The organism is Tersicoccus sp. Bi-70, from assembly GCF_001968825.1.
Classification (GTDB): domain Bacteria; phylum Actinomycetota; class Actinomycetes; order Actinomycetales; family Micrococcaceae; genus Tersicoccus.
The window spans coordinates 57672-114131 of the sequence record NZ_MIEU01000002.1 but is presented as its reverse complement, the minus strand read 5'-3'; the positions used below and the strand labels follow the sequence as shown (position 1 = coordinate 114131).

At 72.1% G+C, this 56460-nt stretch carries 54 protein-coding genes (2 of these 54 running past the window's edge); 12 read left to right on the top strand and 42 right to left on the bottom strand.

Features of this window, described 5'->3' with window-relative positions:
- Positions 1-472: the 3' portion of a DedA family protein gene (locus BGP79_RS00705; RefSeq protein WP_076692777.1), read on the top strand. The gene continues 236 nt to the left of window position 1, outside the view; the window shows 472 of its 708 coding nt (coding positions 237-708); its start codon lies off the left edge, out of view; it ends in the stop codon at positions 470-472.
- A 33-nt stretch (positions 473-505) separates the two neighbouring features.
- Here BGP79_RS00705 and rdgB read toward each other — a convergent pair whose 3' ends face one another.
- From rdgB to BGP79_RS00685, 4 genes are read right to left on the bottom strand one after another with little or no spacing between them, the layout of a single operon-like run.
- Positions 506-1171: an RdgB/HAM1 family non-canonical purine NTP pyrophosphatase gene (gene rdgB, locus BGP79_RS00700; RefSeq protein ID WP_076692776.1), complete on the bottom strand. Its 666-nt coding sequence runs from the start codon at positions 1169-1171 to the stop codon at positions 506-508.
- Entirely contained in the window at positions 1168-1956 is a 789-nt protein-coding gene (gene rph / locus BGP79_RS00695; RefSeq protein ID WP_076692775.1) for a ribonuclease PH, read from the bottom strand. The genes rdgB and rph overlap by 4 nt, the downstream gene beginning before the upstream one ends.
- A gap of 56 nt (positions 1957-2012) precedes the next feature.
- Complete coding sequence (locus BGP79_RS00690; protein WP_076692774.1) at positions 2013-2813, bottom strand: SDR family NAD(P)-dependent oxidoreductase; 801 nt, start codon at positions 2811-2813, stop codon at positions 2013-2015.
- 32 nt (positions 2814-2845) lie between these two features.
- Positions 2846-3469 (bottom strand): hypothetical protein, encoded by a 624-nt coding sequence (locus BGP79_RS00685; RefSeq protein ID WP_076692773.1) that lies wholly within the window; start codon positions 3467-3469, stop codon positions 2846-2848.
- A gap of 125 nt (positions 3470-3594) precedes the next feature.
- On the opposite strand from BGP79_RS00685, the gene BGP79_RS00680 reads away from it, so the two are divergent.
- Positions 3595-4374, top strand: coding sequence for an IclR family transcriptional regulator C-terminal domain-containing protein (locus BGP79_RS00680; protein WP_076692772.1), 780 nt, complete (start codon positions 3595-3597; stop codon positions 4372-4374).
- Here the strand turns inward: BGP79_RS00680 and BGP79_RS00675 are convergent.
- The 8 genes from BGP79_RS00675 to clpS all read right to left on the bottom strand — a co-directional run bounded on the left by BGP79_RS00675 (position 4364) and on the right by clpS (position 12636).
- Positions 4364-5257 (bottom strand): amidohydrolase, encoded by an 894-nt coding sequence (locus BGP79_RS00675; protein ID WP_076692771.1) that lies wholly within the window; start codon positions 5255-5257, stop codon positions 4364-4366. The two genes, BGP79_RS00680 and BGP79_RS00675, sit on opposite strands and share 11 nt — an antisense overlap.
- A complete protein-coding gene (locus tag BGP79_RS00670; protein ID WP_076692770.1) occupies positions 5254-5802 on the bottom strand; it encodes a carboxymuconolactone decarboxylase family protein in 549 nt (182 codons plus the stop codon). Before BGP79_RS00670 ends, BGP79_RS00675 begins: the two co-directional genes overlap by 4 nt.
- 66 nt (positions 5803-5868) lie before the next feature.
- A complete protein-coding gene (locus BGP79_RS00665; protein WP_198928398.1) occupies positions 5869-7239 on the bottom strand; it encodes a cation:dicarboxylate symporter family transporter in 1371 nt (456 codons plus the stop codon).
- A gap of 242 nt (positions 7240-7481) precedes the next feature.
- Entirely contained in the window at positions 7482-9620 is a 2139-nt protein-coding gene (locus BGP79_RS00660; protein ID WP_083701434.1) for an HNH endonuclease signature motif containing protein, read from the bottom strand.
- Positions 9621-9803: 183 nt separating this feature from the next.
- Positions 9804-10619 (bottom strand): MBL fold metallo-hydrolase, encoded by an 816-nt coding sequence (locus tag BGP79_RS00655; RefSeq protein ID WP_076692768.1) that lies wholly within the window; start codon positions 10617-10619, stop codon positions 9804-9806.
- 2 nt (positions 10620-10621) lie between these two features.
- Entirely contained in the window at positions 10622-11662 is a 1041-nt protein-coding gene (murI, locus tag BGP79_RS00650) for a glutamate racemase (protein ID WP_083701433.1), read from the bottom strand.
- A gap of 90 nt (positions 11663-11752) precedes the next feature.
- Positions 11753-12313: a DUF2017 domain-containing protein gene (locus BGP79_RS00645; protein WP_076692767.1), complete on the bottom strand. Its 561-nt coding sequence runs from the start codon at positions 12311-12313 to the stop codon at positions 11753-11755.
- Complete coding sequence (clpS, locus tag BGP79_RS00640; protein WP_076692766.1) at positions 12313-12636, bottom strand: ATP-dependent Clp protease adapter ClpS; 324 nt, start codon at positions 12634-12636, stop codon at positions 12313-12315. The genes BGP79_RS00645 and clpS overlap by 1 nt, the downstream gene beginning before the upstream one ends.
- Positions 12637-12717: 81 nt before the next feature.
- On the opposite strand from clpS, the gene BGP79_RS00635 reads away from it, so the two are divergent.
- The 4 genes from BGP79_RS00635 to BGP79_RS00620 all read left to right on the top strand — a co-directional run bounded on the left by BGP79_RS00635 (position 12718) and on the right by BGP79_RS00620 (position 16112).
- Positions 12718-14046: a nicotinate phosphoribosyltransferase gene (locus BGP79_RS00635; RefSeq protein ID WP_076692765.1), complete on the top strand. Its 1329-nt coding sequence runs from the start codon at positions 12718-12720 to the stop codon at positions 14044-14046.
- Positions 14047-14129: 83 nt separating this feature from the next.
- The gene (locus BGP79_RS00630) at positions 14130-14726 is read left to right on the top strand and encodes an isochorismatase family protein (protein ID WP_076692764.1); all 597 of its coding nucleotides are present in this window, start codon (positions 14130-14132) and stop codon (positions 14724-14726) included.
- A complete protein-coding gene (locus tag BGP79_RS00625; RefSeq protein WP_076692763.1) occupies positions 14723-15529 on the top strand; it encodes an SDR family oxidoreductase in 807 nt (268 codons plus the stop codon). The genes BGP79_RS00630 and BGP79_RS00625 overlap by 4 nt, the downstream gene beginning before the upstream one ends.
- Positions 15530-15626: 97 nt before the next feature.
- Positions 15627-16112, top strand: coding sequence for a DUF3817 domain-containing protein (locus BGP79_RS00620; protein ID WP_143588252.1), 486 nt, complete (start codon positions 15627-15629; stop codon positions 16110-16112).
- Between the two features lie 12 nt (positions 16113-16124).
- Here BGP79_RS00620 and BGP79_RS00615 read toward each other — a convergent pair whose 3' ends face one another.
- The 9 genes from BGP79_RS00615 to BGP79_RS00575 form a co-directional block, all read right to left on the bottom strand.
- The gene (locus BGP79_RS00615) at positions 16125-17795 is read right to left on the bottom strand and encodes an FAD-binding dehydrogenase (RefSeq protein ID WP_076692762.1); all 1671 of its coding nucleotides are present in this window, start codon (positions 17793-17795) and stop codon (positions 16125-16127) included.
- A 111-nt stretch (positions 17796-17906) separates the two neighbouring features.
- Positions 17907-19694: a DEAD/DEAH box helicase gene (locus BGP79_RS00610; protein WP_076693240.1), complete on the bottom strand. Its 1788-nt coding sequence runs from the start codon at positions 19692-19694 to the stop codon at positions 17907-17909.
- Between the two features lie 186 nt (positions 19695-19880).
- The gene (locus BGP79_RS00605; protein WP_076692761.1) at positions 19881-21338 is read right to left on the bottom strand and encodes an MFS transporter; all 1458 of its coding nucleotides are present in this window, start codon (positions 21336-21338) and stop codon (positions 19881-19883) included.
- A 39-nt stretch (positions 21339-21377) separates the two neighbouring features.
- Positions 21378-21695: a DUF3039 domain-containing protein gene (locus tag BGP79_RS00600; protein WP_076692760.1), complete on the bottom strand. Its 318-nt coding sequence runs from the start codon at positions 21693-21695 to the stop codon at positions 21378-21380.
- Between the two features lie 50 nt (positions 21696-21745).
- Entirely contained in the window at positions 21746-23419 is a 1674-nt protein-coding gene (locus tag BGP79_RS00595) for a CocE/NonD family hydrolase (RefSeq protein WP_083701432.1), read from the bottom strand.
- A 61-nt stretch (positions 23420-23480) separates the two neighbouring features.
- Entirely contained in the window at positions 23481-25058 is a 1578-nt protein-coding gene (locus tag BGP79_RS00590; RefSeq protein WP_076692759.1) for a transporter, read from the bottom strand.
- A complete protein-coding gene (locus BGP79_RS00585; RefSeq protein WP_369800136.1) occupies positions 25043-26035 on the bottom strand; it encodes an ATP-binding cassette domain-containing protein in 993 nt (330 codons plus the stop codon). Before BGP79_RS00585 ends, BGP79_RS00590 begins: the two co-directional genes overlap by 16 nt.
- A 177-nt stretch (positions 26036-26212) precedes the next feature.
- Positions 26213-27199, bottom strand: coding sequence for a tetratricopeptide repeat protein (locus BGP79_RS00580; RefSeq protein WP_076692758.1), 987 nt, complete (start codon positions 27197-27199; stop codon positions 26213-26215).
- Between the two features lie 62 nt (positions 27200-27261).
- Positions 27262-29244 (bottom strand): hypothetical protein, encoded by a 1983-nt coding sequence (locus BGP79_RS00575; protein ID WP_076692757.1) that lies wholly within the window; start codon positions 29242-29244, stop codon positions 27262-27264.
- A 251-nt stretch (positions 29245-29495) separates the two neighbouring features.
- On the opposite strand from BGP79_RS00575, the gene BGP79_RS00570 reads away from it, so the two are divergent.
- Positions 29496-30791: an AI-2E family transporter gene (locus BGP79_RS00570; protein ID WP_076692756.1), complete on the top strand. Its 1296-nt coding sequence runs from the start codon at positions 29496-29498 to the stop codon at positions 30789-30791.
- A gap of 35 nt (positions 30792-30826) precedes the next feature.
- Here the strand turns inward: BGP79_RS00570 and BGP79_RS00565 are convergent, their stop codons facing one another.
- From BGP79_RS00565 to BGP79_RS00545, 5 genes are all read right to left on the bottom strand, one after another.
- Positions 30827-31621 (bottom strand): alpha/beta hydrolase, encoded by a 795-nt coding sequence (locus BGP79_RS00565; RefSeq protein WP_076692755.1) that lies wholly within the window; start codon positions 31619-31621, stop codon positions 30827-30829.
- 113 nt (positions 31622-31734) lie between these two features.
- On the bottom strand, positions 31735-32055 hold the full coding sequence (locus BGP79_RS00560; protein WP_076692754.1) for a hypothetical protein: 321 nt from the start codon (positions 32053-32055) through the stop codon (positions 31735-31737).
- A 46-nt stretch (positions 32056-32101) separates the two neighbouring features.
- Positions 32102-32995, bottom strand: coding sequence for a carbohydrate ABC transporter permease (locus BGP79_RS00555; protein ID WP_233120993.1), 894 nt, complete (start codon positions 32993-32995; stop codon positions 32102-32104).
- Positions 32992-33945, bottom strand: a complete 954-nt coding sequence (locus BGP79_RS00550) for a carbohydrate ABC transporter permease (protein WP_076692753.1) — start codon at positions 33943-33945, stop codon at positions 32992-32994. The genes BGP79_RS00555 and BGP79_RS00550 overlap by 4 nt, the downstream gene beginning before the upstream one ends.
- The gene (locus BGP79_RS00545) at positions 33942-35279 is read right to left on the bottom strand and encodes an ABC transporter substrate-binding protein (RefSeq protein ID WP_233120992.1); all 1338 of its coding nucleotides are present in this window, start codon (positions 35277-35279) and stop codon (positions 33942-33944) included. The genes BGP79_RS00550 and BGP79_RS00545 overlap by 4 nt, the downstream gene beginning before the upstream one ends.
- 228 nt (positions 35280-35507) lie before the next feature.
- On the opposite strand from BGP79_RS00545, the gene nucS reads away from it, so the two are divergent.
- Both nucS and BGP79_RS00535 read left to right on the top strand, forming a co-directional pair.
- The gene (nucS, locus tag BGP79_RS00540; protein WP_076692751.1) at positions 35508-36203 is read left to right on the top strand and encodes an endonuclease NucS; all 696 of its coding nucleotides are present in this window, start codon (positions 35508-35510) and stop codon (positions 36201-36203) included.
- Positions 36204-36459: 256 nt separating this feature from the next.
- A complete protein-coding gene (locus BGP79_RS00535; RefSeq protein ID WP_076692750.1) occupies positions 36460-36663 on the top strand; it encodes a cold-shock protein in 204 nt (67 codons plus the stop codon).
- 66 nt (positions 36664-36729) lie between these two features.
- Here the strand turns inward: BGP79_RS00535 and BGP79_RS00530 are convergent, their stop codons facing one another.
- The 14 genes from BGP79_RS00530 to BGP79_RS00465 form a co-directional block, all read right to left on the bottom strand.
- Positions 36730-39369 (bottom strand): bifunctional lysylphosphatidylglycerol flippase/synthetase MprF, encoded by a 2640-nt coding sequence (locus tag BGP79_RS00530; protein ID WP_083701431.1) that lies wholly within the window; start codon positions 39367-39369, stop codon positions 36730-36732.
- Positions 39366-40685: an alpha/beta hydrolase family protein gene (locus BGP79_RS00525; RefSeq protein WP_076692748.1), complete on the bottom strand. Its 1320-nt coding sequence runs from the start codon at positions 40683-40685 to the stop codon at positions 39366-39368. The genes BGP79_RS00530 and BGP79_RS00525 overlap by 4 nt, the downstream gene beginning before the upstream one ends.
- A gap of 173 nt (positions 40686-40858) precedes the next feature.
- Entirely contained in the window at positions 40859-41290 is a 432-nt protein-coding gene (locus BGP79_RS00520; protein WP_076692747.1) for a DUF2550 domain-containing protein, read from the bottom strand.
- Positions 41291-41297: 7 nt separating this feature from the next.
- Positions 41298-41594, bottom strand: coding sequence for a F0F1 ATP synthase subunit epsilon (locus BGP79_RS00515; protein ID WP_076692746.1), 297 nt, complete (start codon positions 41592-41594; stop codon positions 41298-41300).
- Between the two features lie 2 nt (positions 41595-41596).
- Positions 41597-43057 (bottom strand): F0F1 ATP synthase subunit beta, encoded by a 1461-nt coding sequence (gene atpD, locus BGP79_RS00510; RefSeq protein ID WP_076692745.1) that lies wholly within the window; start codon positions 43055-43057, stop codon positions 41597-41599.
- A gap of 78 nt (positions 43058-43135) precedes the next feature.
- Positions 43136-44029, bottom strand: a complete 894-nt coding sequence (locus BGP79_RS00505; protein ID WP_076692744.1) for a F0F1 ATP synthase subunit gamma — start codon at positions 44027-44029, stop codon at positions 43136-43138.
- Between the two features lie 120 nt (positions 44030-44149).
- Positions 44150-45784, bottom strand: a complete 1635-nt coding sequence (gene atpA, locus BGP79_RS00500; RefSeq protein WP_076692743.1) for a F0F1 ATP synthase subunit alpha — start codon at positions 45782-45784, stop codon at positions 44150-44152.
- Between the two features lie 101 nt (positions 45785-45885).
- On the bottom strand, positions 45886-46698 hold the full coding sequence (locus BGP79_RS00495) for a F0F1 ATP synthase subunit delta (protein ID WP_076692742.1): 813 nt from the start codon (positions 46696-46698) through the stop codon (positions 45886-45888).
- Positions 46695-47300: a F0F1 ATP synthase subunit B gene (locus BGP79_RS00490; protein ID WP_076692741.1), complete on the bottom strand. Its 606-nt coding sequence runs from the start codon at positions 47298-47300 to the stop codon at positions 46695-46697. Before BGP79_RS00490 ends, BGP79_RS00495 begins: the two co-directional genes overlap by 4 nt.
- Positions 47301-47336: 36 nt before the next feature.
- Entirely contained in the window at positions 47337-47546 is a 210-nt protein-coding gene (locus BGP79_RS00485; RefSeq protein WP_076692740.1) for a F0F1 ATP synthase subunit C, read from the bottom strand.
- Positions 47547-47627: 81 nt separating this feature from the next.
- The gene (gene atpB, locus BGP79_RS00480; RefSeq protein ID WP_076692739.1) at positions 47628-48437 is read right to left on the bottom strand and encodes a F0F1 ATP synthase subunit A; all 810 of its coding nucleotides are present in this window, start codon (positions 48435-48437) and stop codon (positions 47628-47630) included.
- A 409-nt stretch (positions 48438-48846) separates the two neighbouring features.
- A complete protein-coding gene (locus BGP79_RS00475; RefSeq protein WP_076692738.1) occupies positions 48847-49293 on the bottom strand; it encodes a hypothetical protein in 447 nt (148 codons plus the stop codon).
- Positions 49290-50366, bottom strand: a complete 1077-nt coding sequence (locus tag BGP79_RS00470; protein ID WP_233120991.1) for a UDP-phosphate glycosyltransferase — start codon at positions 50364-50366, stop codon at positions 49290-49292. The genes BGP79_RS00475 and BGP79_RS00470 overlap by 4 nt, the downstream gene beginning before the upstream one ends.
- Positions 50363-52246, bottom strand: coding sequence for a nucleoside-diphosphate sugar epimerase/dehydratase (locus tag BGP79_RS00465; protein ID WP_076692737.1), 1884 nt, complete (start codon positions 52244-52246; stop codon positions 50363-50365). The genes BGP79_RS00470 and BGP79_RS00465 overlap by 4 nt, the downstream gene beginning before the upstream one ends.
- A gap of 141 nt (positions 52247-52387) precedes the next feature.
- Here BGP79_RS00465 and BGP79_RS00460 point away from each other — a divergent pair, with 141 nt between their 5' ends.
- From BGP79_RS00460 to BGP79_RS00450, 3 genes are read left to right on the top strand one after another with little or no spacing between them, the layout of a single operon-like run.
- Positions 52388-53353 carry a glycosyltransferase gene (locus tag BGP79_RS00460; protein WP_083701430.1) on the top strand — a complete coding sequence of 322 codons (966 nt, stop codon included), beginning with the start codon at positions 52388-52390 and terminating at the stop codon, positions 53351-53353.
- On the top strand, positions 53350-54387 hold the full coding sequence (locus BGP79_RS00455; RefSeq protein WP_076692736.1) for a glycosyltransferase: 1038 nt from the start codon (positions 53350-53352) through the stop codon (positions 54385-54387). The genes BGP79_RS00460 and BGP79_RS00455 overlap by 4 nt, the downstream gene beginning before the upstream one ends.
- Positions 54384-55316: an NAD(P)-dependent oxidoreductase gene (locus tag BGP79_RS00450; RefSeq protein ID WP_076692735.1), complete on the top strand. Its 933-nt coding sequence runs from the start codon at positions 54384-54386 to the stop codon at positions 55314-55316. The genes BGP79_RS00455 and BGP79_RS00450 overlap by 4 nt, the downstream gene beginning before the upstream one ends.
- A 24-nt stretch (positions 55317-55340) precedes the next feature.
- On the opposite strand, the gene BGP79_RS00445 is transcribed toward BGP79_RS00450, so the two are convergent.
- Entirely contained in the window at positions 55341-56054 is a 714-nt protein-coding gene (locus BGP79_RS00445) for an L-threonylcarbamoyladenylate synthase (protein WP_076692734.1), read from the bottom strand.
- A protein-coding gene (prmC, locus tag BGP79_RS00440) for a peptide chain release factor N(5)-glutamine methyltransferase (protein WP_083701429.1) crosses the window boundary here: on the bottom strand, positions 56051-56460 show its 3' end. It continues 559 nt past the right edge of the window; 410 of the gene's 969 nt are visible here — the last part of the coding sequence; its start codon lies beyond the right edge, outside the window; the stop codon is at positions 56051-56053. The genes BGP79_RS00445 and prmC overlap by 4 nt, the downstream gene beginning before the upstream one ends.

Sequence of the window (56460 nt, the reverse complement as noted above, 5' to 3'; positions counted from 1 at the left end):
CGGCGTGCTGGGGCTGTGCGTCTTCGTCGCCGCGTTCGCCGGGGACCAGCTGGGCTACTACATCGGGCACCGGGCGGGGCCGGCCGTCTTCCGCCGGCCCGAGTCGCGATTGTTCCGCCAGGAGTACGTCGACCGTGCCCACGAGTTCTTCGAGCGGTTCGGCGGGCGCGCCGTCATCCTTGCGCGCTTCGTGCCGATCGTGCGCACCTTCGTCCCGGTGATCGCCGGGGTGGCGCGGATGCCCTACCGGACGTTCATCACCTACAACGTGGTCGGGGCGCTGCTGTGGGGCGTCGGCGTGACGCTGCTCGGGTTCTGGCTGGGTCAGTTCGACTGGGTGGGCCGGAACATCGACATCATCTTCATCGTCATCGTGGCGATCTCGGTGATCCCGATCGCCGTCGAACTGCTCAAGGCCCGGCGGACCAGCCGGCAGACCGGCCCGCGGAGCGAGACCGACCGCATCGACTGACCGCTCTCCGGTCAGTCGGCTCGGTTCCGCCCGCTAGCCGCGCCCGAGCGCGCTGACGACGTGCGGGACGAGCGCCCGCATCGCCTGCCCGCGGTGGCTGATCGCGTTCTTCTCGGCGGGCTCCAGTTCGGCGCAGCTGCGGTCGTGGCCGTCAGGGCGCAGGATCGGGTCGTACCCGAAGCCGTGCTCGCCCCGAGGCTGCCTCAACAGCGTGCCCCGCAGTTCACCGTGCACGACGACGGGCTCGACGCCCTCCCCCGCCGGACCCGGCACCACCAGCGCGGCCGCACAGATGAAGGCGGCCCCGCGGTGCTCGTCGACGTCGATGTCGCCCAGCTGGGCGAGCAGCAGGCGCAGGTTCGCCTCGTCGTCGCCGTGCCGTCCGGCCCAGCGGGCGGAGAAGATGCCGGGGGCACCGCCGAGCACGTCGACGGCCAGGCCGGAGTCGTCGGCGATCGCGGGCAGCCCCGTGGCCGCGGCGACCGCGTGGGCCTTGAGCAGGGCGTTCTCGGCGAAGGTCACGCCGGTCTCCCGCACGTCGGGGGCGCCGGCGGTCCCGGCGTCGATCACCTCGGTGTCGACGTCGAGCGTGCGGCCACCGGGCAGACCCGTTCCCCGGAGCATCTCCCGGAGCTCGACCAGCTTGCCCCGGTTGTGGGTGGCGAGGACGAGCCGGGGTCCTGCCGCGGGTGCGCTCACGCCTCGCCCAGGGTGGAGCGCTGGATGGCGGCGAGCTCGCTGGTGCCGGCGAGGGCGAGATCGAGCAGGGCGTCGAGCTCGGAGCGGTTGAACGGCGCGCCCTCGGCGGTGCCCTGCACCTCGACGAACTGCCCGGAGCCGGTGACGACGACGTTCATGTCGGTCTCGGCGCGCACGTCCTCGACGTAGGGCAGGTCCAGCATGGGGACGCCGTCGATGATGCCGACGCTCACGGCCGAGACGGTGTCCTTCAGCGGCTTCGCGGTGGGCTTGATCAGCTTCTGCGTGCGCGCCCAGGTCACCGCGTCGGCGAGGGCGACGTAGGCGCCGGTGATGGCGGCGGTGCGGGTACCGCCGTCGGCCTGCAGGACGTCGCAGTCGAGCACGATGGTGTTCTCGCCGAGTTCCTTCAGGTCGATGATCGAGCGCAGGGAGCGGCCGATCAGCCGGGAGATCTCGTGGGTGCGGCCGCCGATGCGGCCCTTGACCGACTCGCGGTCGGATCGGGTGTTCGTGGCGCGGGGCAGCATCGCGTACTCGGCGGTGGCCCAGCCGCGGCCCTCGCCCTTGAGCCAGCGGGGCACGCCCGCGGTCAGGGAGGCGGTGCACAGGACCCGGGTGTTGCCGAACTCGATGAGCGCCGACCCCTCCGCCTGAACGGACCAGCCGCGGGTGATGCTGATCGGCCGCAGCTCGTCCGGTGCGCGTCCGTCGGCCCGGACCACGGGCGCGATCGCGGAGGACGGGGTCGCGGCGGACGGGGCGGTGGTGGAGGCGTCAGTCATGGTTCCAGCCTAGGGGTTCGACGGTGGGGCGGTCGGCCCGACGGATGCGGCACGGGTCAGTCGCAGCGGGCCGTCATCCCGCCGTCGACGACGATCTCGGTGCCGGTGACGAAGCGTGCCTCGTCGGAGGCGAGGAAGAGCGCCGCGTGGGCGGTGTCCCGGCCGTCGCCCTCGTACGGCAGGGGCACGCGGGATCGCCGCTGGGCGATCAGCGCCTCGACGTCGCCACCGCTGCGCTGGCCCGCGAGCCGGGCCTCCACCATGGGGGTGTGCAGCTGGCCGGGCACCACGGTGTTGACCCGGATGCGGTCCGGCGCGTACTGGACGGCCGTGACGCGGGAGAAGGAGATCACCCCGGCCTTGGACGACGCGTACGCGACCTGCGCGGACCCCGTCCACCGGGTCCCGGACGTCGAGGCGATGTTGACGATGGCGCCGCCGCCGTTCTCGATCATGGACGGGATCACGGCGTGGCAGGTCCGGTAGACGCTGGTGAGGTTGAGATCGAGCTGGCGCGCCCACTCCTCCTCCGTCAGCTCGGCGGCGCCCCCGCGGCGGGAGCCGCCCACGACGTTGACGAGGACGTCGATCGCCCCGAAACGGTCCAGACAGGCGGTCACGAGCTGCTCCACCGAGGCGCTGTCGGTGACGTCGGCGAGATGGCCCTCCACGGTGTCCCCCGCCGCCCGGACGAGCTGCAGGGTCGGGTCGAGGGCCTCCGCGCTGATGTCGGCCGCGAACACGCGGGCTCCCTCGGCGGCGAAGACCGCGGCGCACGCGCGACCGTTGCCCCACCCGGGACCGACGCTGCCGGCCCCGACGACGAGGGCCACCTTGTCCTGCAGACGGGCTGTCATGGGTTCACTCCTGGATCGTGCGGGTGGCCGGGTCAGCGACCGGCGTGGTGGAAGGCGAACACCCGGCGCGAGGACGCGGTCACGGAGGCCATCACCCGGGCACGCCACGGGGTCGACGTGGCGTGCTTCCACTTCGCGGTCTCGCACAGGGAGGGGTGCGCGATGTCGTGGACGGTCAGCAGCGTCTCGCCGGGACCGTCCTGGAGCCGGAACTGGCGCACCCGGTCCCAGCCCTCGATCGCGATCAGCAGCGGAATGTGTTCCTCCTCGTACCACGTGCGCAGGCCCTCCTCGTCGGGCGAGGTCAGCCCCACGAGGACCTGGTAGCGGGGCTCGCCGTCGAGTCGGCCGGCCTCGTGGACGAGCGAGTAGCGGCGGCGATCGAGCGTGGCCAGCCGCTGCACCACGTGCTGTTCTCGCTCGCTCCGATGGGCCCGCAGCGCCGTGTAGGCGTCGGTGTCGAGGAAGCCGGGCTCGACGTCGTAGGTCGCGAGCCAGCCGGGAGCACGCCCGTCGGCCGCCCGGAACCGGTAGCCGGTGCGGAACTGGGGGAACTGCATCCGCAGGGGCACGTGTTCGTGGTCGTACCAGTCGTGGAACTCCTCGACCGGTACCTGACCGGGCTCGGAGTAGACGAGCAGGAGATCGTGGTCCACGGTCAGGTCCTCTCGGGGTCGGTGGGGCCGATGGTGTCGGTGGGGTGGGCGGGGTCGGTGGCTAGACTGGCCGTCTGTGCCCGAGGACGAGCGGCGTGCCGGTGCGCAGGTGAGAGGGAGCGGCAGTGTCTCGCGAGAATCCGGACGTCATCGATTCGGTCGAGAAGGCGTTCCGCCTGCTGCAGGTCTTCTCCCACGAGCACCCCTCCCTCACCATCAGTGAAGCCGCGGAGCTGTCCGCGCTGACACGCCCGACCGCGCGCCGCATCCTGCTGACGATGGTCGATCTCGGCTTCGCCGACGCCGACGGCAACCGCTTCACCCTCACCCCGAAGGTGATGCGCCTCGGTTTCGCCTACCTCTCGGCGCTCCCCTACTGGGAGACCGCCCAGCCCCACATGCGCAAGCTCGCGTCCGAGCTGAACGAGTCCTGTTCGATGGCCACCCTGGACGGGAACGAGATCGTCTACCTCACCCGGGTGCCCGGCAACCGGAGCATGGTGACGACGCTGAACACCGGGTCGCGCCTGCCCGCCTATGCGACGTCGCTGGGCAAGGTGCTGCTCGCTCATCTGGCCCCCGCCGAGCTGGATCGGTACCTGAGCGAGGTCGAGCTGGTCCCGCTGACGCCGAGCACCGTGACGGACCCCGACACGTTGCGCCGCGTTCTGGCGGAGGTCCGGGAACAGGGATACGCGACCGCGGACGGGGAGCGCGAGGAAGGCATCCGGTCGGCATCCGCTCCCGTCCTCGCCCGGGGTGGCCACGTCGTGGCCGCGATCAACGTCTCGGCCAACGCCGCCCGCGTGTCGCACGAGAAGCTCGTCTCCGCATACGTGCCGGCCCTGGTCGAGACCGCGCGGACCATCTCGGAGGAGATCGGCGCCGTCACCGTCATGCACTAGGCCCGAAGTCGAAGCACACCGCGGGATTGCGCACCAGGAGGAGCTCGCGTTCCTCCGGGGTGGGGGCGACGTCGAGCAGCGTGGTCACCAGGTCGCCGTCGTTGGGCATGAACCCGTGGGTGTTCGGGTGCGGGAAGTCCGTCCCCCAGACGCACCGGTCCGGTCGCGTGGTGAACAGCTCGCGGGCGAGGGCGACGGCGTCGTCCAGCCGCGGCGGGCGGGTCGCGATCCGGTCGGCGCCGCTGAGCTTGACCCACAGGTCGTCGTGCTCGGTCAACAGGGCCGTGAGGACGTCCCGCTCCGGCTGGGGGCGGCCGGCGGAGATGTCGAAGCGCCCCAGGTGGTCGATGACGATCCGCAGGGGGATGTCCGCGACGCGGTCGGCGACGTCGAGGATGGAGGACCCCATCACGTGGATCGCGAGGTGCCACCCGTACGGGCCGATCAGGTCGACGATCCGCGCGATCTCCGCCTGGGTGGGAGGCGTCCCCAGGTGCGGGGCGAAGTGGACCCGGGCCCCGCGCATGCCGGCGTCGTGCCAGCGTTCGACGTCCGCCGCGCTCGTCTCGGGCCCGACCAGCGCCACCCCGCGGTACCGGCCTTCCCCGCGCTCGAGCGCGTCCAGGACGGCCCGGTGGTCGGAGCCGTGGCACGCCGACTGGACCAGGACGGCACGCTCGAAACCGAGGAACCGGTGGAGCGCCTCGAGGTCCTCCAGGGGCACGTCCTCCGGGGTGAAGCTCCGGTCCGGCGCGTAGGGGAACCGTTCGTGGGGGCCGAAGATGTGCACGTGGGCGTCGCACGCGTTCGGCGGCAGCACGACGCGGGGCGGGTGCGGATGGCGGTCGGGACCGGGCGTGGTGACCTCGAGGGTGTGGGTCATGGTGTGCCTCGGTCCTGGCGCGCCTGCACGGGTTCACGGTCCGCGGCGGTGACCCCGAGGGCGACCAGGAATCGGGACACCATGTTGTACGAGGCGACCGTGGCCGTGAGCTCGACGATCTCCGCCTCGGAGAAGAGGCTGCGGAGCTGGTCGAAGGTGTGGTCGGTGACCGTCACCGCCCGGGTCATGGCGTCCGTGTACGCCAGGACGGCGTCGTACCGGGCGTCGTGCGTGAGGACCGTACCCTCCCGGGCGATCGACTCGATCACCGACTCCCGGACGCCGTACCGGCGCGCCAGGTCGACGTGAGCCGCCCACTCGTAGCCGGCGCCGTTCAGCACGGCCACCCGCAGGATGATCAGCTCGCGCAGGTCTCCGGGGATCGAGAACTCCTGACGCACCGCTCCGAGCAGGGCGTTCCAGCCCGCGGCGAGTCCGTCGTTGTGGGCGAGCAGCCGGTCCAGCGGGGTGAGGACGCCGCCGCGGCGTTCCAGCATCTTCTCGGCGGTGGTCCCGGTGGGGGTGGTGAAGGCGAGGCGGGGCATGTCGGCATTTCTCGTTTCGGGTTGGCCCGGGTCGGTCGGGGGTCGGTCAGTGTCGGTCAGGGGTGATCAGGGGGCCGTCACGACCGGAGCAGCGTCTCCGCCACGCGACGGAGCGCCCTCGGCCGTGGCGGTGCTCCCGGTCGGCTCGGCCGTCTGCACGAGGGGAGCCTCGAGGCCGCGCATGATCCGCAGGGCGCGGGGCCGGTCGAGCTGGCGCTCCCAGACACTGACGACGAGGCTGCCCATCATCTGACCGGACAGGCTGACCAGTCCTCGCATGGTGGAGAGGAAGCGGTCGACGCCGAGGATCAGCATGATGCCGACCACCGGCACGGTCCCGGTGGACGAGAGGGTCGCGGCGAGGATGACGAAGCCGGCACCGGCCACCCCGGCGCTGCCCTTCGAGGTGAGCATGAAGACGGCCAGCAGGGCGATCTGCTGCCAGATGCTCAGGTCGATGTCGAAGGCCTGGGCGATGTAGAGGGAGGCGAAGCCGAGGTACAGGCACACCCCGTCGCCGTTGAAGGCGTAGCCGGAGGGCACCACGAGGCCCACGATCGGCTTGGGGCAGCCGGCGCCCTCGAGCTTGCGCATCAGCTGGGGCATGACCGCCTCGTAGTTCGAGGTCCCGAGGGTGATGAGGATCTCGTCCTTGAAGTACCGGTACACCGCGAGCACCCGCAGGCCGCAGATCCGGGCGACGGCGCCGAAGACGAGGAGGCAGAACAGGATGCCGATGACCCAGAAGAGGACCACGATGGAGCCCAGACTGACCAGCGTCGCGACGCCGAACTTGCCCGTGGTGTAGGCCATCGCGCCGAACGCGCCGATCGGGGCCAGATACATGATCAGCTTGATGATGCCGAAGATGGCGTCATTGACCCGGCCGACCGCGGAGACGATCGCGTCCCCCCGGGCTCCCAGCATCTTGACCGCGACGGCGAAGAGCACCGCGATGAGCAGGACCTGCAGCACGTTGCCGTCGGTGAAGGCCCCGACGAAGCTCTTCGGGATGATGTTGAGGATGAAGTCGTACCAGTTCTGGTGCTGGCCGGTGCTCACGTAACCCTGCGCCGTGTCGTTGAGCTTGAGCTCGTTGGCGTTCGCGTGGATCCCGGCCCCCGGCTTGAGGAGGTTCATGACGACGAGGCCGATCGCCAGGGCGATGGTGGTCATCAGCTCGAAGTAGACGAGGGCCTTCACTCCGATCCGTCCCACCGAGGTCAGCTTCCCGGCGCCGGCGATGCCCGTGACGATGGTGCAGAACACCACCGGGGCGATCAGCATCTGGATCAGCTGGATGAAGCCGGTGCCGACCGGGGCGAGGGAGGCTCCGAATGAGGGGAAGACGAATCCGACGATCGCACCGAGGACGATGGCCACCGCCACCGTGATGTAGAGGCGCGGCCCGAACGCCGATTTCAGAAGACTTCTCATTGAGATCCACTCCGTTATGAATCTAGATGTCCGTCTGTCGTACGTGTGTATGACTGACGTACGATTGTTGCGTGCGTCACGGTGGCTGTCAACCGCTCGGACCGGTCGAACGGCTTCGCGAGACGGCTGCACGCCGTCGACGCCGGGGTAGCAGCACCGAACCGCGGGAGCCGGGATCACCAGGACTCGCTTGCGCGGGTACCCGCAACACTGCTGTCACCTCGGCACGGTTGCTTCGGTGCTCAGAAGGGTGGCGGGTCGTCCGGTTCGGTGACGTAGCGTCGACCGGTCGGAGAGGTCCAGGTCAACACGCTCGTCGTTCCATGCGCAGGCACGCGGGTGACCTGATCCCGGCGCCTGACTGCCCGGCCGTCGTCATCGACCTCGTCGCTCCGTGTCGACGTCGCTGGTGGCGGCGTTGCCGGTGGCGGTGTTGCAGGTGGCGGTATCGGTGGTGGGTCGCTGGTGACGGTCCACCCCGCGTGGTGTTTGAGGACATGGTGCTTCCGGCACAGGTGCGCCAGATTGGACGGCTCGCTGGTGCCGCCGTCGGCCCAGGCCGTCACGTGGTCGAGGTCGCAGCCCGCCGCGTTGCGTCGGCAACCCGGGAACCGGCAGGTGCCGTCGCGGACCTGCAGCGCCCGCCGCACCGCCGCCGGGATCCGATACAGGCGACCCGTCGTCACCAGCACCGGCACGACCTGCCCGACGTCGACCCCGGATCCGTCGCCCTGGCACGGGCAGCCGGTCCCCCCGGCCGCCGTCCCGGCCGTGACGCCGAGCAGAAACGATCCCGCACGGACGGCCAACGCCCGGGCATCAGCAGCCGGGATCAGCCCGAAATCCCCCAGTTCGCCCGGCTCGTCCCCACCGAGCAGCGTCGCCGCCGGCACCGTCAGCAACACCCGCGGCATTGGCCCCTCGTCACCGGAGTACCGGGGCACGCCCCCACCGGTCGCGGACAACACCGCCGCACGGTCACCGTCGGGAGCTCTGCCGCCATCGAGGGCACCGTCACCGCGCGCCACGCGGCCGACGCCGCCAGTCCCGGCAGAGCCGCCAGTCCCGCCAGTCCCGGCAGCAGTCCCGCCAGCACCATCACAGTCGAGAGCAGTGCACGGATGAGCAGCGATGCCGGTCAACAGGTCGGCCAGCACGTCGGCCCGGAGCTGCCCGATCGTCGGGCCTTCATCGACCGCAGTCCCGGCCATGACCGCAGCGGCATCGTCCACCTTGTCGACCGAAGGGACGGACTCCTGCAGCGCTCGAGCCAGGGACGAGAGCCTGCCGTCGATCCGCCAGGCCACTGCCGCGGGCAGCAGCGCGCTCAACCGGGCCATCCCATCCCGGTCCGGGCTGATCCGCACATACCGATCCGATCGTGCGGTTCCCTCCCGCTCACGGAACGACCGGGGGTGCAGGCGATCACGGAGCTGACGAGCCCGCCGCCGCAGCTGCGCGGGAGCGCGACCCCGAACGGCCGCCTCGAGCAGACACCGCTCCGTGTTGGCGATCGCGACCGCCCAGGCATCCGCATCCGGCCGGTCGACACCGGTTGTGGTCAGGGCATCGGCGTACTCGGCCGTCGCGTCCAGGATCGTGTCGGCAGCGGATGCCGTGACGGCTCCCTGGGCCAGTGCCGCCGACGTCGCCGGCAGGAGATCGGTCAGTCGCTCGGCCCGCCGCAGCAGACCATGGACCTCAACTTCGCTGGTGCGCAGGGCGCACGCCACCTCCGCGACGCCGGCCCGCTCGCCCACGCCCAGACGCTCCACCCGCGACAGCCCCCGTCCACCCGGCAACGCGTCGACCTCGTCATCGAACCCGATCGGATGGAGCTCCACCCAGCGCGCCTGCTCCTCGGCGGCCAGGCGAGCCGTCTGCGCCGCGAGCCGGTGCTTCGCCCACACCAACCAGGCCTCCAACCGCCGCAGGTCCTCCAGTGCCGCCACCCCGGTCTCGAGACTGGAGACCTCGTCGACGATCCGCGCCACTCGGCCCGCGACCTCGCCGGCCGGCAGGACATCGCCCGTCGGCTGCTCGACCACAGTGGCGGTCATCAGCGCAACTTCGTCCAGTCCCGGCAAGGCGGTATCGCCGACCGGCGGTGACGCCGGAGGGCGGGTCGTCGAAGCAGTGCGTGCTTCCATGACCTCACTCAACCAGCCACCACCGACAGAACTGATGTTCACCTCCGGTGCCCCCGGCACGGACTGATCGATCGAGCCAGGCGGCAAGGACGACGGCACTTCGACGGCACCACCGCGCGCATCCGCCACCGCCACGCCGGCATCGCGCATCGCCGCCTGCGGCACCAGCCCACCGCCCGCCGGCGTCGAGACCGGCCGGCGGGGAGTCACTGAACCCGAACGGGCTTCCATGACCCCACTCCACCAGCCGCCACCGACAGAACTGTCGCCGCGGTCCGGCAGCAGGATCAGTCAGCGGTCCGGCAGTCATCACGGGGAAACAGAGAGGTCGCGCCAGCGACTCGGAGGATCAGCGACGAGCACCCGGCGCGGCACGACGCCCACAGAGCGCCCGACACAACCCGCCCCGGGAACCTACCCCCGGTCGACGCGGCCGTCGCCGCGCAGCACGAAGACGTCCCCGGCGGCCACGGTCTCGACCTGGCCGGTGAACACCTCGCGCGCCTCAGCGCGGCTGCGCACCGGGTCGTTCCACACCGGCAGGTGGGTCAGCGCCAGGACCCGGGCACCGGCCGAGCGCGCCGACTCCCCCGCCCGCAGTCCGGTCAGGTGCACCCCACGCACGGCGTCGTCCCGGCCCTCGTGGTAGGCCGCCTCGCACAGGTAGAAACAGGCGGCCCTCGCGGCCTCGTCCAGCGCCGGGCACGCGTCGGTGTCGCCGGAGTACGCGAGCACGGCCTCCGCGCCGTCGTCGCCGGGTCCGGTGATCCGCAGCGCGTACGCCTCCTCGACCGGGTGGTCCACCGGATAGGGCGTGACCGTGAACGGCCCGATCCGCTCCGTCCTCATGGCGGCCCAGGTGTGGAACGCGAACTCCGCGTGCATGCCCGGGTCCGGCGGCAGCTCCGCCACCATCGCGAGCCGGTCGGCCAGCATGCCGGCGGCGTACACGGGCACCGGGTGCCCGCTCCAGCCCGCCGGATTCCAGCGCAGCGCCACGTGCAGCCCCACCATGTCGAGGTAGTGGTCCGCGTGGGCGTGGGAGATGATCACGGCGTCCAGCTGGTCCAGGTCGATGTAGGACTGCAGGGCCCCGAGGGACCCGCTGCCCAGGTCCATGGCCACGTTCCAGGTGCGTCCGTCGGCGTCCTCCGCGGACAGCAGGTAGCACGACGCCGGGGAGTCCGGGCGCGGGAAGGAGCCGGCGCAGCCGACGATGGTGACGCGCATGCTCACGCGACTCCCCCGCCGGACCCGAGCCGGGTGCGGTGGATGATCTGGTCGGTCGAGCGGGCGGCGACGCGCGTCGGCACGGTCATCGCGGCCCGGCTGGCCACCGACTCCCGCGCGGCGGCGAGCATCTCGGGGGTGATCCGGGCGAGGGTGCCGGTGGGATAGCGGGCCGCGACGTGGTCGGCGTGCTCGACGTCGCGCACCTCGGGCCCGAGGAAGCGGCGGGCGAGGGACTCGAACTGGGCAGGGTCCCCGGTGGCGAGGAACTGGTGCTGCGGCGCCGGCCCCCCGGCGGGGCGGGCCAGATCGTGGTCGATCAGGGCCCGGTAGACGTCCTTGGCCGTCTCCTCGGCGCTGGAGACGAGGGTGACCCCGTCGCCCATCTGGTAGGAGATGACGCCGGTCAGCAGCGGGTAGTGGGTGCAGCCGAGCACGAGCGTGTCCACGTCGGCGTCCTTGAGCGACGCGAGGTACTTCCCCGCCGTCTCGAGCAGTTCCGGCCCGCTGGTGATGCCCGCCTCCACGTAGTCGACGAACGCGGGGCAGGACGCCGAGGTGATCTGCAGGTGCGGCGCGGCCGCGAAGGTGTCCTCGTAGGCCCGGGAGCCGACGGTCGCGGCCGTGCCGATGACGCCGATCCGGCCGTTGCGGGTGGAGGCCACCGCGCGGCGGACCGCGGGCTGGATGACCTCGATGACGGGGATGCCGTACGCGGCGGTGTAGCGCTCCCGCGCGTCCCGCAGCACCGCGGCCGAGGCCGAGTTGCAGGCGATGACCAGGAGCTTGACGCCGGCGTCCACCAGCTCGTCCATCACGCCGAGGGCGTTGGCGCGGACCTCCGCGATCGGGAGCGGGCCGTACGGGGCGCGGGCGGTGTCACCCACGTAGAGGATCGACTCGTGCGGCAGCTGGTCGATGACGGAGCGGGCCACCGTCAGGCCGCCGACACCGGAGTCGAAGATCCCGATCGGGGCGAAGCTGCGGGCGCGCGCCGGGTCGACGTCGTCGCTCGACGTCGAGCTGGGGACGGCACGTTTCATTGAAGGAAGACTAGCCGTTCCCTGAGCGCCGCCAGAACTTCACGTCCCGTCTGCTTGCTCACACGCCGGACCGGAATGCCGGCAGCGACGTCAGCGATCGAGGGCGCGCAGCAGTGCCTGCATCAGGGTGTCCTGGAGCCAGGTGAGGAAGTTGTAGACCAGCGCCAGGTAGCTCTCGAGGTCCGTGGCCTCGGCCCAGTCGGTGATGCCGTGCAGGCGCGTCGCGTCCTCGTCGGTGACGATGTTCAGCCGGTCCGCCAGCACGAGCCGGACGTCGTTGATCGCCTTCGAGAGGATGGTCGCCTGCTCGGGGTCCAGCTGGATCGGATCCGACTCGATCATCAGCTGCGCGGCGCGCAGGCCCGCGCTCTTCTGCTCGCGCAGGCCCCGTTCGGTCAGGCGGCGGAACTCGAGGGAGGCGTCGTCGTCGCCGTCGACGGCGTCCGGCAGCAGCCGCCGCACCGCGGTGTCCTCCGGGACGGACGCGTCGGGGTCGATGCCCACCAGGGCGGCCAGGGGGTCGGCGTCGGGCGCGGTCTCCGGTTCGACCATGGAGGCGACGTCGTGGAACAACTTGCCCAGCAGCTCGCGCTCGGCGTCCTCGAGGGAGCCGGTGATGCCGCGGCGGGTGGACTTGAAACCGTGCGCCATCAGCTCTCGTCCGCCCGGCGGTAGGTGGCCCACAGGCCGTACCCGTGCATGGCGGTCGTGTCCTGCTCGATCTTCTCCCGGCTGCCGGTGGCGACCACGGAGCGGCCCTGCTGGTGCACCTCGAGCATGAGGGTGTTCGCCTTCTCCGCGGAGTAGCCGAAGTAGCTGCGGAACACGTAGCTGACGTAGCTCATCAGGTTGACCGGATCGTTCCAGACGATCAGCACCCACGGCACGTCGGTCTGGTTGCGCACCTCAGGCTCGGTCTGCGAGGCCGGCGACGAGAGCGGGGAGGTCTGCTCGATCGGGGCGGCGATGGACATTGCTCCATCGTAGTTCGCCGCAGCGACACGCAGAGCACCCGGCCCGACGGCCCGCCCGCGGCGTGACCTAGGGTGGACCCCGTGAGTGACGCGACACCCGCGCGCCGGCCCAGCACGGCGCTGTTCACCGATCACTACGAGCTGACGATGCTCCAGGCCGCCCTGCACTCCGGGGCCGCCCATCGCCGCTCGGTCTTCGAGGTCTTCGCCCGCCGGCTGCCCACCGGGCGCCGGTACGGCGTGGTGGCCGGCACCGGCCGGCTGCTCGAGGGCATCGCCGACTTCCGGTTCGGCGAGGAGCAGCTGGCCTTCCTCGAGTCCCGGCGCGTCGTGAACCAGCAGACGCTGGACTACCTCGCCGACTACCGGTTCACCGGCTCGGTCCGCGGTTACGCCGAGGGCGAGATGTACTTCCCCAACTCCCCGATCCTTTCCGTCGAGGGCACGTTCGCCGAGGCCTGCCTGCTCGAGACCTACCTGCTCTCCGTTTTGAACTACGACAGCGCGATCGCCTCCGCCGCCTCCCGCATGACGCTGGCCGCCGGCGAGCGTCCCTGCCTGGAGATGGGCGCCCGGCGGATCCAGGAGGACGCCGCCGTCGCCGCCTCCCGCGCCGCCGTCATTGCCGGCTTCACCGGGACCTCCAATCTCGAGGCGGGCCGCCGCTGGGGGCTGACCACGATCGGCACCGCGGCGCACTCCTTCACCCTGCTGCACGACAGCGAGGAGGAGGCCTTCGCCGCCCAGCTGGAGTCGATGGGTCACGACACGACGCTGCTCGTCGACACCTACGACGTCGAGGCGGCCGTCCGCACCGCCGTCCGGCTCGTCGGCGCCGAGCTCGGCGCGGTCCGCCTGGACTCCGGCGACCTGGCCGTGCAGGCCACCGAGGTGCGGGACCTGCTCGACTCCCTCGGCAATCGGGACACCAGGATCACGGTGACCTCGGACCTGGACGAGTTCGCCATCGCGGGCCTGGCCGCCGCGCCCGTCGACTCCTACGGCGTCGGCACCCAGCTGGTGATCGGCTCCGGCGTACCGACCGCGTCCATGGTCTACAAGCTCGTGTCCCGGCAGGGCGAGGACGGCCGCTGGGTCAACGTCGCGAAGGCCTCCAAGGACAAGGCGTCCGTGGGCGGGGACAAGTGGGGACTGCGCCGCCGGGACACCGAGGGCATCGCCACCGCGGAGGTCGTGCGGATCGGTGGACGGCCGGACAACGACGGCGACGACCGGCCGTTGACCTGTGACTTCATCGTGGACGGGACGCTGCAGGACGGGTGGACCGGGCCGGAGGGCGTGACCCGGGCTGCGGAGCATCACGCCGCCGCCCGGGCCGAGCTGCCACGCGCGGTGCAGTCGATGTCCCGCGGCGAGCCGGTGATCCCGACCGTCGTCGAGACCAGCTGAGGCCGTCCGGAACCGTCCGGAACCGACCGGAACGGGCGCCGGATGATCGCCGGTATGACCGACCGCGAGCGCGAGGAGCGAACATGGGCAGGGCACTGATCGTCGTGGACGTGCAGAACGACTTCTGCGAGGGCGGCTCGCTCGCCGTGGACGGCGGGGCCGCCGTCGCCGCGGCGATCACCGGGTACCTGCACGCGCATCGTGACGCCTACGACGCCGTCGTCGGCACGCAGGACTGGCACATCGACCCGGGCACGCACTTCTCCGAGCACCCCGACTTCGTCACCAGCTGGCCCGTGCACTGCGTGGCCGGCAGCCCGGGCGCGCAGCTGCACCCGGACCTGGACGGCTCGGCCATCGACGTCCTCTTCCACAAGGGCGAGTACTCCGACGGCTACTCCGGGTTCGAGGCGCACACGAGCGATGCGGCCTCCCCGCAGGATCTCGCCCGCTGGCTGCGGGATCGTGACCTCGACACGCTCGACGTCGTCGGCATCGCCACCGACCACTGCGTGCGGGCCACCGCGCTCGACGGCGCCCGGGCCGGCTTCACGGTGTCCGTGCTGACCGACCTGACCGCGGGTGTGGCCCCGGACGCGACGGAGCGGGCGATCGCCGAGCTGGCCGCCGCGGGCGTCCGGATCACCGACAGCGGCGACGCCACCGGCACCGCGTCATGACCGAGGGGCTGCCCGCGCGCGACGGGAACCGGCGGCGGGTCGTCGTCCTCGGCGGCTCCGGACTGCTCGGCGCCCGCGCCGCCGACGCGATCGCCGCCCGCGGCCACGAGGTGGTCCGCGTCAGCCGCTCGACCGGCGTGGACGCGGTCACCGGCACGGGCCTGGCCGAGGCGTTCGCCGGGGCGGACACCGTCGTGGACTGCCTGAACATCACGACGACGCGGCGCCGCCCGGCGGTCGACTTCTTCACCACGTCCGCGACGCACGTCGCGGACGCCGCCCGTGCCGCCGGCGTCGGCCACGTCGTCTGCCTGTCCATCGTCAACGTCACGGAACCGGGCCTGCGCTCGGCTCTCGGGTACTACGCGGGCAAGGCCGCACAGGACGACGTGTACCGGGGCCGGCTGCTCGACGGTCCGGCGAGGGTGGGATTCACGAGCCTGCGTTCGACGCAGTGGTTCGACTTCGCCGAGCAGCTGCTGCGCCAGCTCCGCCTCGGGCCGCTGGCCGTGGTGCCGGCGATGCGGGTCCAGCCGGTGTCCGCCGACGCCGTCGCCGAGGCGATCGCCGACGCGGTCGACGCCGGGCCGGAGGGTGCCGCCCGCACGATCGACGTCGCCGGGCCCGAGGTGCTCGATACCGGCACGATGGCGCGGCGGCTGGCCGAACGGCGCGGCACCCCGGCCGTCGCGACCGTGCCGATCCCCTCCCGTACCCTGCGGACCGGCGGTCTGCTGCCCCCGCCCGGTGCCCGGATCGATCCGCGCACCTTCGACGACTGGCTGGCCGAGCAGCGGTCTTGACCCGGGCGAACCGGTCGTCCGGCATCCTCCGTGCCACGGATTCGGTACCGTGGAGGCGGCTGTCTCCGCCGTGACCCCGATCGACCAGGAGCCCCTCGTGAGCCCCCGCACCCTGTTCCGCCGTCTCGCCCTGATCGAGGCCGTCACCTGGACCCTGCTGCTGATCGGCATGGTGCTCAAGTACGTCACGGCCACCACCGACCTCGGGGTGCGGATCGGCGGCGGCCTGCACGGCCTGGCGTTCCTCGCCTACCTCGCCGCGACGGTCTACGTCGCGATCGACGGCCGCTGGTCCGCCGGCCGCACCGCCGTGGGCCTCGCCTCCGCGGTGATCCCGTACGCGACCCTGCCGTTCGAGCACTCCACCGAGCGCCGCGGCCTGCTCGGCGACCGGTGGCGGCTGGGCCCTGCCGCTGGTGAGACGGGCGCCGGTGGGACGGCCGAGGTGCCGCGTACCGCGCTGGAACGGCTGCAGGCGGCCACGCTGCGCCGGCCGGTGGTGACCGTCGTCATCGGTGTCGTCGTCGTCCTCGCCGTGTTCGGCGCGCTGCTCGTCGTCGGGCCGCCGGTCCCCCGCAGCTGACTCACCGGCGCGCTAACGCGCCAGCGCGCGGCCGACCGTCCGGCCGGTGAACAGGCAGCCCCCGAGGAACGTGCCCTCGAGCGCGTTGTAGCCGTGCAGTCCGCCGCCGCCGAAGCCGGCCGCCTCCCCCGCCGCGTACAGGCCCGGGATGGGCGTCGCCGTGCCGTCGAGCACCCGTCCGTCCAGGTCGGTCTGCAGACCGCCGAGCGTCTTGCGGGTGATGACGTGCAGCCGGACGGCGATCAGCGGCCCGGCCGCCGGGTCGAGCACCCGGTGCGGTGAGGCGACCCGCATCAGCCGGTCCCCGCGGAAGCGGCGGGCGTTGCGGATGCCCACCACCTGCGCGTCCTTGGCGAACGGGTTGGCCAGCTGGGTGTCGCGCTCGGCGATCTGCCGTCGCAGTCCCTCCACGTCCAGCAGCGGTCGCCCGGTCAGGGCGTTCATCCCGGCCACCAGTTCCTCGAGGGTGTCGGCGACGACGAAGTCCTCCCCGCGCTCCTTGAACGCCTCGACCGGACCGGGTGCGCCGCGGCCGAGCCGGGTCCGCACCAGGAGCTTGAGGTCCTTGTTCGTCAGGTCGGGGTTCTGCTCGGAGCCGGAGAGGGCGAACTCCTTCTCGATCATCGTCTGGGTGAGCACGAACCAGGAGTGGCTGTGCTCGGCCAGATCCGGCGTCGTGCGCAGGTGCCGCAGCGTGGCGAGCGTGTCGTAGCCGGGCAGCGCCGGGAAGGGCAGCCGGCGGCCGAGCGCGTCGAACCACAGCGGTGACGGACCGGGCAGGATGCGGATGCCGTGCCCGGGCCACACCGGGTTCCAGTTGGCGATGCCCTCGGTGTAGTGCCACATCCGGTCCCGGTTGACCAGCCGTCCACCGGCGCGCGCGGTGGCCTCGAGCATCCGGCCGTCCACGTGGGCCGGGACGCCGGTGATCATGTGCGCGGGCGGGGTGCCGAGCCGCTCGGGCCACCAGCGGCGGATCGCGTTGTGGTCGGCGCCGATGCCGCCGGAGGCGACGACGACGGCGTCCGCGGTGACGCTGAAGTCGCCGACTGGGTCCCTGTTCGAGGAGACGCCGCGTGGGGCGTCGTCGTCGGCCAGGATCGTGCCGCGCACCCCGGTCACCGCGCCGCCCGTCACGACGAGCTCGTCCACCCGATGCCGGAACAGCAGGCGGATCGCGCCGTCGGCGGCGGCCTGCGTCGCCCGCTGCGCGAAGGGGCCGCTGACGCCCGTGCCGGTGCCCCACGGCACGTGGAAGCGCGGCACCGAGTTGCCGTGCCCGGCGGCGCGACCGTCCCCGCGCTCCGCCCAGCCGACCACGGGGGTGAAGGAGACACCCATCGAGCGCAGCCAGTCCAGCTTCTCGCCGGCGGCGAACTCGACGTACTTCTCGGCCCAGCGGATCGCCCACTCGTCCTCGGGATGATCCCCGTCCTGCCGGTCCCAGCCGGCGCTGCCGGCCCAGTCCTGCCAGGCCAGCTCCGCGGAATCCTTCACTCCGAGGCGCCGCTGCATCGGGGTGTCGACGAGGAACAGCCCGCCGAAGGACCAGTGCGCCTGGCCGCCGAGGTTGTTCGCGTTCTCCTGCTCAAGGACGATGACGCTCCGCCCGGCGGCGACGAGCTCGTGGCAGGCGGTCAGGCCGGCGAGCCCGGCCCCGATGATGACGACGTCGGCATGCATGGGCACCATCCTGCCGGACGTCGTTCCCGCCAGGTCGTCAATAGATGCTCACGTCAGGGCCGTTTCGGGCCCGGATAGAACATCTATTGACGAGCTGGCGCAGGAGAAGCGCTACTTGCGGCCGATGAACCAGTTCTGCAGCTTCGCGAGCCGACTCTTCAGCTGCACCTCGTTGGCCTGGGCGACGGGCGGGCCACCGCACAGCCGCCGCAGTTCGGCGTGGATGACGCCGTGCGGGGTGCCGGAGCGGGCGGACCAGGCGGAGACGTTCTTCGCCAGTTCGTTGCGCAGGTCCTTGAGCATCCGGTGGTCCGGCACGGCCGGGCCGGTCGGCGCGGGGCGGGTCGACTTCTTGCGGCGCAGCTCCTCGGCCTGGCGCTGCCGCAGCAGGTCACCGATCTGGTCGGCGTCGAGCAGGCCCGGGATGCCGAGGAAGTCCTGCTCGTGCTCACCGCCGAGCTCGCCACCGGTGCCGAACTCGCTGCCGTCGAAGAGCACCCGGTCGAACGACGCCTGGGACTCGAGGGCCTCGAACTTCGCCTTCGTCAAGGAGTCCGACGCGCGGTCCTCCCGGTTGGCGGCGGCCAGCTCGTCGTCGTCGAGCATCTCGTCCGACTCGACCTCGATGGTCGAGACCGGTCGGTCCAGGGCGTGGTCCCGCTCGAGCTCCATCTGGTTCGCCAGGTCGGTCAGCGCGGGCACCGACGGCAGGAACACCGACGCCGTCTCCCCACGCTTGCGGGCCCGGACGAAGCGGCCCACGGCCTGGGCGAAGAACAGCGGGGTCGACGTCGACGTCGCGTACACGCCCACCGCCAGGCGCGGCACGTCGACGCCCTCGGACACCATCCGCACCGCGACCATCCAGCGGCGGTCGGACTCGGTGAACTCCTCGATCTTCTTCGACGCGGCCTTGTCGTCGGAGAGGACCACGGTGGTCGGCTCCCCGGTGATGCGCTTGAGGATCGCGGCGTACGCCTTCGCATCCGTGTGGTCCGTGGCGATGACGAGACCGCCGGCATCCGGCACGGTGTGCCGCACCTCGGTCAGCCGGCGGTCCGCCGCGGCGAGCACCGAGGGGATCCACTCCCCCTCGGGGTTCAGGGCCGTGCGCCAGGCGTGGGCGGTGATGTCCTTCGTGGCGCCCTCACCGAGGTTGGCGGCCATCTCCTCGCCCTCGGACGTGCGCCAGCGCATCTGGCCGGCGTAGGCCATGAAGATGACGGGGCGGACGACGTGGTCCTTCAACGCGGGCCCGTAGCCGTACGAGTAGTCCGCCCGGGAGCGGCGGATGCCGTCGCCGTCCTCGGCGTACTCGACGAAGGGGATCTGGGCGGTGTCGGAGCGGAAGGGGGTACCGGTCAGGGACAGGCGCCGGGTGGCGGGATCGAACGCCTCGCGCAGCCCGTCGCCCCAGGACAGCGCGTCGCCGCCGTGGTGCACCTCGTCGAGGATGACGAGCGTGTTGGCCGCCTCGGTGCGGGCGCGGTGCAGCATCGGCTTGCTGGCCACCTGCGCGTAGGTCAGGGCGACGCCGACGAAGTGGTCGCCGTGCTTCCCGTCGGCGTTCTTGAAGTTCGGGTCCAGCGCGATGCCGATCCGGGCCGCGGCGTCGGCCCACTGCCGCTTGAGGTGCTCGGTGGGGGCGACGACGGCGATCCGGCGGACGGTGCGCCGGGCCAGCAGCTCGGCCGCCAGCCGGAGGGCGAACGTCGTCTTGCCGGCGCCCGGGGTCGCGACGGCGAGGAAGTCCTTCGGATCGGACGCGAAGTACTTCTCGAGAGCCTCGGCCTGCCACGCGCGCAGCTTCTGCGCGGTGCCCCACGCGGCGCGATCGGGGTACGCGGGCGGCAGCGAGGCACCCGCATCGGCCTGGGCTTCGAAGAGCGATTCGTTCATCACGGTGCCGCGCGGTGCTTGTCCGCGCGCGGCTGCTTCCTTTCTCTCCTGCTGGTGACCGGCATGGCCGGTCCGATCCCGGCGCGAGCGCCGGTGGGCGTCCTCCGGTCGGCGTCCTCCGCCGGCGTTCTCCGCCGGCGTGGAGGCGTCCGTCGTCTCCGTCGGCACGCGCGTCGGTGCGTGTCCTCAGCCGGTACGCAGCCGGGTCCGCAGACCGGCCGCCAGGGCGACGAGGGCGAGCACGGCGAAGACGACCCACATCAGCACGTAGACGCCCGCTCCCTCGGCCCGGACGTCGGCGACCTGCGCGACCGCGAGACCGAACAGAGCGCCGGCACCGGCGGTGCCCACGACGCCGCCGAGCTGGTCGGCCAGCTGCATCGAGGAGGCGTTGACGCCGCGGTCGGCGTCGGTCGAGTACCGCAGCGTCAGGACCCCCGCGACGGAGGTGCCGACGCCCATCCCGAACCCGGCGACCGCCCAGACGATCATAGCCGCCCACAGCCCCGCCGGCCCGGTCACCACGACGGCCATGGCCGCCATCGACCCGGCCACCAGCGCCGCCGCGAGGGCGATCAGGCGGTGCGGCGGCACGCGCGTCCGGGCCTGCCAGAACGCGCCCGTGGTCCAGCCCACGGCCCCCGTCGTCAGCGTCAGCCCGGCGACGGCGGGCGGGGCAGCCTGCACGCTCGTGAGCATCAGCGGCAGGAACGCCTCGGCGCCGAAGAAGGAGACGGAGAGGCCGAGCCGCGCCCACATCACGGCGGGCAGCCCGGCGCCGAACCGGAAGAACCCGGCCGGCATCAGCCGCCGCAGGGCCAGGGCGCTGACGACGACGGCGACGGCGGTGAGCGCGATCGGCAGCAGGGCGCCGGTCGGCGAGGCGGTCCCGTTCGGCGAGGCCGACCCCTTCGCCGACGCCACGGCGGCGGTGAGCGCGGTCTGGGCCGCCAGCACGGCCGCGGCGAGTACCAGCCCGGCGATCAGCCGACGGCGCGCCGCGGCGCCGGTCAGCTCGGGGGTGGTGGGGGCGCCGGCGCCGCGCAGCTGCCGCCGGATCGCGAGGACGGCGACGACGACCACGGGCACGACGCCGGCGAACACGAGACGCCACGCCCCGATCTGGGCGAGCAGGCCGGCCGCGAGCGGGCCGATCAGGGACGGCAGCACCCAGGCCGCCGACATCCAGCCGAACAGCTGGGGCTGCAGGCGCTCCGGCAGACAGAGGCCGATCAGCACGTAGACCGCGACGATCATCAGCCCGCCCCCGGCTCCGGAGACCGCCCGCCCGACGATGAGGATCGGGAAGTCGCCGGCGAGGGCACAGGTGAGCAGGCCGACGGTCATCAGTGCGAGCCCCACGAGCATGGCCGGCCGCGGGCCGGACCGGTCGCACCAGGACCCGGCCAGCACGGTGGCGGCCAGCGAGGCGGTCAGGTAGATCGAGAAGGCGAGCCCGTATTCGCCGGTGCCGCCGAGGTCGGCCGAGACCACGGGCATCGCCGTCGTCACCGCCATCGCCTCGAACGCGAAGCAGGCGACGATCGCGAGCAGCCCGAGCGTCAGCGCCCGGTGCGGGGGCTCGAGCGGGGACCCCGGCACCGGGGTGCCGCTGGCGGTACCGGCGTCCGGCCGCGTGGTCATGCGCCGGTGCTCATCCGCGGCGGCACATCGGGAAGGCCCTCAGTTGTCCTGGCCCTCGTCGTCGTCGCCGGGGCGCATGCCCTCGTAGATCTCCTTGCACTGCGGGCACACGGGGAAGCGCTGCGGGTCCCGGCCGGGGGTCCAGACCTTGCCGCACAGGGCGATCACGGGCTCGCCCGAGAGGGCGGACTCCATGATCTTCTCCTTGCGCACGTAGTGGGAGAAGCGCTCACGGTCGCCCGGCTCGAGTTCCTCGCGCTGCTCCTCGCGCTCGATGGTCGCGGTGCCACCGGCGGGGCGGGACGGCTCGGCGAAGGGGTCGCCGGCAGGGGGGAAGGGATCGTTGGGGAGGGACATGACGCCATCCTACGCGGGGGCTCCGACAGCCCGACGGGGAGCCGTCCGGCTCAGTGCCGCGCGGGCAGCACCGGGACCAGGAGGTGCGAGTCGAATCGCCCGCCGGTGTGCACCACCTGGCGGCCGACGTTCACCGTCTGCCCGTGCCGGGCGAAGGTGAGGTGCTCGGGATAGCGCATCACGTCACTCCCCTGCACGACCAGCAGCAGCGTCTCCCCCGCCTCGAACCGGGTGCCCGAGGGCCACACCTCGATGTCGAGCCGGGTCGGCTCGCCCGGGGTGAGCGGCAGTTCCCGTCGGTGCGCCAGCACCGGCATGGCGTCCGTGGACCGCTCGGGATCGAGTTCGCGGTGCGAGGCCCGCTGCCAGCCGACGGCGACCGGTCCGTCCTCGAACTGGCCGTAGTAGGGGAAGCCGACCTGCCTGCCCTGCGTGTTGAGCTTGAACAGGGCGACGAAGACGTCCATGTCCGTGGCCTCGTCGGCCGAGACCCAGAGGGCGGCCTTGACGTGGCCGACCAGCTCGACCGCCTCGGAGAAGGTGATCGCGAACGTCGCCCGGCGGGGGGCCAGGCCGCTGCCCAGCCCGTCGTAGCCGACCTCCTCCTCGGTGCCGGGCGCCTCCCAGCCGAGCGAGCCGTCTCCGGCCCGCAGGTACAGCGGCCGGTCGGCGACGTCCTCGAGCGGCCACTGCTCGGCGTCCCGCCAGGTGCCCCGGTAGTAGGCATCGCGCACCTCCGCGCGCACCCGCGGCCAGGAGTCGATGCCGGTGTCCGGCCGGCCCAGCAGGAAGTGGTCGAAGAACGCCCGCTGGCGCTCGATCAGCTCGGGCTCGTAGTAGTAGGCCCACTTCTTCCGGCCGTGTACGTCGAGCCACTTCTGCGGCGATGAGATCCGGCGGAACCCCTCCAGGGTGCCGCGGGAGTGCAGCCCCTGGTCGGCCCAGCTGGCCACCACATAGGCCGGCACCCGGATGTCCTCCAGCGGCGGCACCTTGGACGCCCAGAAGTCGTCGAAGAAGGGGTGGGCGGCGGTCTCGGCCTCGAGGTCCTCGATCTCCGTCGTGCCGGCGCCCCAGCGGTCCCAGATGTAGGGCCAGAACGACGTCTCCGGGATGCCGCCGTGCCGCGCGACCTCGCGGTAGGTGTCGTTCCAGCCCTCCCACGGGTTGATCGCCGCCAGGTGCGGCGGGTTCAGGGCCGCGACCCGCCACTGCAGGCTGGCGAGGTAGGAGACCCCGGACAGCCCCACCCTGCCCGCACTCCAGGGCTGCGTGCCGGCCCACTCGACCAGGTCGGCGAACGCCCGCGCCTCCTCCGGCGAGTGGTAGGTGGCGCGGCCCTCGGAGTACCAGGTGCCGGGGCAGTCGGCCAGCACGAGGGCATAGCCGTGCGGCAGCCAGTACTCGGGATCGGGCGCCTCAAAGGTGGTCAGATCGGAGGTCCACTCCGGCTTCACCCCGGCGTTCGGGTAGATCTGCCCGATCGGCGCCGGATTGTGCTTGCCGTAGGGCGACCAGCTGATCAGCGGCGCGGCCGGCACGTCCGTGTCGGGCCGGTAGACGTCCACGTAGAGGACGTGGCCCTCGTCGCCGAACGGGACGGCGACGTCCCGCTCGATGACCATGCCCGGACGGCGTTCCACGCGGGGCCGCGGTGGCCGGCCCGCCCGCGACTCGGGCGTGCTCCGGGGACCGCGGAACAGGTACTCGACCTTCTCGCTCATGACTCTCCTTCGTCGTGGCTCTGCATCGCTCCACCGGCCGTCGCTCCCCGGCGGTCCGCCGTCAGCGGATCGCCGCGACCTGCGCGTACAGCTCGGGGGTGCGGCGGTCGTACCAGCGGCCGCCGGTCCGCACCCCGAGCAGCAGGAACACCGCCCCGAGCACGAGCCCGACCACCAGGCCGAGCCAGCCGGCGACCGCCGAACCGCCGAACAGGGCCAGGGCGAAAAGCACCAGCGCCGGCGAGCACAGCACCGCCATCACGCCGATCCCGGCGAACTGGACGATCATCGGGAACACGCCGGCGCCCTGCGGGGACTTGAAGGGGCTCTCCCCCGGCGCCGGCACCGGGTACACCCAGCGCGCCGAGACGACACTGGCCAGGCCGAGGCCGGTCAGCAGCACCCCGAGCGTCGCGCCCGTCAACGGGGCCAGGACGTCCCAGCGCCCGCTGACCGCCACCGGCACGAGGACGACGACAGCGAGCAGCGGCACCGCGATGGCCAGGCAGGCGAGCACCCGGCCCCAGCGGTCCGCCGCCCCGGGCACCCCGGAGGCCACGTGCAGCCAGAAGGCGGTGTTGTCGTAGGAGATGTCGGCCGAGATGGCCCAGCCGAGCAGGAACGCCACGATCGGCCCGGTCCACAGCAGCAGGGCGTAGCTGCCCGACTGGGCGCCGACGAACCAGAACACCACCGGCAGCAGCGGCACGACGACGAGACTGCCGCCGTAACGCGGGTCCTTGAACCAGTAGGTCAGGCAGCGGGCCGCGACGGCGGCGACCCGGCCGTCCGCCGTCCCGAGGAAGCCGAGCCGACCGCCGGCGCGGGCACCCGATCCGGTGGCCGGCGGGTCGACCAGCGCCCGGGACAGCGAGGCACGCCAGAGCAGCAGCAGCACGCCGAGGGTGGCGAACGCGACGACGGCCTGCAGCGCCGCAACCGCCGGCGCCCCGGTCAGGACGGACCCGCCGATCGCCCACGCGGCGCCGAGCGGCGTCCAGCCCAGCACCGCGGCGATGCGGGCCAGCAGCGCCGGCACATCGGGGTTGTCGGAGACCGCGGAGCCGACCGAGCCGATGATCGGGCCGAGCAGGATGAGCGGGATGAAGGCGACGATGCCGGCCACCTCGCGGAACCGGCGGGACGCGGTCAGGCCGGTCAGCGCCGTCGCCACCACCCGGGAGGCCGCCACGCACGTGAACAGGCCGAGCACCGCGCCGACGAGCGCGGCGAGGGCGCTGAGCGGGTCCCGGGCGAGGGGAACCACGCTGATCAGCGAGAGGACCGCGGTCGCGAGGCCCGGCACGCCGATCAGGGAGGCGACGGCGAGCCCGGCGACGAGGGCGTTGATCGGCACCGCGTAGGTGGCGAACCGGCGGGGGTCCAGCGTCATGTCAACGCCGGAGGCCACCAGCGGGATGATCGCCCAGCCGGCCACGAGCAGGGAGCCCCCGATGACCACGACGGCGGCGGCGACCTCGGGTGCGGCGAAGCGCAGGGCCACCAGCCCGGCACCGACCAGCCCGAGCAGGAACAGGGCGTAGAGCCCGGCGAGGATGAGCGCGACGATCTGCCAGGGGCTGCGCTTGAGCCCGTTGACGAGCAGCCGGGCCTTGAGCCGGATCAGATGTGCAACCACGTCAGGCCCTCCCCCGAGCTGCGGCCGCCGACCATGGCGACGAACCGGTCCTCGAGACTCTGCCCGGCGCGGACCTCCTCGATGGTCCCGGCCGCGAGCACGTTGCCGCCGGCGATCACGGCCACGTGGTCGCACATGCGCTGCACGAGGTCCATCACGTGGCTGGAGACGATCACGGTGCCACCGGAGTCCACATAGGTGTGCAGGATCTGCCGGATGTTCGCCGCGGAGACGGGGTCGACGGACTCGAACGGTTCGTCGAGCACCAGGACCGCGGGGGCGTGGATCATCGCCGCGGCCAGGGAGATCTTCTTCGTCATCCCGGCGGAGTAGTCGACGACCGGGGTGCCGGCGTCGGCTACCAGGTCCAGCGCCGCCATCAGGTCTCCGACCCGCTCGGCGACGGTGACGCGGTCCATGCCCCGCAGCAGGCCGGCGTAGGTGACCAGCTGCTCGCCGGTCAGGCGGTCGAAGAGGCGCACCCCGTCGGGCAGGACGCCGAGGGTGCGCTTCGCGGTCAGCGGGTCGGCCCAGACGTCGACGCCGCGCACGAGCACGCTGCCCTCGGTCGGCCGCAGCAGCCCGGTGGCCATCGACAGGGTCGTCGTCTTGCCGGCACCGTTCGGCCCGACCAGGCCGTAGAAGGAGCCGGCGGGCACGTCGAGGCCGATGCCGTTGACGGCGACCTTGCTGCCGAAGACCTTGACCAGGGAGCGGACGGACAGGGCGAGCCGGTCCCGTTCCGCGCCGTCCGGGGCCAGCGGCGCCCACGGCCCGAGCCGCCGGGCCCGGTCGGGACCGGGCTGGTCGCGTTCCGGCTGGCCGGCTGCGGGTCGGTCAAGTCCGGGCCGGCCCTGCTGGGCGACCCCGTCCAGGGCCGGACGCTCGGCCGGCGGTTCGGCCGGCATCTGAGTCGTCGGCATCGTCGGGTCCGTCGAGGGCCGGTCGGTCGAGGGCTGGGCGGCGCGGTCGTCCATGGCCTCAGCCTAGAGCGGAGGCCGACGGCCGTCGCGGAGTCAGGACGGGTGAGTCTGCCGGTTCCGCCCGAGCCGACGGGTGAGTCCGCCGGTTCCGCCCTCAGGGGGCGGTCAAAGACCGGGGCACAAGGGCGGAACCGACGGACTCAGCGGGTGCAGGAAAGCGGGACGGGCCGCTCAGAACAGGACGCGGGCGAGCGCGGACCGGGCGCGGGTGACGCGTGGGTCCGTCGCGCCGACGACGTCGAACAGCTGGACGAGGCGGGCCCGGGCGGTCTCCTTCTCGTCCCCCGCGCTGTGGCCGATGAAGGTGATCAGCCGGGAGAAACCGTCCTCGACGTGGCCGCCGCTGATGTCCAGGTCGGCGACGGTGAGCTGGGCCTCCAGGTCGTCCGGCCGCTGTGCCGCGGCGGCCCGGACGGCGTCGGCGTCCGCACCGTCGAGGCGCTGCAGCAGCTCCACCTGGGCCAGACCCACCGCGGCGTCGTTGTCCGCCGGGCTCTCTGCCAGCGCCCGGCGGTAGGCCGCCGCGGCACGGTCGAAGTCGCCGGCGTCGATCGCGTCGACGGCCTCCTGGTGCAGGGGCGGCAGCGCCGGCTCGGCGTCGACCGGCCCGGCGTCCTGGCCCTCGTCACCGGCGTCGTCCCCACCGCTCAGACTGCCCGTGACACCGTTCGCCTGCGCCACCTGCAGCAGCTCGTCGAAGAATGCGTCGATCTGGCTCGCCGGCTGGGCCCCGGTGAACAGCGGCACCGGCTGGCCCTTGATCAGCGCGAAGGTGGCCGGCACGCCCTCCACGGCGAACGCCTGCGCGATCTGCGGACTCGTGTCGATGTCGATGGTGGCCAGCGCGAGCCTGCCCCCACGGGCGTGCACCCGCTCGCTCATCAAGTCGAGCATCTGCTGCGACGTCTCGCTGTAGGAGGCCCACAGCTGGAGGACGACGGGCACCTGGCCGGAGAGCTGCGCGAGCTGGTTGATGCGCGCGTCGCTGCCCTCGACGACCCACGGCGACGGGGACCCGGCACCGCCCTCTCCGGATCCGGCGGCCGATCCTGCGGCCGGCGCGGGACGCTGGGCCCGGGCCTTGAGCGCGGAGAGGTCCACCGCACCACGCAGATTCATGGAGGAGGGCACCGGCTGACCGGGGCGAGGAGACGTCATGACCTCAGCCTAGCCAGCGGCCCGCGCGCGGGCACATCGGGCGACGCCGCGGACGGTGGCCCTCAGCGACGGGTGACGGAGAGCAGTTCCTGCGCCGCACCGATCACCTGGACCGCCTCGCGCGAGCCGGCCGCCGGCACGTAGAGCACCACCGACTCGCCGTAGCGGATGTCCACGGGCGTGCGGGATTCCTTGACGCCGGCGAGCGCCGCCAGTTCGGACCGCAGGGTGAGCCGCCCGCCGGAGACCTTCGGCGTCACCGTGACCGCGTTGTCCAGCGCGCCGATCACCAGCGCACCGCCGTCGGCGGTCTGCAGCACCCGGGTCTGGGCGGCGTCCGGCGTGTGCCGACCGCTGATCCGCGCGCTCGGGTTCGCCTTCACCGCGGCGGCCTGACCGGCCACGAGCTGGTCCACGAACCGGTTCTTCGCGATCGCCCGGGTGTAGGCCGGCCGGCCGGCCGTCAGCACGGAGGCGAGTGAGGACAGGGCGGCGCGGGGCGAGGTGGTCAGCCCGTCCGCCCGGGCCGGGTCCAGCGGACGCACGGCGGGCTCGTCCGAGCCGGCCTGCGGGAACGTGGTGCCGGGCAAGAGCCCGACGGCGGAGACCACCCGGTAGTTCTCCCGCGGCGAGGCCTGCGTCAGGGTGAGGATCTGGGGCACGGTGCTCGCATCGTCCTTGGTGACCATGACGACGGTCCGCGGCCATGTCGCGCCGGTCGTGATCATCTGGGCGAGGACGGGGCCGGCGGCGATGGTCGACGGGGCCCGGTAGGTCGGTGCCTTCGCGCGGATCCGGTAGTTCGCGGTGCGCTCGGCCAGCGCCTCGCCCCCCATCCGGGCCGGCAGCGCCGCTGCCGATCGCGCGACGTCCGCCTTCCCGACGACGGACGCGACCGAGCCCATGATCCGGTCCACCTGCTGCGGCTGGAGGGCGACGCCGGCGGTCGCGGAGGCGGCGTCGGACGACGGGGCGGCGTCGGACGACGGGGCGGCGTCGGACGACGGGGCGGAGGCGGAAGCCGCGGCGGAGGCGGAAGCGGGCGACGCCGGAGCGGACGGGCTCTCGGCGGCCCGAGCGGTCGGGACCCCGGTCAGCAGACCGGTCGCGACGACCCCGGCCACCAGCGTGCCGCCGACGACGGGAACGACCCCCGGACGGAGCACGTGCGAGCGGCGCATGGAGGCGCCGGTGCGCTCGCCGGCGGTCCGCTCGGTGCCGTAGTCGGGCCGGTAGGTACCGGTCGGCGTGGGCGGGACGGCCGGGGTGGTCGCCTCCGTCGTCGCGCGCTCGGCCCGACCCGAGCCGGGCTCGTCCGGCAGGGCGGCGTGGCGGCCGCGCCGGGGAGACGGCCCGGCGGGGCCGCGACGCCGGAGGACGAGCAGGGCGAGCCCGGCGACGAGGGCGATCGCCCCGAGCACGATCAGCGGGACCGCCCACGGCGTGGACTGGTCGTTGTCCCAGGACACGGTGACGTCGGTGGGAGCGGCGGCGGTGCCGTCGGCCGTCAGCAGGAGCGCACGGTCGCCGCTCTCGGACGCGGTCCAGACGTGGGTCAGCTCGCCCGTTGCGCGCTGCGTGGTGACGAAGAGGTCCGCGCCGGAGGGATCGGGGACCCGGGACTCGCCCGCGGTGGGCGTGGCGGCCAGGGCGTCGCCCCGGCCGGTGATCGTGGTGTGCGCGGCCGGGCCCACCCAGGCCTCGACGTCGGCGGCACGGCCCTGGGCGAGGACGAAGGCACCACTGCCCTTGACGGAGACGGTCACGTCCTTGCCACCGGCCGCGTCCACGACACCGCGGTCGATCACCGTCACGGGCGCCGAGCCCGACGGTGTTGAGCCCGACGGTGTTGAGCTCGACGGTGCCGGGACGGACGCGGAGAGGGTGGCCGGCGGGAGCCACCAGGTGCGCATCCCGATGCCGGCCAGCAGGGCGAGCGCCGCGACCACGATCAGGGCGACCGCCCCGATCCGTCGAGCCATCGTCATCGGCACGGTGTTCTCCCCGTCGTCGCTGGTGTGTTCTCCGCCGGCAGGTCTGGTCACGGCCGGTCCCCGATCGCGCGGCATCCTCGATCGCGTGAGGATTCGGCGCCCACGCGTGTCCCGCGCGCGGAAGAGCCCGTCAATGGTAACCATCTCGTGACCGGACGGGGGAATCCGGCGGCCGGACATGGGACACGAGGCGTGTCGTGGCGACTCGACTGGACCCGGGTCGCCACAGCAAGCACACTGAGGATCGGCGCCCGCGCTCTGCGCGCGGTGACCGAGGGAACGACGACGGAGAAGGAGTGCCGGTGGACACGGAATCGGATCGACCGGACGAGGAGCCCAGGCTCTCCCCGCCCCCCGCGGGCCCGGCGACGGCGGTTCCTCCGCGGCCGCCCTGGTGGCGCCGCGCGGCGCACCGCGTCATCCGGCCCATCCCCGGCGCCCAGCCCCGCCGGCGTTTCGATCTGCCCCCGGACGTCGAGGGAATCCAGCACCACTACTTCGACGCCGACGGCAACGAGGTCAGCTCCGACGACCTCACCTACGGCACCCCGGGGCCGATCGGCTCCGGCCGCAGCCCGCTCTACTGGGGTTTCCTCGGCATGGTGGGTGTCGGCATCGCCCTGGGCGTCTACTTCGTCGTCACGTCGAACACCCAGCTGCTGCTGTGGATCGCGGCGGCGCTGTTCATCGCCCTCGGGCTGGAGCCGATCGTCCGGTGGCTCGAGGCGCACCGCGTTCCCCGTCCCCTCGGCATCCTCGGCGTCCTGCTCGTGCTCGTCGGGGGCATCGCGATCTTCATCGCGACCCTGATCCCCACCATCGTCAGTCAGACCACCCAGCTGGTGCAGGCCGCGCCGGGATTCGTCCAGACCTTCCTCAACTCGGATCTCTTCCACCAGGTGGACAACCAGTTGAACGTGCGGTCCTGGGCGGAGGGTGAGGCCCAGAAGTTCTTCTCGAACTCCTCGGCCGTGGGCTCGGTCGCCGGTGGCGTGCTGGGCGTCGGCACCGCGATCGTCAACTCGCTGTTCGGCACGCTGATCGTGCTCGTGCTCACCCTGTACTTCCTCGCCTCCATGCCGGCGATGAAGCGGTGGGCCTACCGGCTCGCCCCGCGCTCGCGCCGCGCCCGCGTCGAGACGCTCGGCGAGGCGATCACCAACGGCGTGGGCAACTACGTGATCGGGCAGGCCGTCGTCGCCCTGTTGAACGCCGTCTTCGCCTTCATCGTCATGACGATCGTCGGCGTCCCGTTCTCCGCCCTGCTCGCGTTCCTCGTCGCTCTGCTCGCCTTCATCCCCCTGGTCGGCGGGTTGATCGCGGGGGTGCTGGTGTCGCTGATCGCTCTGACCGCCGGCTGGCAGACCGCCGTCGCCTTTGCGATCTGCTACTTCGCCTACCTGCAGTTCGAGGCGTACTTCGTCTCCCCGCGCATCATGCAGCGGGCGGTCGCGGTTCCGGGCGCCGTCGCGGTGATCGCCGTCATCGCCGGCGGTTCGCTGCTCGGCGTGCTGGGCGCATTGATGGCGATCCCGACGGCGGCCGCGGTACTGCTGCTGGTGCGGGAAGTGTTCATCGCGCGGCAGGATCGGCTCTGAGCCGCTGACGCGCCCAGCCCGGCCGTGTGCGCCGGTCAGTCGACGGCGGAGGCGACCGGGCCGTCGAACGTCGCCGGCAGGGTCACCGCGCCGGGACCGCGGACGACGTCGACGATCTCCTGCAGCACCCGGCCGACGTACTTCTCCCCCACCCACAGGTGCTTGGCGCCGTCGACGCCGGTGAGGTCGCACTGCGGCACGGCCGCGAAGCGCTCGATCGCCTCGGGCGGCTGCAGGAAGTCGTCGTGCTCGGGCACCAGCACGCGCAGGGGCTTGCCCGACGCGCGCCAGCGGGCGAGGTCCTCGTCGCCGGCGCGGCGCAGCGGCGGGGAGAGCAGGATCGCGCCCTCGATCCGGTCCGCGATCGGGGCGACGGCCCCGTGCTTGAGGGCGAGCTCGGTGCCGAAGGACCAGCCGACCAGCCAGCGGGCGGGCAGACCGCGCGCGACGGCGAAGGCGGTGGCCGCGTCGACGTCGGCACTCTCGGTCTCGCCGTCACCGAACTCCCCCTCGCTGCAGCCGCGCGGGGAACACGTCCCCCGGGTGTTGAACCGCAGCACCGCCAGGTCCGCGAGGGCGGGCAGCCGGTAGGAGGCCTTCCGGAAGACGTGGGAGTCCATGAAGCCGCCCGCGGTGGGCAGCGGGTGCAGGGTGACGAGGGTGGCGACCGGATCGCGGTCGGCCGGAAGCGCGAGCTCCCCGACCAGCGTCAGTCCGTCGGAGGTGTGCAGCTCGATGTTCTCCCGGCGGGCCGGCAGCACCGTCGCCGCCCGGATCGGGGCCGGCTCGGCGCCGGCGTGGAAGTCGAAGATCGGGGCAGCGGTCGTCACCGGGCCAGTGTAGCGACGGCACCGTCGCCGCCCGGGCGGGTGAGCCGGCCCGTGGGTCCGGCCGGAGCGGCCACCCGGAACGCGCTCAGCGGAGGACGGTCGGCGGAGGACGGTCAGCGGAAGGCGCGCCAGCACCGCTCGTGCCAGTGCCGCCGGTCCGCGGCGGCGGCCTCGTCGCCCATGATCCAGTCCGACCGCCAGGCCACCACGTGCGCGATGCCGGGCAGCACGGCGTTCCCGCAGCCGGGGCACACGTAGGTCTTCACCGCCCGCTCCGCGCTGACCGGGGCGACGACGAACTCGCCGCGTCGGGTGCTCTCGGTGCGGCGGATGCCGCCCAGCATGCCCTCGACGTCCCGGGGCTCGGCCGCCGGACGACGCCCGCGGCGCACCGAGGGCCGCGAGGCGCGGGAGGGTCGATTGGAACGGGGCACCCCTCCATTGTGCCGGGCACCCGTCGGCGCCCGTACACGGGACGTCTCAGCCCTTCTCCGCGCCCGCGGTCAGGCCACCGGTCAGCCAGCGCTCGCTGAGGAAGTACAGGACGATGATCGGCAGGGTGAGGATCACCGAACCGGCCATCAGCGTCGTCGTCGGCACCTCGATGCTTCCGGAGAGCTGCGAGAGGCCGAGCGAGACGGTCCAGTTGTCGCGGCGCTCGACCAGGAAGAGCAGCGCGAACAGGAACTCGTTCCACGCGATCATGAAGATGAACAGGGCGTTGGAGATGATCGCCGGCATCGCCAGCGGCAGACTGACGTGCCGCATGATGCGCAGGCGCGACGCACCGTCGATCGCGGCCGCCTCCTCGAGACTGACCGGGATGGTGCGGAAGTAGTTGCGGAGCATGTAGATCGACACGGCCGCGACCTGCGCGACGTAGACGATCACCAGCCCCACGAGTGACCCGCGCAGGCCGATCCGCGTGTAGAAGACGAACAGCGGCACGGCGAGCAGGATGGCCGGGAAGAAATAGACGGCCAGGAACAGCGCCGAGATCTGCCGCCGGCCGAAGAACTCGAGCCGGCTGACCGCGTAGGAGCCGGGGATGGCGATCAGCAGCGTCAGGGCGACGGTCGCCAGGGCGACGAGCATGCTGTTACCGATGAAGCGGAGGAACCCCTGACCGCCCTCGTCCACCGACCGCAGGATGTCGACGTACGTCTGGAACTGCAGCTCCGAGGGAGCGATCCACAGCGATCCCGGGTTCTGCAGCAGCTGGTCCAGCGGCCGGAACGAGAGCAGCACCATGTAGTAGAAGGGGAAGACGGCGGCGACCAGCAGCAGCACGATGACGACGGGCCGCAGCACCGCGAACAGGCGCTCCTCGACCCGGTTGCGCCGGGATCCCGCGACACGCCGGACCCCGCTCACGCCTGCTCCTCGGTCCGGCCGAAGAACCGGAGATAGACGATGACGAGTACGGCGAGGATGACGGCGAGCACCAGCGCCTGGGCCGCCGCCGCGCCGATGTCCCCGCGCGCGGTGAGGTAGTCGAAGACCCGCACGCTGACCACCTCGGTGCCCGCTCCCCCGCCCGTCAGCAGGTAGATGTCGTCGAAGTTGTTGAACGTCCAGATGAACCGCAGGACGCTGAGGACGGCCAGGGTCGGCAGCAGCTCGGGCAGGAGCACCCAGCGGAACCGCTGGGTCGGCGTCGCCCCGTCCAGCCGCGCGGCCTCGTCGAGCACCTCCGGGACGGCGTCCATCCGGGCGGTGAGGAACAGGAAGGCGAACGGGAAGGACCGCCACGCCTCGAACGCGATCACGGTGAGCAGGCTCGTGGAGACGGGGATGGTGAGCCCGAACACCGACGGGTGGTCCCGTGACCCGAGGAACGCGATCGGGTCCGCCCAGCCCAGCAGGGCCGTCCCCCAGGCGTTGACGAGGCCGAACTGCGGGTCGAGCAGCGTGGACCACACGAAGGTCGCCGCCACCACGGGAGCGACGTAGGGCAGCAGCAGCGCCGCGCGGACCAGCCCCCGTCCCCGGAAGGGCCGCCGCAGGGCCAGGGCGGCGATCAGGCCCAGCAGGATGGCCGCCGCCGTCCCGCCCACCGAGTACACCAGCGTCGTGGCGAGGGCACCGAGGAAGCCCTCCGAGGACAGCACCGCCTGGAAGTTGGCCAGCGTGAAGGTGCCGAGGAACCCCGTGTTGCGCACGTTGAGCAGGCGCACCCGCTGGAAGGCCAGGGAGATGGTCCACACGATCGGGACGATCACCATGACGACGACGATGACGACGGTCGGGGTGATCAGCGCCAGGCCGGTGCGCGCCTCGGCACGGGCCCGCAGCGATCGCCGCGGCCGCACGAGTGCGGTCACTTCAGCGACTCCTGGACCGAACGGACGTCCTTGCCCAGGGTGCTCACCGCCTGCCGCACGTCGCTGCCCGTGGTGACCTGGTTGACCGCCTCCGCGACGGGGTGCTCCCCCTGCAGCGCCCCGATCAGGTCACCGTGCCCCGTCGAGATCCCCCACCGGGACAGTTCGCTAGGCCCCTTCGCCAGCGCGTCCAGGATGGACGCCCCGTAGAACCGGCTCATCGGGGCCTTCGTGTCGACCCCGATGGGCAGCTTCGCCCACTGGTCGCTGTACGTGGTCCTCGCCTCGGGGGTTCCGGTGCGCACGGGGACCTTGCCCTCGGGCGTCATCGAGATCCACGGCACGTACCCGTCGCTCATCATGTAGCGCACGAACCGGGAGGACGCGTCGGTCGCGGAGTCCTTCGTGATCGTCCAGGAGCTCACCTCGCCGAACCCGGCCGGCTTCGAGCTGTCGGGCCCCTGGATCGTCGTCACCACCCCGGTGTTCTTCGCCAGGAAGGCCGGGTCCTGCTTGCACGGCCCGCAGCTGGGCAGGGCGTCCTTGCGCAGGCCGGCCAGCTCGTCGAGCACGTAGCTGGACCACACGAACATCGCGGCCTTGCCGGCGAAGTAGGAGGCCCGCGTCGTGTCGACGTCCTGGTTGCCCCGGGTCGAGTAGTTCTTCACCAGGTCCCCGTAGAAGCTGAACGCGTTGCGGCAGGCGTCGCTGTCGATGGTGACCGCGCCGCCCTGGTCGACCAGCTGACACCCGTTGCCCAGCGCGACGTGCTCGAACGTCTGCTCCGTGAAGGCGTCGCCGGGCGTGTTGGCTCCGACGAAGCCGGCGACGCCGCCGCTGTCCAGCTTCTCAGCGGCCGCCTTGATCGCCTCGTAACTGGTGGGGGCGGCGAGGCCGGCGGCCTTGAACAGGTCCGTGCGGTACAGCAGCAGCTGCGTCCACGAGTCGCTGGGCACCGCGAGCTGCTTGTCCCCGCTGCGCGTCAGTTCGAGGGCACGGGAGGCGAAGGTCGCCTTGTCCAGCCCGTCGACCACCGCGCCCACGGCGTCGGTGTCGATCAGGTCGTTGCCGGCCATGGTCTGGACCGAGGGCAGGGGAATGCCGCCGACGACGTCGGGCAGGTCGCCGGCCGCGGCGGAGGAGGTCAGCAGCTGCGTGAACTGGTCCTCGGCGACCGCGACCAGTTCGACCTTCACCCCGGCGCTCTGGCTGAACCGGTCCACGATCGCCTGGGTCGCCTTGACCCGGTCGGGCAGGTCCTCGAGGATCCAGACCTTGATGCTGCTCTGGTCGCCGGCGTTGTCCGTGCTGCCGCCGCTGCATCCGGCGACCACGGCGAGCGCGAGGACGGCGACCGCCGCGGTCCCCGCCCGGCGCAGCCGGCAATACCAGGGCTGGCGATGACCGGGCGGTCGGGTGCTGCTGGAAAGAGCTGGGCTTCGTACACGTCGCCTCCCGGTGACCGTCGTCGCTGACCTTCATCCGTGTAGCCATACCGTAGTGCACAGCGTGAGCCAGATCACAGGCCCGGAGGGGATCCTGCCGCCCGGTAGAGTCGGACGGTGCGTCTGACCATTGCCCGTTGCTCCGTGGACTACATCGGGCGGCTGCGTGCCCACCTCCCCCTGGCCACCCGCCTGCTGGTCGTCAAGGCGGACGGCTCGGTGCTCGTGCACTCGGACGGCGGGTCCTACAAGCCGCTGAACTGGATGAGCCCGCCCGCCACCCTGCGGATCAGCGAACCGGACGAGGACGCCGCGGCCGCGGGAGCGATCAGCATCTGGACCGTGCAGCACGCCAAGAGCGACGACCGCCTCGTCATCACGATCGAGGAGATCCTGCACGAGAGCAGCCACGATCTCGGCGTCGACCCCGGCCTGATCAAGGACGGCGTCGAGGCGGACCTGCAGCGCCTGCTGGCCGCCCAGATCCACACCATCGGCGCGGGGTACTCGGTGGTCCGCCGCGAGTACCCGACGGCGATCGGCCCGGTCGACATCCTCGTCCGCGACCAGGACGGCGCCACCGTGGCCATCGAGATCAAGCGGCGCGGCGATATCGACGGCGTCGAGCAGCTCACCCGGTATCTCGAGCTGCTCAACCGCGATCCCCTGCTGGCCCCGGTGCGCGGCATCTTCGCGGCGCAGCAGATCAGACCGCAGGCACGGGTGCTCGCGACCGACCGCGGCATCGACTGCGTGACCCTGGACTACGACGCTCTCCGCGGCGTCGACGACACGCACACGCGCCTGTTCTGACGACGCCCCGGACGGCGCCCTCGACCGCTCGATTCCCGTACGAAATGGCCCGAACCACGCCGCGGGAGCGCGTTGACCCGGCCGTTCCCATGTGTTTTAGTTGGGGCTGTCTTTGTGGTTGGATCTTCCGCTCGCAAGGCCGTTGCGAGCGATGTTGCGCAACTGAGCCCTCGGCTTCGTGTGCGTCTCCTCGTCAGTAACGACGATCGGCACGAGGTGTGCCGGTCTTCACCGCATCATCATGAGGAGAAATTCGATGGCACAGGGAACCGTCAAGTGGTTCAACGCTGAAAAGGGTTTCGGGTTCATCACCCCGGACGACTCCGACGGCGACGTGTTCGTCCACTACTCGGAGATCCAGACGAACGGCTTCCGCACTCTGGATGAGAACCAGCGCGTGTCCTTCGAGATCGGTCAGGGCCAGAAGGGCCCCCAGGCCACCGGCGTCACCGTCATCTGATCTCAGCGTCACCGAGAGAGGCCCCCGGCAGATCTGCCGGGGGCCTCTCTTCTGCCCCGGCAGGCCTCAGCCGTGCGGACCGGGCGCCGGCGCGGCCCTGCGCTCGTGTGCCGAGGGCGCCGAGGGTGCCGGCCCCCGCAGCAGCCGGCCGGCCTGGCGCAGCGTGAACTCCGGGGCGTAGGCCTCGGTGAGCGCCCGCGCGATCCGGGGCAGCTGCAGCGGATCGGGGTAGGCGAGGTACCAGGTGCGGTGCGCCGGGGCGAACCGGCTCTTGAACGCCGCCAGCGCCGCGAACCCGTATGCCGGCTCGAGCAGCCGCCGCAGGGTCCCCTGCAGCCGCTCGACCGTCGTGGTCTCGGCGGGCCCGTCCCCGGAGACCGCCGCCCGCTCGGGATCGACCGCCAGCGGCGAGCCCGAGAGGGAGAGCGTCTGCACGTCGTCGCGAAAGTGCAGCACCGCGGAGGCGATGAGGAACTCCATCACGCCGTTGAACCCGCTCGGGTCCCGGCGCATGAAGTCCAGCGTCCAGCTGACCACCTGACCCTCGGCGTAGACGGGCAGCCAGGAGACGACGCCGTGCACCCGCTCCTCGTCGTCGACCGCCAGGCACAGGGCCACCTCGGGATCGGCCAGCTCGGCCACGCCGCCGAGGGTGAACCCGAGCTCGGGCAGCGCCCGTTCGGCCACCCACGCCTCGGAGATCTCCCGCACCTGGGTGCGGGCGCCGATGGGCAGGTCCGGCCACCGGTACCAGCGGGCGCGCACACCGATCCGCTCCGCCCGGTTCAGCGCCGTCCGCACGTTCTGCCACCGCTTGCCGGTGAAGCCGAGCCCCTCGACGTGCAGCACCGTCTCGTCGGCCACCCCCATCGACCGGAACCCGAGCGGCCGCACCGCGGCGACGATGTCCTCCGGCACGGAGTAGAGGCAGGGCACCACGCCCTCGGCCGCGCACCAGCGGGTGAAGCCGACGACGGCGTCGGTCCACCGGGCGCGGTCCCCGATGGGCCCGCCCACGGTCAGGGCCACCCCGTGGTGGCGCTGGTAGGCGACGGCCGCGGCGCCGTCGGGCGTGAACCAGTAGCTCGTGCCGGGCCACAGGGTCATCCGGGAGAGGGCGCCTCCGCCCACGCGCACCAGCTCGGCGGCGCGGGCCGTGACGGTCGCCGTCGCCCGCTCGGCCCGCCGGCCGGTGCGGAGCAGGACGACCAGGCCGACGATCGTGACCGCCCAGAACACCGCTCCCCCGACGGCGAAGAGGAAGCCGCTGACGGGTCCGTGCGGTTCGACGGCGACGGCGAAGCGCGGCGGGAACGGGTAGGGCACGAGCATACGCAGGAGGCTGCTCCACAGCGCCCACCACGGCTGCCGGTGCAGGCCGGCGTTGCCCTCGGCGAACCACGCGAGCGCGTAGCAGCCGCTGACGGCCACGAGCGAGGCACCGACGACGGCGAACACCCGGCGGCCGGCGCCGGGCACGGCATCGCGGGTGAAGAACCGGCGCTGACTGATCAGCACGACGGCGAGCACGACGGGCACCAGCACGCCCGGCAGGGTCGCCTCGATCGCCTCCAACCGGCCCGCGGGAAGCCGGCCGTCCCGCAGGACGAGCAGCGAGAGCAGGTGCAGGGCCGTGGCCGCGAGCACGCCGATCGCCACCTGCGTCGCGACGGCCGTCCACAGCGCCAGCCGACTGCCCGTGCGCATCCCCCACGCGCTGACCAGCAGCAGCGCGAGCGGGGCGAGGGCGAGCGCGACGCTGCCGGGACCGGTCAGCACGGCACCGTGGGTCACCTGCGGGCAGGTCAGATCCACCGCCACCGCGCAGTTGCTGCTCAGGTCCTGGGCCGAGGGCAGCGGGGTGACGATCCACTCGCGCAGCTGGGCGAGCGGTCCGGCCGGAGCGTGGGCGAGGCCGGCCAGCAGCGGTCCGGTGGCGAAGACGGCCACGACGAGGGAGAGCAGGGTGCGCCGCTCCTGCGCGGTGGCGACGAACAGACCGGCGCGCTCGGCGGGCCCGCGCGCCACCCGGCCGAGCAGCAGCCCCAGCAGCACCCCGAGCACGCTGAGCACCGACTGCGGGTGGCCGACGTAGAGGAACAGCGTGACCGTGACCGTGACACACGCCAGCCGCAGCCGCCGCCGCCACAGCGCGCTGATCCACGCGCTCGCCGTCATCACCGCGGTCAGCGCCGCGGCCCACGGCCCGAACAGGGGCAGGTGCCGCAGGGCGCCGAGCCACTCGATGCCGAGCTGACCGGCCGCCGCGGTCACGGCGAAGGAGGCTACGACGGTGAGCACGTGGCCGATGGCCGCGATGACGGCGGTCCGCAGCGTCCCCATCGTCGTCTCCGCCAGCCCGACCAGGCCGAGGACGAGCGCCGTCGCCACCACGTAGGAGACGATGTTGCCGGCGAACAGGGGCGAGGTGACGAAGGTCCACCAGCGCCCGGCGACCAGATCCCCCGGCGTCACCGCCACGGCGCCGACGACGCGGGCGGAGGGACCGTTGGCCAGCGAGTCGGTCAGGGCGGCCGCGATCCACAGCGCCGCGGTCCACCCGACGGCGAAAGGGGTGCGTCGCGCGTGGGCGACGAGCCAGGCCGCCGCCGTGCGGAGCCGGCGAACCGCGCGAGCGCGTCGTTCCGCGCCCGCCGTCGACGGGGACGGCGGCGGGGACGACGCGGCCGGCACGCGGGTGCTCATCGGCCCAGTCCCAGGGCCGGCGCGAGAAAGGTCAGGCCGTCGAGGACGCCGAGCCGCCCCATCTGGTACGAGTGCCCGGCCACGGGGATCGCCTCGCGCTGGGTGTGCATGCCCGCCTTCTTCGCCGCCGCATCGAGGAGACGCGCGTTGGCCAGGTACACGCTGTCGGTGTACCCGGCGCCGAAGAACGCCCACGACGTGGGGTACCGGTGCTCGTGGAGCAGCGTGAGCGGCACCTGCCGCATGAAGGCCGCCGTGTCACCGCCGAACGCCTCCGCGACGGTCTGCGCGCGGTCCACGGCCAGCGCCGGCTCCCGCTCGGAGGCGAGGGCCAGGATGTGCCGGTACCGGTCGGTGTGCCGGGTGACCATCTGCACCGCGCAGGTGCCGCCGAACGAGAAGCCACCCGCTGCCCAGTGCTGCGGGTTGTTGTCGACGTCGAGCGTGTGGGTGATCCAGTCCGGCACGTCGACGGACATGTAGGTGTCCGCGGCGCCCAGCGGCGTGTTCATGCACATGGTGTTGTTGTACGGGGAGCCGAGCGGGTCGGGGATGACGACGACGGGCGCGAGGCCGTGGTGCCGGGCGGCGAAGGTGTCGATGGTCGCGCGGATCTCCCCGGTGTTGGCCCAGGACATCGGGCTTCCGGGCTGGCCCGAGACGAGCACGAGGACGGGCAGCTTCGGGCGCTTGTGCAGCAGGTACGCCCCGGGCAGGTAGACGAGCGCCGGCCGGCCGGTGAAGTGGGAGACGGTGCCGGGGATCTCGACCTGGCGCAGGATGCCCGTCTTCGCCATCCCGGCGGGGGCGTGCCAGCCCGCGTCGACCGCACCGGTCACGGAGACGGCCGCCCCGTGCCGCATGAGGGCCGAGGGGATGCCCTGCACCACTTTGGGCGAGTCGCCGAGCAGGTCGGCGGCGGTGGTCAGCAGGCCGTAGTAGCCGTTGATCTGCAGGCCGGCGATCGCGGCCACGAGCACGAGCGCGACGGGGGCGAGCCCGGCACGCCACCAGCGGAAGGGACGGACGACGAGGGCGAGCGCGGCCAGCAGCAGACCGGCCACGCCGACGGCGCCCCACAGCACCACCTCGTCGGGCAGCGCCTCCGGCCACACGTCGAGCACGTCGACGAGCAGGGCGCTGATGCCGTAGGCGGCCCCGATCGCCGCGGGTGCCACGAGGACGACGGCCAGCCACCACCACCACCGGGCACGGCGACGGATCACGAGGGCCAGCGCCGCGACGATGGCGAGCACCGCGACCGTCGCCGGGAACCACCCGTCGATGATCGAGACGTGCGCCAGCCATGCGTCCATACCGTGTCCTCCCGGTGCAGCGATCACTGTCGTGATCTGTCCCGCCCAGCACGGTAGAGCAGCAGGTCGGGACGTACCCGGACGTCTCCCACGTGTCAGCCGGGCGCAGTCGAGGAACTCACTGGGAATCGTGGTGCGGTCGGCGCGCCGTGGTGGGTCGGTGCCTCAGTGCCTCAGTGCCACTTGCCGACGCGGCGGGACGGACCGGCCTCCACCCACGACGAGAGCCCCGCCCAGGCGTCCCGCGACAGGGCGATCATCGTCTGGTCGCCGTCGTGCTCCACCGTGCCGATCACGGCACCGGGCTGGACGCTGCGGCGTTCGGTCTCGGTGGGCTCACGCCAGCCGAGCAGGTCGATCCGCGGCCGGCAGAACTCCTCGACCGCGGCCGGACTGACCGAGAACATGCGCAGCCACTGCAGGGAATTGTCCTGATAGCGGCAGACGCCCAGCTGCCACCGCCCGGAGGGGCGGCGCAGCGAGGCGTCGAACGTTCCGTACGCGGAACGCAACTGGTGACGGCGGAGAAGCCCCGCCGCCACCAGGCCGAAGCAGGCGAGCACGATCACCGCGAGAGCGATGACCGCGACGACGCCTGCGTTCATCCGTCTCTCAGCGGGTCCCGGCCTCGGCCCCGTCGGTCACCGTGGCGTCGTCCGCCACGATCACCACGCGGTCGTGGTCCACGGAGAAGAAGCCCTGCGAGACCTGCACACGCACGCGGGAGCCGGTGACGGGCTCGATCGCCACCTCACCCTCCGCGAGCAGGGCCAACACCGGGGTGTGGCCGGGCATGATGCCGATGTCGCCGTCGGCGGTGCGGGCCTTGACCAGCCGCGCTCCCCCGGACCAGATGAAACGGTCCGAGGCGACGACCTCGACCTCGAGTTCGGACCTGGAATCAGCCATGGCTACTTGGTCTGCTCCTGGATGCGGGCCCAGTTGCGCTCGACGTCGTCCAGACCGCCGACGTTGAAGAACGCCTGCTCGGCCACGTGGTCGAGATCGCCGACGCAGATCGCGTTGAAGCCCTCGATGGTGTCCTTGACGGTGACGGTCGAGCCCTCGACGCCGGTGAACTGCTTGGCGGTGTAGGTGTTCTGCGAGAGGAACTGCTGGATGCGGCGCGCGCGGGCGACCGTGACCTTGTCCTCCTCGGAGAGCTCGTCGACACCCATGATCGCGATGATGTCCTGCAGCTCCTTGTTCTTCTGCAGGATCTGCTTCACGCGGGTGGCGACGTCGTAGTGCTCCTGGCCCACGTACTGCGGGTCGAGGATGCGCGAGGTCGAGGTCAGCGGGTCCACGGCCGGGTACAGGCCACGCGAGGCGATCGCACGGGACAGCTCGGTGGTGGCGTCCAGGTGCGCGAACGTCGTCGCCGGGGCCGGGTCCGTGTAGTCGTCGGCGGGGACGTAGATCGCCTGCATCGACGTGATGGAGTGGCCGCGGGTGGAGGTGATGCGCTCCTGCAGCAGACCCATCTCGTCGGCCAGGTTCGGCTGGTAGCCCACCGCGGACGGCATGCGGCCGAGCAGCGTGGAGACCTCGGAACCGGCCTGGGTGAACCGGAAGATGTTGTCGATGAAGAGCAGCACGTCCTGGTTCTGCACATCGCGGAAGTACTCCGCCATGGTCAGACCGGACAGGGCCACGCGCAGACGCGTTCCCGGCGGCTCGTCCATCTGGCCGAACACGAGGGCGGTGTCCTTGAGGACGTTCGCCTCCTCCATCTCGACCCAGAGGTCGTTGCCCTCACGGGTGCGCTCGCCCACGCCGGCGAACACCGAGGTGCCGCCGAAGTTGCGGGCCACGCGGGTGATCATCTCCTGGATGAGCACGGTCTTGCCCACGCCGGCGCCGCCGAACAGGCCGATCTTGCCACCCTTGATGTACGGGGTGAGCAGGTCGATCACCTTGATGCCGGTCTCGAGCATCTCGGTGGAGCCCTCGAGCTGCGCGAAGGCGGGCGCCTTGCGGTGGATCGGCCAGCGCTCGGTGACCTCGAGCTCCGCCTTCGGCATGTCGAGCGGCTCGCCGAGGACGTTGAACAGGTGACCCTTGACGACGTCGCCGACCGGGACGGAGATCGGGGCGCCGGTGTCCACCACGGAGGTGCCGCGGACGAGGCCGTCGGTGGCCTGCAGGGAGATGGCGCGGACGAGGTTGTCGCCGAGGTGCTGCGAGGTCTCGAACGTGATGGTGCGGGTGTTCTCCCCCACCGTCAGCTCGGCCGTGAGCGCGTTGTACATCTCGGGAAGCGCGTCCGCCGGGAACTCGACGTCGACGACAGGACCGATGACGCGCGCGATGCGCCCCGTCGCGCCGCCGGACGTGGTCCCGGTGCCCTGGTCGTTCAGTGTGGCAGTCATCTCTCTCACTTCACTTGGTGGATGGCTTGGTGTGGATTCTATCGACTGCGTCCGGCCCCGGCCGTGGGGCGGACCCGGTCAGGAGGAGGCGAGGGCGTCCGCGCCGGCGACGATCTCGGAGAGCTCCTGGGTGATCTCCGCCTGCCGGGCGTTGTTCGCCAGCCGGGTGTAGGTGCGGATGAGGTCGGCGGCGTTGTCGCCGGCCTGCTTCATGGCCCGCTGCCGTGCGGCCAGCTCACTGGCCGAGGACTGCAGCAGCGCCGCGAAGATGCGGGACTCGATGTAGCGCGGCAGCAGGGCGTCGAGCACCTGCGCCGGCTCCGGCTCGAACTCGTAGAGCGGCAGCAGCTCGGACTCGTTGGTCACGCGCTCCTCACTGATCTCCAGCGGGAGCAGTCGCAACACCTGCGGCACCTGGCTGACCATCGACTGGAACTGCGTGTAGACGACGTGGATCTCGTCGACGCCACCGCGCTCGTACGGCGTGGTGAACTCGGCGAGGACGGCCTCGGCGATCTCCCGCGCCAGCGCGTAGGTGGGGGCGTCGGTGTCACCGGTCCAGGACTTCTCGAACGAACGCTTCCGGAACTGGTAGAAGGCCTGCGCCTTGCGGCCGACCAGGTACAGCTTCGGCTCGGAACCGGCCTCGGTCAGCCGAGCCACGAGACCCTCGGCCTTCTTCAGCGCGTTGGCCGAGTAGGAGCCGGCCAGGCCGCGGTCCGAGGTGAGCACGAGCACCAGCGACCGGCGCACCCGCTCCGGCTCGGTGGTCAGCGGGTGGTCCAGATCGTGCTGGCTCGCCACGGCCGAGACGGCACGGGTGATGGCCCGGGCGTACGGCGTCGAGGCGCTCACCCGTGAGCGCGCCTTGGCGATGCGCGAGGTCGCCATCATCTCCATCGCCTTGAAGATCTTCTGCGTCGACTTGGTCGAGTCGATCTTCTGGCGGTAGACGCGAAGCTGGGCTCCCATCGGAGGATTCCTTTCGTTCCGCGACCGGCTCCCCTGGGGACCGGTCGCGGGCTGCGGTGGGCTGAGGCGGGCGGTGAACCGGTTCCCGGTGCGAGCTCGCGCCCGCACCGGGAGACCGGATCAGTGAGCCTGCTTGACGATCCGCTCCTGGTTGATGTCCTCGGCGCCGATCGCCTCGTTCTCCTCGGAACCGGCCTGGCCGTAGGCGGACTCCTGACCCAGGAAGCCCTTCTTGAAGTCGGTCAGCTCGGACTCCAGGGCCGCGACGGTCTCGTCCTCGAGCTTGCCGGTCTGCGCCAGCGTCGTCAGGGCGATGTCCTTGCGGCGCAGGTGGTCGAGGAACTCGCGCTCGAAGCGGCTGATCTCGTTGACCGGGACGTCGTCCAGGTGCCCGTTGGTGCCGGCCCAGATCGAGACGACCTGCTCCTCCACCGGGAACGGCGAGTACTGCTTCTGCTTGAGCAGCTCCATCAGCCGGGCACCGCGGGTCAGCTGCTGCTGGGACGCGGCGTCCAGGTCCGAGGCGAACATGGCGAACGCCTGCATGTCGCGGTACTGCGCCAGGTCCAGCTTCAGCGTGCCGGAGACCTTCTTCATCGACTTCACCTGCGCGGCACCACCGACGCGGGACACCGAGATGCCCACGTCCACGGCCGGACGCTGGTTGGCGTTGAAGAGGTCCGACTGCAGGAAGATCTGGCCGTCGGTGATGGAGATGACGTTGGTCGGGATGTACGCCGAGACGTCGTTCGCCTTCGTCTCGATGATCGGCAGACCGGTCATCGAGCCCGCGCCCAGCTCGTCGGAGAGCTTGGCACAACGCTCGAGCAGACGGGAGTGCAGGTAGAAGACGTCGCCCGGGTAGGCCTCGCGTCCCGGCGGGCGCCGCAGCAGCAGCGACACGGCGCGGTACGCCTCGGCCTGCTTGGACAGGTCGTCGAACACGATCAGGACGTGCTTGCCGCCGTACATCCAGTGCTGGCCGATGGCCGAGCCGGCGTACGGGGCGAGGTACTTGAAGCCGGCCGGGTCGGACGCCGGGGAGGCCACGATCGTGGTGTACTCCAGTGCGCCGTTGTCCTCGAGGGTCTGCCGGACGGCCGCGATGGTGGAGGCCTTCTGGCCGATCGCGACGTAGATGCAGCGGACCTGCTTCTGGACGTCGCCGGACGCCCAGTTGTCCCGCTGGTTCAGGATGGCGTCGACCGCGATCGCGGTCTTGCCGGTCTGCCGGTCGCCGATGATCAGCTGACGCTGGCCACGGCCGATCGGGATCATCGCGTCGATGGCCTTCAGGCCGGTCTGCAGCGGCTCGTGCACCGACTTGCGGGCGGTCACACCGGGGGCCTGCGCCTCCAGCGGACGGCGTCCCTCGGCGGCGATGTCGCCCAGGTCGTCGATCGGCTGGCCCAGCGGGTCGACCACGCGGCCGAGGAACGCGTCCCCGACCGGCACGGAGAGGACCTCGCCGGTGCGGTGCACCTCCTGGCCCTCCTCGATCCCGGTGAAGTCACCGAGCACGACGACGCCGATCTCACGGACGTCGAGGTTCAGGGCCAGGCCCAGCGTGCCGTCCTCGAACCGCAGCAGCTCGTTCGCCATCGCCGAGGGCAGACCCTCGACGCGGGCGATACCGTCGCTCGCCGTGGTGACGCGGCCCACCTCGACACGCTCGGCGTTGCCGGGCTCGTAGGATGCCGCGAATTCGTTCAACGCGTCCCGGACTTCGTCGGCGTTGATGGTCAATTCGGCCATCGTCAGTCCCTACTCTCCTGTAGTCGTGCCCACCGGGCGGCGTGCGCGGTGAGCGGTGTTGTTCGGTGGGCGAAGCGTCGTGCTCCGCGAACGGATGGGGTTCAGCCGGCCAGGCGACGCTGCAGCTCGTGCAGGCGGCTCAGCACGGAGGCGTCGACGACCTCGTCGCCCACGCTGACCCGCAGCCCCCCGAGGAGCTCCGGGTCCTGCCGCACGGTGACCTTCAGGTCGCGGCCGTACAGCCGGTTCAGGCCCTGCTGCAGGCGCTGGAACTGATCGTCCGCCAGCGGACGGCTGACGACGACGTCGGCGATCCAGCGCTGCTGCCGGGCGGCGACCCGGCGCAGGAACCGCTCCACGAGAGCGGCGGGCTTGAGCCCACGAGGGGCCCGCACCGCGCGGTCGATGAGCTGCTGGGCCTGCGGCGAGATGCCCGGCACCAGCCGCAGCGCGAGCTGTGACTTGGCGTCGGACGAGGCCTGCGCCTCGTCGAACGCCCGCTGCACGTCGTGCCGGCCCTCGACCACCTGGGTGAACCAGAACAGGTCGTTCTCGAGCCGGTCGAGGCCCGCCTTGCCGTCACTGTTCTCCGCGTCGGCAGCGACCACCGTGGTGGCCAGCTCCTCGAGCGCGTCGACCAGGTCCCGCGGATCGGACCACCGGTCGCCGGCGGCCCGCGCAGCGAGCTCCTCGACGTCGGTGCCGACCTTGCCGGCGAGCAGCCGGCGCATCAGCTGCGACTTCTGACCCGCCTCACGGGACGGGTCCGTCAGGGCACGACGCAGGCCGGCGGAGGAATCCAGCAGGTCGACGACGGCGAAAAGGTCGCCGGCCATCGCCCCGGAGGCACGCTCCAGCCGCGGCTCGAGGTCGCGCTGCGCCTCGGCGGCCGATGTCTGGGAGGTCCCGCTCATCGGTTGCCCGTGCTCCCGTCCGCGTCGACCGCGGTGGCGCCCGTGCGCACCGGGGTACGCGCGGCGTCGCCGTCGGCGTTCTCCAGATCGCTGAGGAACCGGTCGACCACGCGCCGGGACCGCTCGTCGTCGTCGAGCGCCTCGCCGACGATGCGACCTGCCAGCGTCGTGGCCAGCGTGCCCACCTCGCTGCGCAGCGATGCGACGGCGGAGGCACGCTCGGCCTCGATCTGGGTGTGGGCCTGCTCGGTGATCCGCGCGGACTCCGCGGCGGCACGCGCCTTCAGGTCGGCGAGGATCTTCGCGCCGTCGGCACGAGCCTCCTCGCGGATGCGGTTGGCCTCGCCGCGGGCGTCCTCGAGCTGCTGGCGGTACTCGGCCAGGGCGGCGTTCGCCTCTTCCTGGGCCTTCTCCGCCTTCTCGATGCCACCCTCGATGGCCGCGGTCCGCTCCGCATAGGTCTTCTCGAACGCGGGGACGACGAACTTGATCAGGATGTAGAGCAGCAACGCGAAGCCGAGCAGCGTCACCACGATCTCCCACACGTTGGGGATCAGCGGGTTCGCGCCCTCTTCAGCGGCAAGAATCTGCAGGCGATTCATCGCTCACCGTCCTCTCTGTCGACAATCGGGAACGGACTAGAGGACGAACGCGAAGACCAGGCCCAGGATGGCCAGGGCCTCGGTGAACGCCAGACCCAGGAAGGCCAGCGGCTGCAGGACGCGCTGCGCCTCGGGCTGACGGGCCACGCCGTTGATGTAGGCCGCGAAGACCAGACCCACGCCGACGCCACCGCCGATGGCAGCCAGACCGTAGCCGATCGCGTTGAGGTTGCCGGTGATTTCCATTGTTTTCCTTTCACGATGCCCGGCCGGGGCCGGACAGGGTTGCGGTGCAACGACTCCCCCGGGCGGGGGAAGACTTGACGGTCAGTGCTCCTCGACGAGCGAGCCCTGGATGTAGACGGCGGTGAGCAGCGTGAACACGTACGCCTGCAGCACCTGGATGAAGACCTCGAAGAGGAACATCGCGACGCCGCCGACCAGGGTCAGGGCGCCGAGGCCCTTGATCAGCCCGTCGCCGTGCACGAAGAGGAACGACGTGCCGGCCGCGCAGATGGCGATGATCATGTGCCCGGCGAGCATGGTCGCGAAGAGTCGCATGCTGTGGGTGAGCGGCCGGACGAAGAAGTTGGAGATGATCTCCAGCGGCACGACCACGATCAGCAGCACCTTGGGCACACCGGCCGGGACGAGCATCAGCTTGAAGAAGCCGCCGCCGTGGCGCTTGAGGCCGAGGATGATCCAGGTCAGGTACACCAGACCGGCCATCGCGTAGGCGCTGCCCACGTGGGAGAAGGACGGCAGCTGGAACAACGGGATGGAACCCATCAGGTTGTTGACCAGGATGAAGAAGAACAGGGCGGTCAGCAGCGGCACCCAGGGGCGGAATTCCTTCTCGCCGATGATGTCCTTGCCGATCGAGTTCCGGACCAGGCCGTAGGCGGACTCGCCGATGAACTGGAGGCGCCCCGGGACGAGCTTCCCCCGCCGCGAGGCGATGAGGAAGAATACCGCCACGATCGCCGCCGAGAGCAGGACGACGAGCATCTGCTTGCCGAAGCCGGTGCCGTAGGCGGCACCCCACGGGATGAGGTCCGGGAGGTGCAGGTCCTCCGGACGGGGAGCAACGAAGCCACCGTCGGATCCGGTTTCAGCGGGGAGCGCAAGCGCGATCAACGCGGTTCCTCTCTACGTGCTCGTTGTCAGGCCCTTCGACGGACGACAGGCGCAGGACGACCCCGGCTGTGAGGGGAAACCCTGAGCGGGGCCGACTCGACCGTATCAGGCCGGCCGGACACCACGGGAAGACGAGAGCCTCGGCAGGGCAGTCCCGGGTCCGCGTCACTGTGGACCCCGGATCCGGTGAGCACCGGCTCCGTCAGCGATTCCGTGCCATCCGCACTCGGCTGCCCCGTCACGGGGACGGGCCACCGGACAGGCGGAATGACGCGGTTCGTCGTTGTCGATTGGCTGGATCCAGACTATCAAAGATCGGCGGGCGCCCCTGACACGACCCCTGCCACGATGCCGGTCCGACGCTGATGCACGCGAGAGTGTTCCGCCCGGGGACGGGACCGGACGCCGCTCAGGGAAGGTAGAGCCGGCGGGAACGCGCGAAGCCGGCGAGCTCGGCCACCTGCCAGGCGATCAGGGTGGCGACCGCGGAGCCGACGAACCACGCCGGATCCACCCAGCCGGGCCGGCCGATCAGCACGAGCACGGCACCGAAGCCGATCACCTTGACGACGTAGGTGACGAGGAAGGCCCGCAGCGCCCGGGTGCCCCCGGCGGACTCGAATCGGTGCCCCACGAGCAGGCTGATCGCGAAGAACGCCATCACCAGCACGGCGGACCCGAGCGCACTGCCCGCTGCCCCCCACCCGGCGATCACCGCACCGGCCACCGCCACCACGACGGCGAGCGGGACGCACACCAGCAGGCACAGCCGCAGCATCGGCAGCCACACGCTCGGCACCGGGGCGGCCGCGGCCACCGGGCCCGCGGCGGCGGACGCACCGCGACGGCGGATCACGCCCGGCCCCCGCCGGTCGCCTTCGGCCTCCGCACGCCGGTGCCGGGATCGCGGCGCGAGCGCCGGAGCCGTCCGATCAGCGCGGGGGACGCGAGATAGCCGGCGACGACGGCGATCCCGGCGACCGTCGCGGCGATCGACGTCCCGAGCGTGCCCTGCGCGGAGACCACGCCGAGGAGCCCGACGGCGATGGTGCAGGCCGTGACGACGACCGAGGAGCCCAGGTGGGACAGCCCGACGTCGGTGAGGCGCTGGTACACGTGCTCGCGGTGTGGCGCGTACCAGCGGGCGCCCGAACGGACGCGGCGGACCCAGGTGAACGCCGTGTCGGCGAGGTAGATGACCAGCGGCGAGAGCAGGTACTCCACGTACACGCCGGCCAGGAAGCCCGCCGCAGCCATCGCCGCGACCATCCCACCGAGCAGGTACGAGCCGACGTCGCCGAGGAACACCGCTCCCCCACCGCGTCCGCCGGCCAGGTTCCAGGGCAGGAACGCCGCGAAGGCGACCGCGAGGACGAGGGCGCCGACGGTGAGCCACCACTGCCCCGAGAGCTGACCCGCCAGCGCGTAGAAGAGCCCGACGGTGACGCCGTGCAGGCCGGAGATGCCGTTGATGCCGTCCATGAAGTTCGCGACGTTGATGTAGACGGCGATCGCCAGGGCCCCGGCGGGGATCCACCAGCCGGTCTGCCCGAACGCCAGCGCGATGGCGGTCGTCCCGACGGCGCCGATGAGCAGCTGGGCGGTGGCGCGGAAGCGCACCGAGACGCCACGGAAGTCCTCGACCCACCCGAGGGCGGCGGCCGCCGACGCGATCAGCAGCACGATCACGGTGACCCCCCGGTCCACCCGGACGGTGCCGGTGACCAGGGCGAGGACCATGCCGACGACGACGGCGGCCCATGCCGACAAGCCCATCCCCCGCACCACCGGGCGGGCGTGGGAGGAGCGCGCGTTGGGCACGTCGATGACGCCACCGCGCAGCAGCAGGGGACGCAGGAGCGCGGGCAGGGCGCCGGAGAGCACCAGGACGGCGACGAGGACGAGGACGAGCACGGCGGGTGCCGTCACTGACCGGAGGCCGGCGGGTAGCCCGGCTCGTAGGGCCGGGCGTCCCGCTGCTGGGTGGGCACGATCGAGATGAAGCCGGTTTCGGGGCCGGACCCGTCCATGCCGGCGCGGCGCTTCCACTCCTCGTAGTCCAGCCGGCCGGGATCGAGTTCGGCGATCGCGGTGCGGGAGATCTTGGGATGGACGCGCTCGTCGGTCTCGTCGCGGCCGATCAGTTCCTCGTGCAGCTTCTCGCCGTGCCGCAGGCCGGTGAAGACGATGTCGACGTCGCGCCCGGACATGGCGATCATCCGTCGGGCCACGTCGAGGATCTTGACCGGCTCCCCCATGTCGAGGATCAGCACGTCCCCGGGGTTGCCGATCGCCCCGGCCTGGACGAGCAGCTGGCACGCCTCCGGGATCGTCATGAAGAAGCGGCTGACCTCGCGATCCGTCACGGTGACCGGGCCGCCGGCGCGGATCTGCTCGGTGAAGAGCGGCAGCATCGACCCGCGGCTGCCGATCACGTTGCCGAACCGCACGGAGACGAACCGGCGTCCGCTGACCCGCGCCGCCCAGGCCGTCATCCGCTCGGCCATCCGCTTGGAGTGCCCGAGCACGGAGGTCGGGTTGGCGGCCTTGTCGGTGGAGATGTTGACGAAGGTCTCGACCCCGGCCTCGAGCGAGGCGTGCAGGACGTTGAGGGTGCCGAGCACGTTGGTCTTGTACGCCTCCCCGGGGTACTGCTCGAGCAGGGAGACGTGCTTGAGGGCGGCCGCGTGGAAGACCACCTCGGGCCGACGCCGCAGGAACACCTTGCCGATCGCCTCCGCGTCGCGGATGTCGGCGAGCACGGTGTCGCGGCCGTCGAGCAGGCCCCGCCCGGTCAGGGAGATCTGGGTCGACTGCAGGGCCGACTCGTCCCGGTCCACCATGATCAGCTCGGCCGGGGCGAACGCACTGATCTGGCGGCACAGTTCGGAGCCTATGGAGCCCCCCGCGCCGGTGACGAGCACCTTGCGGCCGGTCAGATACCCGGCGATCTCGTCGACGTTGGTGTCCACCGGGTGGCGGCCGATCAGGTCCTCGACGGCCACGTCGCGGAAGTCGCCCAGACCGGGGCTGCCGGCGAGCATGTCCCGCAGCGGGGGCAGGACGAGGACCCGGATCTGCTGGCCGGCCACCTGGTCGGAGATCTCGCGGAGCTTCTTGGCCTCCAGGTCGGCGACGGCGACGACGAGTACCGTGGCCCGGGTGCGACGCACCGCGTCGGCGATGTCCTCGGTACGGCCCATCACCGGGACGCTGTCGATGCGCAGGTGCTTCTTGGCCGGGTCGTCGTCGATCAGCCCGACGGGGCGGTAGGGCGACTGGGGATCGTTGTTCATCCGCCGGGCCAGGGAACCGCCGAGGAAACCGGCGCCGTAGATCAAGGTGCGCTGCGCCCCCGAGCCCGGCTTGGCGCGGGACTCGACGTACATGCGCTTGACGTACCGGCTCGCCGCCATGAACAGGCACGCGAACGGGAACGCGATCAGCGCCGTCGAGCGCGGGATGTGCAGCGACCGGTAGAAGAGCAGGGAGGCGGCCAGCAGCAGGGCCGAGACGATCACGGTGACGACGACGAGCAGCTTGGCCTCGTTGAAGCTGCCGAAGACGTAGCGGCCCCGGTAGAGGGCGAAGGCGTAGCCCACCACGGCCTGGCTCACGATGGCGAGGGCGCCGTAGACGGTGACGTCCGGCAGGGAGATGAAGTCGACGGTCAGCTCGTACCGCAGCACGAGGGCGAGCACGATCGCGATGATCCAGGCGGCGGCGTCCAGCGCGAACTGGATCCAGAACCACAGCGCCGGCTTGTCCTCGCGGGGCAGGCCTCCGGCACCGGTGGTGATCTGCGCCATCGTGCTCCGTTTCGTCGGACAAGGACCGGGACCGCACGGTGCCGGGCTCGTCCGCGGCACCGGTCCCGTGGACTAGGGTGGAATCTACCCCACCATACCCACCGCCGCCCCGGAAGATGCGGGGCGAGACGGAAGGACGCCATGCCGCAGAACCCCCTCGACGACTCGTCCGGAGTCCCGGCGGAGCCGTCGGTGGAGCCGTCGCTTCGCGAGGCGCGGATCGCGGCCGCGGTGGTCACCCTGGACCGGCCCGACGACCTGCGCCTCCTGCTCGAGGGGTTCGCCCGGCAGACGACGGCGCTGGCGTCCGTGGTGCTGGTCGACTCCGGTTCCTCGCCGGTGCGCGAGCTCGCGGAGGCGGCGGACGTGCCCGTGACCTATCTGCGCTCCGAGGTCAACCTCGGCGGTGCCGGCGGGTTCGCGCTGGCCATCCTCGCCGCCCTGGCCTCGGGCGCCGAGTGGATCTGGATCATGGACGACGACGCGCACCCCGAGGACGCCGGCACCCTCGCCGCCCTCGTCGACGCCGCGGCCGAGCGGGACCTCGAGGTGGTGCTGCCGCTGGTGGTCACCCCGGACGACCCGGATCGGCTCTCGTTCCACTTCCGCGTCGACGGGCACAGCACGCACGACCGGGCCACGGTCGAGGCCGCCGGCTTCCGCGCGGACGTGGGCCACTTCTTCAACGGCGCCCTCGTGCACCGCGACGTCTTCTACACAGTGGGCCTGCCGGACCTGCGGATGTTCCTGCGGGGGGACGAGACCGACTTCATGCTGCGGCTGCGCCGCGCCGGCGTCCGGTTCGGCACCGTGACCACCGCGGCCCTGCGGCACCCCTCCGGCGAGGCGGAACTGCAGCACGTGATCGGCGACCGGCTGCACGTCCTCGTCCCGGAGACGGAGACCAAGCGCTTCTACTTCTACCGCAACCGGGGTCAGCTGATCCGGCGCTACCGCCGCGTCCGCTCGCTGGCCGCCGACGGTGTCGGCTATCCCCTCTACTTCCTGCGCCACGGTGATGTGGCGGGGCTGGCCGCGTGGGCGCGGCCGTTCGTCGCGGGGTTGCGGAACCGGTCCTTCGGTCCCCCGTGGAACCTGCCGCGATGACCGAGCGCACCGGTCACGAGACGGCGACCACCGTGCCCGCCGTGCACCTCGTCATCGTCACCTTCAACCGGTCCGACTACCTGCGTGGCCTCCTCGACAGCGTCCTGGCGCTGGCGCCGGCGCCAGCCGGCGTCACCGTGGTGGACAACGCGAGCACCGACGACACGCCGGAGGTGACCGCCGCGTTCGCCGCCGCGGCGCCGTTCCCGGTCCGGGTCGAGCGGCTGCCGGTCAACAGCGGTGGTTCCGGCGGATTCCGTGCCGGGGTGCGCGCCGTGCTCGACGGCACTGCCCCGCAGGACGCCGCGTGGCTGTGGCTGATGGACGACGACGTCGTCACCGTCCCGGACGCGCTCGCCGCGATCGGGCCGTTCCTCGCCGACGCCGGCGCGGTGCACGGGCGCCGGTGGGACGAGGAGGACAAGCCGTTCTTCTGGCAGAACCGCTTCCACGCCTGGCTCGGCATTCCGCTCCCGGTGCCGGGCGACGTGTTCCGCTCCGGCCCGGTGATGCGCACCGACGTCGGTTGCTTCGAGGGCATGTTCCTCAACCGGCGCACCGCGGAGCGGGTCGGGCCGCCGGACGGCCGCTTCTTCATCACCTGGGACGACGCGATGTACGGCTGGCTGATCTCCCGCACCGAACCCGTCACCTACGTCGACCGGTTCGTGCTGCGCAAGGTCCGCCCTCAACGCCACGTCGACCTCGGCGTCCGGCACCTGAACGATTCGTCCGACCTGAGCCGCTACCACGTGATGCGCAACCGCGGCCACGTCGCCCGCTACCTCCAGGCCGAGCAGGCGTACTCCCGCCCGGGCTTCGCGGTCGGCACCGCGCTCACCGCGGCCAAGGAACTGGTCCGGCTGCTGCTGGTCGAGCGCCGGGTCCGCGGCGTGGTGCCGCTGTGGCGGGGCTGGCGGGACAGCCGCCCCATCCTGCGCGACCCTGCGTGGACGCCGGAGATGGGGACGCCGGAGATGGGAACACCGCAGACAGGCACGACGGACATCGGAACAGCGGAGGGGAACGCATGAGGGTCGCCGTTCTCGGTGGACGTGGGTTCATCGGCCAGGCGCTGGTGGATCGCCTCACCCGGTCGTCCGTGCCCGTGGTCACCGTCGTCGCGCCCCGGCTGCGCTCCCACGCCGCCGACGCCGACGAGGTCCTGGCAGACGCGCGCGCGGAGGTCGAGGCCCTGGCGCACCTGACGGAGCTCTTCTCCGGCGTCGACGTCGTCATCAACGCGGCCGGCATGGCCACGCCCGACGGCGCCGCCCGCGACCGGATGACCGGCGCGAACGCGGTGCTGCCCGTCGTCGCGGCCCTCGCCGCCCAGCGCGCCGGGGTGGCCCGGTTCGTCCATCTCTCCTCCGCCGCGGTGCAGGGCGACCGTCCGCGGCTCGACGAGTCGGACGACCTCGCGCCGTTCTCCGCCTACTCGCGGTCCAAGGCGCTGGCCGAGCGGACCCTGCGGCAGCTCGACGTCGGATCGACCCAGCTGGTGATCGTCCGTGCCACCTCCGTGCAGGGGGCGGGACGGCCCACGACGGCAGCCCTGGCCCGGATCGCACGCTCCCCCCTGGCCTCCGTCGCCTCCGGTGCACCGCGGTCCACGCCGGTGGTCTCCGTCCGGCACCTGGTCGGCTTCGTCCTCACCGTCGCCGGTTGGGCCGGGGAGCTGCCGCCCGTCGTCCTGCAGCCCGGCGAGGGACTGCGCACCGACGAGGTGCTGCGCCTGGCCGGCGGGCGGGACCCGCTCACGGTGCCCGCCGTGCTCTGCCGGACGGCCGTGCGCACGGGGTATCTGGCGTCGCGGCTGGCCGGTGACCGACTGCGTGGGGCCGTGCGGCGCGTGGAGCTGATGTGGTTCGGCCAGGAGGACGACCCGGCCTGGGCCCGCGAGAACGGGGTGACGGTGCACGGCGACGTGCGCGACGTCCTCCAGCGCGCCGGACGGCGCTGACGCCACCGGGCCGAAGCAGCCGTCTCAGGCGTGGTCGGAGGCGGCGCCGGTCTCGCTGCTGTCCTGCTCGCTGCCGTCGGCGTCGCTGGTGTCCGTCCCGTCCGTGATGTCCGGGACGACCTCGCGCAGCCGATCGACGCTCAGCGCTCCGACGCGCACGACGACGAAGCCCTCGCCCGTGCAGTCGACGATGGTCGAGGGCACGTTCTCGCCACGGGAGCCGCCGTCGAGGTAGAGGCCGACGGCGTCGCCGAGTTGCTCCTGCGCCTCCGCCGCGGTAGATGCGGCCGGGTGACCGGTGCGGTTCGCGGAGGACACCGCCAGCGGACCGGTCAGGCCGAGCAGGTCGAGGGCGATCCGGTCGTCGGGCATCCGGAGCGCGACCGTGCCGTGGGTCTCCCCCAGGTCCCAGGTCAACGACGGCTGCGCGCGCAGGATGAGGGTGAGCGGGCCGGGCCAGAAGGCGGCGGCGAGGTCGCGCGCCTGCTGGGGCACCTCGGTGGCCAGCCCGTCGAGCACCTCGGGCCGCGCCACGAGGACCGGCGGCGGCATGGTCCGGCCGCGGCCCTTCGCGGCGAGCAGGGTCGCCACCGCCTGCGGGGAGAACGCGTCCGCCCCGATGCCGTACACGGTGTCGGTGGGCAGCACGATGCACTGCTGCGCGGTGATCGCCTCGTGCGCGCGGGCCAGGCCCTCGGCCCGGCCGGCGTCGTCGGTGCAGTCGATGATCTCGCTCATGCGCGAGTGCCTCCGTTCTCGTGCGGGTGATGGTCGGGCCGGCTGTCCGGGGTGGCGATGTCCGGGGTGGCGCTGTCCGGCTCGACACCGTCCGGGGTGAAGCCGGACGTCGCGCGTCGCCGCCCGGTGAGATCCGGATGGGCGCGGACCCCGGTGAAGCCCGCGGCGGTGAAGATCCGTTCCACGGCCGGGCCCTGCTGCTCGGCGTGCTCCATCACGAGGAAGCCGCCGGGCCGCAGCGCCGCGAACGCCGCGACGGCCGCCGCGGCCGGGTGCTCCAGGCCACCCCGCGCGCCCCCGTAGAGGGCCTCGGGCGGGTCGTGCTCCGCGACCTCCGGGTCGACCGGCACGGCGTCCGGCGGCACGTAGGGCGGGTTGGTGATGACGACGTCGAAGGTGCCCTCCC

Bases quoted from the DNA above. Each gene is read 5' to 3' on its own strand.
- BGP79_RS00465 (WP_076692737.1), bottom strand. From the start codon at position 52,246: ATGGCGCAGATCACCACCGGTGCCGGAGGCCTGCCCCGCGAGGACAAG.
- BGP79_RS00665 (WP_198928398.1), bottom strand. From the start codon at position 7,239: ATGAGAAGTCTTCTGAAATCGGCGTTCGGGCCGCGCCTCTACATCACG.
- BGP79_RS00495 (WP_076692742.1), bottom strand. From the start codon at position 46,698: ATGAGCGGGACCTCCCAGACATCGGCCGCCGAGGCGCAGCGCGACCTC.
- BGP79_RS00585 (WP_369800136.1), bottom strand. From the start codon at position 26,035: ATGGACGACCGCGCCGCCCAGCCCTCGACCGACCGGCCCTCGACGGAC.
- BGP79_RS00530 (WP_083701431.1), bottom strand. From the start codon at position 39,369: ATGAGCACCCGCGTGCCGGCCGCGTCGTCCCCGCCGCCGTCCCCGTCG.
- BGP79_RS00605 (WP_076692761.1), bottom strand. From the start codon at position 21,338: ATGACCACGCGGCCGGACGCCGGTACCGCCAGCGGCACCCCGGTGCCG.
- BGP79_RS00445 (WP_076692734.1), bottom strand. From the start codon at position 56,054: ATGAGCGAGATCATCGACTGCACCGACGACGCCGGCCGGGCCGAGGGC.
- BGP79_RS00520 (WP_076692747.1), bottom strand. From the start codon at position 41,290: ATGAACGCAGGCGTCGTCGCGGTCATCGCTCTCGCGGTGATCGTGCTC.
- BGP79_RS00675 (WP_076692771.1), bottom strand. From the start codon at position 5,257: ATGACCCACACCCTCGAGGTCACCACGCCCGGTCCCGACCGCCATCCG.
- BGP79_RS00505 (WP_076692744.1), bottom strand. From the start codon at position 44,029: ATGGGAGCCCAGCTTCGCGTCTACCGCCAGAAGATCGACTCGACCAAG.
- BGP79_RS00525 (WP_076692748.1), bottom strand. From the start codon at position 40,685: ATGGACGCATGGCTGGCGCACGTCTCGATCATCGACGGGTGGTTCCCG.
- BGP79_RS00655 (WP_076692768.1), bottom strand. From the start codon at position 10,619: ATGCGCGTCACCATCGTCGGCTGCGCCGGCTCCTTCCCGCGCCCGGAC.
- BGP79_RS00630 (WP_076692764.1), top strand. From the start codon at position 14,130: ATGGGCAGGGCACTGATCGTCGTGGACGTGCAGAACGACTTCTGCGAG.
- BGP79_RS00515 (WP_076692746.1), bottom strand. From the start codon at position 41,594: ATGGCTGATTCCAGGTCCGAACTCGAGGTCGAGGTCGTCGCCTCGGAC.
- BGP79_RS00625 (WP_076692763.1), top strand. From the start codon at position 14,723: ATGACCGAGGGGCTGCCCGCGCGCGACGGGAACCGGCGGCGGGTCGTC.
- BGP79_RS00485 (WP_076692740.1), bottom strand. From the start codon at position 47,546: ATGGAAATCACCGGCAACCTCAACGCGATCGGCTACGGTCTGGCTGCC.
- atpD (WP_076692745.1), bottom strand. From the start codon at position 43,057: ATGACTGCCACACTGAACGACCAGGGCACCGGGACCACGTCCGGCGGC.
- BGP79_RS00460 (WP_083701430.1), top strand. From the start codon at position 52,388: ATGCCGCAGAACCCCCTCGACGACTCGTCCGGAGTCCCGGCGGAGCCG.
- BGP79_RS00670 (WP_076692770.1), bottom strand. From the start codon at position 5,802: ATGCCCCGCCTCGCCTTCACCACCCCCACCGGGACCACCGCCGAGAAG.
- murI (WP_083701433.1), bottom strand. From the start codon at position 11,662: ATGAAACGTGCCGTCCCCAGCTCGACGTCGAGCGACGACGTCGACCCG.
- atpA (WP_076692743.1), bottom strand. From the start codon at position 45,784: ATGGCCGAATTGACCATCAACGCCGACGAAGTCCGGGACGCGTTGAAC.
- BGP79_RS00615 (WP_076692762.1), bottom strand. From the start codon at position 17,795: ATGCATGCCGACGTCGTCATCATCGGGGCCGGGCTCGCCGGCCTGACC.
- BGP79_RS00645 (WP_076692767.1), bottom strand. From the start codon at position 12,313: ATGGCGCACGGTTTCAAGTCCACCCGCCGCGGCATCACCGGCTCCCTC.
- BGP79_RS00450 (WP_076692735.1), top strand. From the start codon at position 54,384: ATGAGGGTCGCCGTTCTCGGTGGACGTGGGTTCATCGGCCAGGCGCTG.
- BGP79_RS00600 (WP_076692760.1), bottom strand. From the start codon at position 21,695: ATGTCCCTCCCCAACGATCCCTTCCCCCCTGCCGGCGACCCCTTCGCC.
- BGP79_RS00610 (WP_076693240.1), bottom strand. From the start codon at position 19,694: ATGAACGAATCGCTCTTCGAAGCCCAGGCCGATGCGGGTGCCTCGCTG.
- BGP79_RS00580 (WP_076692758.1), bottom strand. From the start codon at position 27,199: ATGACGTCTCCTCGCCCCGGTCAGCCGGTGCCCTCCTCCATGAATCTG.
- BGP79_RS00455 (WP_076692736.1), top strand. From the start codon at position 53,350: ATGACCGAGCGCACCGGTCACGAGACGGCGACCACCGTGCCCGCCGTG.
- BGP79_RS00535 (WP_076692750.1), top strand. From the start codon at position 36,460: ATGGCACAGGGAACCGTCAAGTGGTTCAACGCTGAAAAGGGTTTCGGG.
- clpS (WP_076692766.1), bottom strand. From the start codon at position 12,636: ATGTCCATCGCCGCCCCGATCGAGCAGACCTCCCCGCTCTCGTCGCCG.
- BGP79_RS00490 (WP_076692741.1), bottom strand. From the start codon at position 47,300: ATGAATCGCCTGCAGATTCTTGCCGCTGAAGAGGGCGCGAACCCGCTG.
- rph (WP_076692775.1), bottom strand. From the start codon at position 1,956: ATGACTGACGCCTCCACCACCGCCCCGTCCGCCGCGACCCCGTCCTCC.
- BGP79_RS00595 (WP_083701432.1), bottom strand. From the start codon at position 23,419: ATGAGCGAGAAGGTCGAGTACCTGTTCCGCGGTCCCCGGAGCACGCCC.
- BGP79_RS00660 (WP_083701434.1), bottom strand. From the start codon at position 9,620: ATGGAAGCCCGTTCGGGTTCAGTGACTCCCCGCCGGCCGGTCTCGACG.
- BGP79_RS00690 (WP_076692774.1), bottom strand. From the start codon at position 2,813: ATGACAGCCCGTCTGCAGGACAAGGTGGCCCTCGTCGTCGGGGCCGGC.